The sequence below is a fragment of the Algibacter miyuki genome, assembly GCF_030409805.1.
Classification (GTDB): Bacteria; Bacteroidota; Bacteroidia; order Flavobacteriales; family Flavobacteriaceae; genus Algibacter; species Algibacter miyuki.
Genome location: NZ_JAUFQP010000016.1, coordinates 173,014 through 230,684, shown reverse-complemented (window position 1 = coordinate 230,684; position 57,671 = coordinate 173,014). Strand labels below are relative to the sequence as shown.

Genomic DNA, 57,671 nt, shown 5'->3' with positions numbered 1-57,671 from the left:
CTTAAATCTTGGTCGCCTGTATTGGAACCTGTGATAGCTGCTAATTTTGTTTTTTCAATTGTTGAATAATCTTCAGTTGATAAACCCTTTCCTGTTACTTTATCAACTTTTAAATCTAAAGCAGTTTGTGTTGCTGTTGAAACTGGCTTATTGGCATCAGATGTGTTATCTACATTTCCTAAACCAACCATGTTTGAAGTGATTCCTGAAACCGTTCCTGTGAAAGTAGGAGAAGCTAAAGGTGCATATGCAGTTGCATCAACTGAGCCATCACCCTTTAAAAACTGAGAAGAGGTTCCTCCTGATTTTACGAAAGAATTACCTGTAACTGTACTTGTAAATCTAGCATCACCTTCAACATCTAGTTTATAGCTAGGTGTATAATTGGCTCCAATTCCAAAATTACCATCTGTATCGATTGTTAACCTGTTACAACATCCGCCTTGATGTAATGCTAAACCATCTCCATTAAAACCTAAAGCCCATTCTTTAGTGGTATTTCGTAAATTTAATCCCCCAGAAACTAAAGAGGAAGAGAAAGTACCCGTTGTTCCAGATAATGCACCTGTAAGTTCTCCTCCAGACAGAGGTAAATAATTAGCTACTTGTGATGTAACGAAGGCTGTTGTTGCAATTTGCGTAGTATTGGTTCCTGCTGTAGCTGTTGGAGCTAGCGGGGTTCCTGTGAAAGTAGGTGAGGCGATGTCTGCTTTTAGGTCTAAATTTGTGGTGGTTGCATAGCTACTTAAATCTTGATCACCTGTATTAGAACCTGTAATAGCTGCTAATTTCGTTTTTTCAGTTGTTGAGTAATCTTCAGTTGATAAACCTTTTCCTGTTACTTTATCAACTTTTGAGTCTAAAGCAGTTTGTGTTGCTGTTGAAACTGGCTTATTGGCATCAGATGTGTTATCTACATTTGCTAAACCAACCATGTTTGAAGTTATTCCTGAAACTGTTCCTGTGAAAGTAGGAGAAGCGCTATTTGCTTTTAAATCTAAGTTTGTTGTAGTTGCATAACCACTTAAATCTTGATCACCTGTATTAGAACCTGTAATAGCTGCTAATTTCGTTTTTTCAGAAGTGGAGTAATCTTCAGTTGATAAACCCTTTCCTGTTACTTTATCAACTTTTAAATCTAAAGCAGTTTGTGTTGCTGTTGAAATTGGCTTATTGGCATCAGATGTGTTATCTACATTTGCTAAACCGACCATACTTGAAGTGATCCCTGAAACTGTTCCTGTGAAAGTAGGAGAAGCGCTATTTGCTTTTAAATCTAAGTTTGTTGTGGTTGCATAGCTACTTAAATCTTGATCACCTGTATTAGAACCTGTAATAGCTGCTAATTTCGTTTTTTCAGTTGTTGAGTAATCTTCAGTTGATAAACCTTTTCCTGTTACTTTATCTACTTTTAAATCTAAAGCTGTTTGTCCTGCTGTTGAAACTGGTTTATTAGCATCAGATGTATTATCTACATTAGCTAATCCAACCATGCTTGAAGTTATTCCTGAAACCGTTCCTGTGAAAGTAGGAGAAGCACTATTTGCTTTTAAGTCTAAATTCGTGTTTGTTGCATAGCTACTTAAATCTTGATCACCTGTATTAGAACCTGTGATTGCAGCTAATTTTGTTTTTTCAATTGTTGAATAATCTTCAGTTGATAAACCCTTTCCAGTTACTTTATCAACTTTTGAATCTAAAGCAGTTTGTGTTGCTGTTGAAACTGGCTTATTAGCATCAGATGTATTATCTACATTTGCTAAACCGACCATACTTGAAGTGATTCCTGAAACTGTTCCTGTGAAAGTAGGCGAAGCGCTATTTGCTTTTAAGTCTAAATTCGTGTTTGTTGCATAGCTACTTAAATCTTGATCACCTGTATTAGAACCTGTGATAGCTGCTAATTTTGTTTTTTCAGTAGTGGAGTAATCTTCAGTTGATAAACCCTTTCCTGTTACTTTATCAACTTTTGAATCTAAAGCAGTTTGTGTTGCTGTTGAAACTGGTTTATTAGCATCACTTGTATTATCTACATTAGCTAATCCAACCATGCTTGAAGTTATTCCTGAAACCCTTCCTGTGAAAGTAGGAGAAGCACTATTTGCTTTTAAGTCTAAATTCGTGTTTGTTGCATAACCACTTAAATCTTGATCACCTGTATTGGAACCTGTGATAGCTGCTAATTTCGTTTTTTCAGTTGTTGAGTAATCTTCAGTTGATAAACCTTTTCCTGTTACTTTATCAACTTTTGAGTCTAAAGCAGTTTGTGTTGCTGTTGAAACTGGCTTATTGGCATCAGATGTATTATCTACATTTGCTAAACCGACCATGCTTGAAGTGATTCCTGAAACCGTTCCTGTGAAAGTAGGAGAAGCGCTATTTGCTTTTAGGTCTAAATTTGTGGTGGTTGCGTAACTACTTAAATCTTGATCACCTGTATTAGAACCTGTAATAGCTGCTAATTTTGTTTTTTCAGTAGTGGAGTAATCTTCAGTTGATAAACCCTTTCCTGTTACTTTATCTACTTTTAAATCTAATTTATTATTTGTAGCCGTCTCATTTGCATTAACATCAGCTTGAACGCTATCTATATTACTTTGTAGAGTGGCATCGGCAGTATTACTAGCTGTTTCGTTTGCATTAACGTCAGATTGTACTGCAGCGATAGCTGTGTTTGTAGCCGTTTTATTTGCATTAACATCGGCTTGAACGCTATCTATATTACTTTGTAGAGTGGCATCAGCAGAATTACGAGCTGTTTCGTTTGCATTAACGTCAGATTGTACTGCAGCGATAGCTGTGTTTGTAGCCGTTTTATTTGCATTAACATCGGCTTGAACGGTATCTATATTACTTTGTAAAGTGGCATCGGCAGTATTACTAGCTGTTTCATTAGTATCTACATCTAATTGAATTGCCGCTTCAGCAGTTTTGGCTCTCGCTAATTCACCTGTGATACCTGCCGTGTTGCCCAAAATAGCCTTTGCATCTTGACCAATTGCGGGTTGCGGCATAAAAGTAAGTGCTTGCTCACTTAAGGATGTAAAATTATTACCAATTCCTGAAAAATCAATTTCTACTTTCAATTGTTTAGCGAACCCAGTCCATTGAATATCTTCAAAATTATTAGAAGTTGTTGCCGTTCCATGTCCTATAAGTAAATTAATCATTCCATAAGCATCCGTAGTGGTTTGATGGTATTCTTGATACTCGTGATTGTTGAGGTCGTCAATAACGGTAAACCGAACCATTAATTCACTATTAGCTAAAATACTTGTTTGAGCATTTGCGCCAGGAAGTTCTTTTATGTCAGGATTTAAAATTACGGCTTGGTAACTAATTCCTGGAGTTTGAGAAAAACCCTGGAGATTAGCAGCAATAAGTAAGAATAGTAGTATTAGTTTTTTCATAAGATTATTGGTTAGGTTAGGTTCTTTGTATATTTTATGGTTGACTTTTAACTGAAATTGTTTTATTCTATTTGTTGAATAATTCTATGAGCACTCCAAAGCCAACATTATGACTTTTAATTTTTAAAGATTCATTATCATTAGCTTGGTTTACGCTTTTTCCGAATAAATACTGTATGTATAATGATAATTCTTTTGAGACAGAATGTAAAACACCAGCTCCGGTTTTAAAACTAATCATGGTCTTATTGAAGTCATCGGTGTTTTTAAGATTAATAATTTCATTATTTAAACTTTGTGTGCCTTGAATAAAAAATCCGGTAGAAAGCATGCCTTTTAAATAGAACTCCGTTTTCTTTATCGCATATAAACTATAGTCTAAACCGCCACTAACTTCTAAATAGTTAATATTCCAATCCAGAATTCCTTCCAAAGTATGGTCACTTCCAGTTGCTCCATAACCGAAATAACCAATACTTAAAGAGGTCTTTAATTTTTCAACAAAAACTTGAGTTCTATAACCCATGGTCATAAAAGTGTGGTTGGTTGCTTGTAAATTTTCAAATGCTACACCTTGCGAATTTTTATAGATGAATGACGATGAGGTTTTTCCTGTTTCTAAAAATATTTGTTGTGCAGATACAACAGTAGATATAGAAAAAAGCAATATTAATGGCAAGATCCTTTTAATGTTCATTTTTTATAGGTTTATGAAATTGGGGGTTATTTTTTTATAATCTTGGTTATGAATTGCTTGTTGTTAGCAATGGTTTTCAAAATATATTCTCCAGTAGATAGCAAATCTAACCTAACATCTATTTTTTGAAGAGGTTGATAGTTATGGTTATATACTTTAGCGCCAAGAATATTATATACTGTTACAATTATTTCTCCTTTAATATTATCAGTAAAGGCTAAAGAAATTTGTTCGTCAAAAGGATTTGGATATAAAGTTAACTGTAGGTTTATCGGAATATTTTTTTCTACTATTTTAGACAAAATATTAGGTTGAATAAACCCTTGCCTAAGCGTGTAATTGTCATTATTAAAAGTACCAATAGCACTTGTTTGTCCAATACTTTGTTGGATAGTATATGTTTCATTAGCATTTACAATAACATTTGAAGCTCCAGACACTCCAGTAGTAGATCTTAATATAGAGTTGGATTGCGATGAAACTTGCTGCAGAAAAGCACAACAAAAACATAATAATAGAACGTGTTTCATAGTAGGGTTAGGTGTTTTTTTGGGTGTTTGGTTAAGTTATTTGATAGAATATTAAAATAATATTCTGTCAAATATATAATTATTTTTCATTTAATCGGTTTTATTAGTGACTTTATCGATAATTTAAAAATATTTTCTACAAGTATGTAAGTTTGATAAATCGTGTTTTTCTTCTTTTTAGGCACGAATAAAATTTATTTTTATTTGATTATGAATATGTTATGGTTGTATTCTTCCTAGAACGGGGTATTTATTGAAGTTTAAAATGATGGAAGCCAGTCAGTTTAATTAATCGCAAGGCTTATAACTTAAAGTAAATTTTTAAGAGCAACGTTGTGCTTTTTTATTGAAATGAATAATTTTTACTTCACCATATGAGTTTTTTTTCTTTTGTAAGCATTTATAAATATTTATTGTTATATTTGGTACACCAGATTGGTGTACCAAATATTTTTTAACCATAATAAGTTCACTTTTTTACAATTGTTAATTTGAAATGTGACTCATTAGTATCTAATATCATGAATGTTACAATGAATAGAAAATATAAAATGAATCTTAGAATTATGAAATCATCATTACTATTTTTTTCAATGTTTGCTGTTGTAGCATTAAGTTATAGCTGCAGGGATACTACACAAAAAACGACTAAAATAGAGTCAAAAGCTACTGTTTATCCAAGTGATGTTATACCATTTATGGATCAATGGCGTATGCTCTGTGGCGATGGAACCAAGTTTGAAGAACTAGCCAATATTGAGCATAAAGATTATTTTTATGTTACAAATGATAACAAAACGGATTGGGTAGTATATAAAACACCAAATTCCGGGATTACATCTCGAACTTCCAGCAATACGAGAACAGAATTAGGACAAAAAAAATATTGGACTACAGAAACTGGCGGTAAATTAACGGGGTCGTTAAAAGTAATGCATGTTTCAACGTCTGGAGATGCAAGAGTTGCCGCTTCTTATTCAGTGGTAGTTGGACAAATTCATGGTAATGAAGGACATGAAAACGAGCCTTTAAAAATCTTTTATAAAAAATTCCCTGGCCACACCAAAGGTTCTGTTTTTTGGAATTATGAGATTAATACAGCTGGTGATGATAATTCTGGAAGATGGGATTATTCTACCGCAGTTTGGGGGTATGACATGTCTGTTGTGGGGTCGAGTCCAACGATATCACCCGAAGAACCAAAAGATGGTATTGCTCTAGGAGAAGAATTCAGCTATGAAATAAATGTTTATAATGGAATTATGTATCTTACTTTTAAGAGTGAAGGTCACGAAACCAAAACATTCACTAAAAACTTGATAAAATCTGAATTTGCTAAAAAAGAAGATATTCCTGAACAAATATGGACATTATACGCTGCAATTGGTCGTGATGGAGTTGAACGAGACCAGGCTTATGCTGGGGAATTACAAAATTTTAAACAAGGTGCGTATAACCAAACTAATGGCAAGAACCCAGAAGATAACATCGTTTGGAGTACAGGATCTGAAACTTATAATGGAGACATCGCAAAACAATATGCCAATGGATGTTATGCTGAAGTCTGGTTTAAAAACGCAACAGTAGGAGCGGGTACTGCACCGAGTAAAAAATAATAGTATTTAAAGTTATAAAGCGTATTTAAATATTTTATGAATTTGAACAATGTCATCTTTATCATGGGGGTTTCGGGCTGCGGCAAAAGCACCATTGCACAGCTATTATCTAAAAAACTGGATATTCCTTTTTTTGATGGTGACGATTTTCATCCGCAATCAAATATAGATAAAATGAGTAGTGGCGTGCCATTAAATGATGATGATCGCCATGGTTGGTTGGTTACACTTAACGAGTTAGCAAAAAGGCAATTAGAAGACAGTAACTGCATTATTGTTTGTTCAGCTTTAAAGAAATCTTACAGAGAAATTTTAAATAGAGGTATTCAGAATCAAGTAAAATGGATTCATTTAGCAGGAAGCTTTGATCAAATTTTAGGGCGATTAAATAAACGAGAGAACCATTTTATGTCTTCCAATTTATTGCAATCGCAGTTTGATACTTTAGAAGCACCGGAAAATGCTTTTGTTGTAAATATTGGTTTAAATCCAGAAGACATTGTTGAAAAAATTGCAAATAAAATAAAGATGAAATCAGAATTCGGATTATTTGGACTAGGCGTCATGGGAAAGAGTTTAAGTAGAAACTTGGCTCAAAAAGGATTTAAAATTTCGGTGTTTAATAGAGAAGAAAAAGGAACGGAAGAAGATGTTGCTATAAATTTCAAAAAAGCATATAAGGAACTTGAGACAACTCAGGCTTATTCTGATATCGAAGCATTCGTAAATTCATTACAAACACCAAGACGTATTATGCTCATGGTGAATGCCGGTAAGATAACGGATTTAGTTATTAAAGATTTAATTCCCTTTTTATCAGATGGCGATATCTTGATTGATGGAGGAAATTCAAATTACTTAAAAACTAAAGATCGTTACGATTATTTAAAATCAAAACAGATCAATTTTATTGGTGTTGGAGTTTCTGGAGGAGAGCAAGGCGCATTAATAGGGCCTTCTATTATGCCTGGCGGAAATAAAGAAACGTATAATTTAATAAAACCGTATTTGGAAAGTATCGCTGCCAAAGATGCTAATAACCTGCCTTGTTGTACATATATAGGTGAAGAAGGTAGTGGGCATTTTGTTAAAATGGTCCATAATGGTATTGAATACGTAGAGATGCAATTGTTGGCAGAAGTTTACACTATTCTTAAAGCCATGGGAAATAATCCTGATGAAATTGCCAATATTTTAGAATCATGGAAAGCCGAAGCTGATAGTTATTTATTGGGTATTACTATAGATATTTTAAGAAAAAAGGATGGAGATGATTGGTTAGTAAATAAAATAGTAGATAAGGCAGGAAATAAAGGTACAGGTAATTGGACTACTATAGCCACAGCGCAATTAGGCGCTCCAAGTACTTTAATCGCGTCGGCATTATTTGCGCGCTATACGTCGTTTTATAAAGAGGAAAGGCTTTGGGCTAGTAAAAACTTCAATATAAACCCATCGTCATTGCATTTAGATCTTCAAGATGTTTTAAATGCTTATCAGTTTGCAAGAATTATTAATCATTATCAAGGTATTAAACTGATTTCTGAAGCAGGAAGAACTTATAATTGGGAATTGAACTTAAGTGAAATTGCTCGTATTTGGACCAATGGTTGTATTATTAAATCTGATTTTATGGTAGAATTAATTCCAATTTTAAAAACGGATGATAATATTTTAAAACACGCTACCATTATTAATAAACTGAAAGCTCTAAAACCTTCTATAAATAAAGTAGTTTCTCAATGTATTTTGAACGAGTTAACGGCATCCTGTTTAAGTGAGTCTGTTAATTTTTTAAATGCTTATACAATCTCAAATTCTTCAGCAAATATAATTCAAGCGCAACGCGATTATTTTGGAGCACATACTTATCAACGTATCGATGATGATACTGGTAAGTTTCACCATACCAACTGGAATTAACCACTCCATTTTTAACTAAATACACCAAACTAAACTAAATATAATGTCTGAATTAAAAGAGAAGAAATCTTTATTGCAAAAAATTGTAGCTATAGTTTTGGGCTTTGGTCCAGGTATTTTTGCTATCGGTTATACCATAGGTACAGGTAGCGTAACCTCGATGATTGTCGCCGGAAGTAAATTTAATATGCAATTATTATGGGTACTTCTAATTAGTTGTATTTTTTCGGGAGTTTTAATGTTTGCTTACGGTAATTATGCATTACTTACAAGTGAAACAGCACTTTACGGATTTAAAAAACATTTAAAATTTGGAAAAATTTTAGCCATATTAATTATTGTTGGCATTACGTTTGGGCAATGGAATTCATTAATGGGAATTTTAGGGATTTCATCAAACATTATTTACGAAATATTAGCCATTAATTTTGAAGGATTAAGTGCTTATAAGTATGAAACTGTTTTAATAACAGCCATTATAATTATTGTTACGTTTTACTTATTAATGCTCGTTGGTAAGTACACATTTTTTGAGAAAATATTGGTAGTTTTTGTAACCTTAATGGGGTTCTCATTTGTACTTTCATTATGTTTTGTGCAGCCACTTTCTATAGATGTAGTTAAAGGCTTATTGCCCACTATACCAGATGTTCCTGGCGGTAAAATGCTCGTTGCGGCGTTTGTTGGTACCACCATGGCTTCGGCTACATTTCTATCTCGACCACTCTTTGTAAAAGGAAAAGGTTGGACTATTAAAAATTTAGATCAACAGAAAAAAGATTCCATTACCGCTGCCATTTTAATATTTGTAATTAGTGCCGTTATTATGGCAGTAGCGGCAGGAGCTTTATTTTATCAAGGTAAAGAAGTTTCACAAGTTTTAGATATGGCTAATACACTAGAACCTGTTGCTGGTAAGTGGGCCGTTTCTATTTTCTTTTTTGGTGCATTAAGTGCAGGTTTATCTTCTATTTTTCCGTGTTTATTAATAGCGCCATTACTAATTGCAGATTATCAATCGGGAGAATTAGATACCAATTCGCGTCAGTTTAGAATTATAACGGCTGTAGCGTGTATGGTAGCTCTAATTGGTCCTGCATTTGGAGCAAATCCTATTGAAATTCAAATTCTATCTCAAGTATTTAATGTTTTTGTGTTGCCAATTGTTGTACTTGGTATTATCCTGATGCTGAGCAATAAAAAAGTCATGAAAGATTATAAAACGAGCTTAGGTGTTTACATCGGATTGTATGCAGCACTGTTCTTTTCTTTAGTGATTTCATATAACGGAATCGTCGCACTTTTAGAATATTTCTAATACGTAATGGAGTACAAATAAAAACAAACTAAACCATAATAAAATGAATACAAAAAACATTTCAACCACCACCACGCTCATCGTTTTAAGTATTTTTCTAACCCTAAACAGTTGTAAAAATGAAACTAAAAAAGATGTTAAAGAAAACAATAAAGATGAAGTAATACAAACCGTTTATGCTAGTGATGTAATTCCATTTTTTGATGATTGGAAATTAATTTTAGGCGATGGTTCAAACGTTGGTATTGCAAATAATTTTGAAAACAAAGACTTCTTTTACACAGCCAATGATGGCACTAATGATTGGGTTGTTTTTAAAGCGCCAAATGGTGGAGACACGCATGGAACTTCAAACAATACAAGGACAGAATTAGCACAAGTAAAAAAGTGGTATCCAAAAACAGCTAACGATAAATTGACGGCAACATTGAAAGTCATGAATGTGTCTGCTACGGGTGATGCTCGTGTTGCAGCTTCGCATGCTGTAGTTGTGGGACAAATTCATAGTGCGGATAAACACGAGAATGAACCTCTTAAAATATTCTACAAAAAATTCCCAGGACATACAAAAGGTTCTGTGTTTTGGCATTATGAAATTAATACGGCAGGTGATGATAATTCTGGAAGATGGGATTATTCTACGGCGGTTTGGGGTAACGACTTTTCAGTTGTTGGTGCAGAAGCAAATACATATCCCGAAGAACCAAAAGATGGTATTGCTTTAGGTGAAGAATTTAGTTATGAAATTGAAGTAAAAGATGGTATTATGAACTTGAAATTCACAAGTAAAGATCATGAAACCAAAACGTTTACAAAAAACTTAATTGAATCGGAATACACAACAGCTGCAGATATACCTGAGCAAACACAGAAGTTATTTGTACCAATAGGTCAAGATGGCGTAGAACGTCAGGAAGCATATACCGGCGAGGGGTGTTTTTTCAAACTTGGTGCTTATAATCAAACCAATGGAAAATCAGCAGAAGTCAATAAAAATTGGTGTTCTGGAGCAGAAACTCATGGTGGTGATATTGAAAAACAATATGCCGATGGTAACTATGCTGAAGTTTGGTTTAAAACTGGAAGTATATACGTAAGTGATGATGCTGTTTCCAATGAAGAATATTTTTCTAAAAATGATTAAATAGCTGGTCATATCAGGATTTGATATTCATACGAAAACGACTATGTGGCTGATAGCCTAATTCATTATAATAATTTACGTTGGAGTTGTGTTCAATAATATTAAAAACTATTTAAAATTACGCGGTATTTCTATGGACTCGTAATTAGTAGTATTCCAAATTTTTGCAGTAATCACGCCATAAGTTGTAGTATCGTCTGATTTATAGGTGATTATATTAATATAATATTTTGCTATAACATTTTTTTAATATATATTTGGTACACCAGTTTGGAGTACCAATTTGGAAAACCAATTAAAGAAGCGTATTAATTTTTAAATAGTAATAATTAAATTAAATATTTATGATAGATAGAGTGCCTGAAATTATGTGATTAATTTGTCCAGAGCAATGTGTTTTACCTTGCATTAAACTAAACTAAAAAAATAACCAATGAATTTAAAAACTAAACTATTTTTAATGTTAATAATGGTGTTCAATATATCATTATTTGCACAAGACGGGTACCAATTATCCGGTACCGTACACGATGGGGCTAATATGCCTATTCCAGGTGTTAATGTTATTGTTTCTAACACCACAAGAGGAACAGCAACAGATTTTGATGGGGCATTCCAAATTGATGTAAAAAGTGGAGATGTGCTTCTATTTTCTTATATGGGGTATGTTTCGCAATCTATTACTATTACAAATCAAAAAACACTTAAGGTCGTTTTAGTTGAAGATGCTGCACAATTAGATGAAGTGGTCGTGGTAGGTTACGGTACTACAAAAAAATCACATCTTACTGGAGCCGTTGCCAAAATAGGAGGTGACGATGTTGCTGCAGTTCAAACCTCACGTGTGGATGAAGCATTAGCAGGAAAGTTACCTGGTGTAAATATTCAAAATCAAAGTGGAGAACCAGGATCAGATTTAAAAGTTCAAATTAGAGCGGGCTCTTCACTTTCAAGTAATTCCGATCCTTTAATTGTTGTGGATGGGTTTCCTATTTCAGGAAATTTAGCAACCGTAAATCCTAACGATATTGAAAGTTTAGAGGTATTAAAAGATGCGGCTTCTGCTGCTATCTATGGTTCTTTAGGAGCTAATGGAGTAATTTTAATTACAACTAAAAAAGGTAAATCGGGTAAACTAAATTTTAGCTACAATGCCTATACAAGTACTTCAAGAAAGTATGTAAAAGATATCGATATGCTTAAAACAGCAGGAGAATGGGCGCAAGAATTACAAAATGGAAATTATGATCTTTCTTTAACAGATCCAGGATTGTTAGAATATAGATTGGATGCATACGCTAATGCTCCAGATGTTGTAAGTATGGAAGATTGGCTTTTTCAAAGTGGTAATTCACAAAGTCATGATTTCAGTGTTAGTGGAGGTTCTGAAAATATAAAAGCATTTGCTTCACTCGGGTATTTAAATACTGATGGTATTGTAAAAGGACAAGGTTATGAAAGATATAACGGACGTATGAATATTGATGCGACTTTAAACGATAAGTTAAAGGCAGGATTAAGTATGAATGGGTTCTATGGTAACCAAGATATTGTGCCTTGGGAAATGAGAGACCTTTTAAGGTCTTATAGTATTAGTCCTATTTATCATACACAAGCATCTATCGATTTTGTACAGCAATTGGATGCTAAGAGACAAGCACTTTTCAATTCAGGATTTACAGGTAATAATATCGGACAATCTTTCGACAGTAATTATAGAGGCGATTTAAGTCAAAATTATGATGCGCATAGCATTTATGATTTGCAACCAGGAGACGTTGTAAACGATTGGCACTACGGTAGAAATCAAAATGGTATTGGAGGAACAGGTGATGCAGGTGTCGCTTCAAAATTCGATAATTCACAACGCTATAAAAAAACGCTTTATGGAAATGTAAGTTCTTATTTAGAATATGAGCTTATGGAAGGCTTAAAGGTGAAAACCATTTTTGGAGCAGATTTACGCGATGTTAATGAGTATGAATATCATGGCATATTATCAGATGGTCAACAACGTTCTACATCATCTAGTTTGGATATGTCTGATATAAAAAAATCTACTGTATTAAGTACAACAACATTAAGTTATACAAAGTTATTTGCCGATAAGCATGATGTTTCTGCTGTAGCCGGTATGGAGTTTGTAAATACTAAATACACGGGGCTTTCATCAAATGGAACTAATGTACCTTTTGGATATCCTTTAAACTATTCTTATTTTAATGCTGAAGATGTTATTTCGAATAGAATAGATGAGACTCAGTCAAGACGTGGTATTTTTGGTAGAGTTGCTTATGCTTACGACGATCGTTATTTACTTTCAGCATCTGTGAGAAGAGATGGCGATTCTCGTTTTGGATCTAATGAAAGATTTGCAGTATTCCCAGCATTATCTTTAGGGTGGAATGTACATAAAGAATCTTTTTTACAAGATAATGAAGCAATAAGTTTATTAAAACTTAGGTTTAGTACAGGTTCTTTGGGTACCTCTTCAGATTTAGGTTCTTATAGTTCATTAAGTATTTTAGGAACAACACCTACCGCTTTTGGAACAGGCTTTTTAATTCCTGAAGATGTTACAAATCCAGATTTAACTTGGCAAACTAATAAAGAAACAAACTACGGTATTGATACTGGATTCTTAAATAATCGTTTCAGAATTAGTGTAGATTATTACACATCTGATGTAAACAACATGCTAATCAATCAAAGTGTTTCAGAAGTTCTTGGTACACCTTCAATTAGACTTAACCGTGGAGATATTACAAGTTCTGGTGTAGAATTAGAATTGAATGCAAATATTATTCAAAACGATGATTTTACATGGAGTATGAATGCTAACTTATCTACGGTTGATACTAAAATTGCTAGTTTAGGTTCTGTTGATGAGTTACCGCGACAAATTTATGGAGGACCAAGTGGAAGAGGTGCTGAGTTTAGAAACTATGTAGGTGGCGAACTTGGTGAAATGTGGGGTTATGAAAGTGCAGGTTTAGTGGAATCTATTTATATTGAAGATCCAACAAGAACTATTGGGTATACTAGTGGTGTACATTATGTAGTAGATCAAAACGAAGATGGCCTAATTACTTATGAAGATGATTATGTTAAATTAGGGTCTGCAACTCCAGATTTTTATTGGGGTTTATCAAGTAATATGAACTATAAAGATTTCGATTTCTCATTCCAGTTTCAAGGATCTCAAGGAGCCGAAGTATATAATATAGATCCTATTTACTGGCAATCTCATTTCCGTGATGCTACAGCTCCTAGCTTTGATCCTGGTAACGATGGAATTGCTGATAATAATGGTATGCATTATTTAGAAACAAGAGATGTGCATGGCTCAATGATTCAAGATGCATCATACATCGCTTTAAGAAACCTAACAGTAGGTTACACACTTAATCCAGATTTTATAAGCAAAATAGGAATAAGTTCATTAAGAGTATATCTAGCCGCTACTAATTTGTTATATGTTATGGGGAAAGATTATACATCATTCAACCCGGAAGGGATAGAAATTGAAAACGATGGTTATGGAGGTCCAACGACTTACGGATACCAAGAAGGGGCAAGTCCAATTGTAAGAAGTTTTACTTTCGGTGTAAATGTTAATTTTTAATTAAGAGAAAATGAAAAAAATAAAAACTATATATACAGTAGTAGCGGCTATGTTGTTGCTAACAGCGTGTGATAATGATTTGGAGCAATCACCTGAATTAGATTTAGAGGCAAGTAAATTGGTGGAGTTTGAACCGGTTTTAAATGCAGCTTATTACTATCAAACAGGAGTAGCCATGCCACAATTGGTTATGGGAGATTTTAGAGCAGATAATATGTTGATGTTAGAAAATCCACATACTTCAATCGATACTTATAACTCCGATTTAGGTGGAGGTGATATGGCAGGTGCATTTTTTAGCCCAGTTTATAGTAATTTATACAAAGCCATCTTAAGTGCTAATAATGTTATTGAAAATTCATTAGACGCTACTCAAGTAAATGAGGCTAAATTTTTAAGAGGATTATCTTACTTTAAGTTAGTCATGATTTTTGGTGATGTTTCTATAATTTTAACACCTCAGCCATCTGTAGTAGAGATTCCTGATGTTGATCTAACAAGACAACCCGTTGCCGATGTTTACAACAATGTTATTATTCCAGATCTAGAAGATGCTATTGCAGGTTTAACAAACTCAGGGTTAGCAACAGGTAGAGCGTCTCAAATTGCAGCGAAAGCATTCCTTGGAAAAGTATATATGTACAGAGATAATTTTACCAATGCAGCAACAATGCTTGCGGAGGTTATAGGTGATGCCGCAGTTGAAGGTGTAACTTTAGAACCTAATTTTGCAGATGTGGTAACCGATGAGAGTTCAGAAATCATTTTTGCAACTAAATTATCATCTTCTATTCCAAATGCCGATGGTACGTCGTCTTCATCTACATTTGTGGGATGGTTTGCAGGAAATGACACCAAATCCCTTACACCTCTAGATTCACGCTTAACTGCTGCTTTTGATGCAAGTGGTGCTTCCGGTGGAGGTACAGATTTAAGAAAAGCATTAACTATTGATGAGGTAGAGGGCGTAGGAGTGAAGTACACTGGAGGTAACAGCGATCAGGATTTTATAGAAATGAGATTATCTGATGTTATTCTAATGTATGCAGAAGCTTTAAACGAATCTACAAATGCAACAGGAACACAATCTGCAACTATTTTAGCAGGTTTAGATGCTATTAGAACTAGAGCAGGATTAACCTCTTTAGTTGGTACAGCTGTAACTCAAGCTGATGTTGATACTGCTATTCAGAAAGAAAGAAGAGTAGAGCTAGCCTTAGAAGGACATAGATGGTTCGATTTGGTTAGAACAGGAACTGTAGATGCTGAAATGGGACAAACCATTTCTAGTGATTATTATATTTTTCCTATTCCAAGCACGGAAATAACAGCTACAAACGGTGTAATTACTCAAAATACAGGCTATTAAACATTAGATTATAAATAGAAAAAATTAGTGCTGAATTAGTTGGTTTTTAGGTTACCCAACCTTGATACGGTAAGGGCGGGTAACCTTTTCTAATTCTAGAAGACAATTAATATGTTTTGTTTTTGTTAGTGACATAAATTTAATAAATTCGCGAACCAATCTGGTGTACCAATTTAATTGATATGAACATAAACGTACTTTCTAAAAATGAAAATCAAGAAATTACTAGCCGAGTTAAAACACTTATCTCTCAAATAAGTGATTTAATTACTAGTAAACATCTTGAACCTGGAGATAAATTACCTGCTGAACGTGTACTAGCCGAAAAATTTGGAGTTAGCCGTAGAACTGTAAGGGTAGCTATTCTTAAATTAGAATCATATGGTATATTAATATCAATGCCACAAAGTGGAACATTTATAGCAAACATTGGTACCATTGCCATGAATGGTATGGTTGAAGATATTTTAAGTTTGGGTATTCCTAATTTTAAATCATTGGTAGAAACTCGGATTTTGTTAGAATTGAAAACGGTTAGACTTGCAGCAAACAGGCGTACAGATACTGATTTAAAAAGAATTAAGAAGGCTTTAAATGCTCATAAAATAAAGTTATTAGCGCGAGAAGATGCTGTTCAAGAAGATTTATTGTTTCATTTAGCAATTGCAAAAGCAAGCGGAAATGTTACAATGAATGAAATTATGATTGGTATAACACCTCAGATTATTGTAGACTTCAAAAAGTATCATAAAGATTACGATACGTTAGATGAATTGAGAATAAAAGAGCATGCTGAAATTTATGATGCAATTAAAAATCAAGATCCAGATTTAGCAGAAAAAAGAATGAAAGAGCATTTTAAACTATTATACGAGTATTGCGACGTTAGTTAATATTAGAGAACACAAAAACAAACGTTAGTTATTGAAAAAAACGATTTGAATTTTTGTCAATCCTTATTTTTTTACTTCTGCACTTGTATTGAATATATTAAAATGAAAATACATGAACTGGTAATTCTAAAATTATCACCTCAATCAATATAAGAATAATATGATAAAAGATAATAAATTAAGCGGAAAAAACGTACTCATAACTGCTGGAGCACAAGGGATTGGAGAGTCAATCACGAAACATTTTATTGATAGCGGTGCTCATGTTGCTATTCACTATTTTTCTAGTGCAGATACAGCGAACCAATTAATGGAATACGCAAAAAGTAAAGGACAAAAAGCGGTTGCCATTAGTGGCGACTTAACAAAAGAAGCCGATGTAAATTCAGTTGTTGAAAAAACAGTAGAAGTTTTAGGAGGTATTGATATTCTTATTAATAACGCAGGTTCACTTGTAGCACGTAAAATGCTGAATGAAATGGAAGCTAAATTTTGGCACAAGGTCATGGATATCAACATGACATCCATGATGTTTGTAACACGAGCTGCAGCACCTTATCTTGCAAAAAACAACCATAGTAGTATTGTTAATTTAGCATCACTAGCAGGCCGCAAAGGTGGACATCCAGGTTCTTTAGTTTACGCAACTAGTAAAGGCGCTATATTAACGTTTACACGCGCACTATCTACAGAATTAGGACCACAGGGAACTCGAGTTAATGCCGTGGCTCCGGGACTTATCCTTGGAACATCATTTCATAACACACACACAACAAAAGAATCAGCCGATGAAACAACGGCCGGTATTCCAATTCAACGTGCTGGTAACGCAGCAGACGTAGCTAGAGCCGTTTTATATTTGGCCTCCGAGTACGATGGCTTTATTACTGGCGCCACGCTTGATATCAATGGTGGTGTTTACAATATGTAATGCTTTGTAAACTGGTAAAAAATAAGTATTAAACCTACTATTAATAATCGTTCAAAAAGATAAACGTATGCTAAAAACTCCAGTAATACACCCAACTATTATGGAAGTGTTGGCGCGTTCGGGCCATTTTGCACAAGTTGTTATTGCAGATGGTAATTTACCTGTTGCTGCCATGACGGGGCCTAATTCAACCACAGTACATTTAAACTTTAAACCAGGATTGTTAGATGCTGTTACAGTACTAGAAGGTATATTAGAAGTTTGCCCAGTTCAAGGAGCAATCGTTATGGAGAAACCTGCTGAAGCCAATGCAGAAATACACGAAACCTATAAAAAACTTTTAGGCGAAGTAACTTGGGATGAGATGGAACGTTGGGCTTTCTATGATAAAATTAGAAATCCTAATACGACTTTAATTATTCAAACAGGAGAACAACGCCGTTTTGCAAATTTAATATTAACTGTTGGTGTAGTAAAAATGGCGGAAGAAAATAATTTTTAGAGACGTGGAGTTTTTTAACTGAAAATCAGAAATCTTTGTTTTGAGTCAAAAAAAATAAAATTAATTGACTAATAATAAGAATTGCGTTTCAAGAAAATCAAGTACTACAACGGTTGACCACTTCATCTTCAACCTAAAATTTAGTAAATTTAAATACACAATAATATATTTTTCTTTCGCGAAAGCAATAAATATTTTTACACTTAATTGAACGTCCTAAATGTTAGGACGTTTAATTAAAATATTTTGTCAATGCTTTTGAAGAGCATCATTATAATGATGTTTTCTATGTTGAATCTTCTCAATTTCTAGTTTTAGAACTCCTTTTCTTCTGAAGAATTTTTCGTCTAAGACTAAGTTAATTGCATTTATCATTGTCCGTTATCCTTGAATTAATAAGGTCATATTATGCTTTTCAGTATGACTTCATTTTTCACGTATTCCAAAAGAAAATATCAGAAAAAAACTATTGTTAGCTTCTAAAAGTAAGAAACATTTATCTTTGAGAGTAGGAAAGCTATAAGCAAATACACAAATAGCTCAGTAGTATAATTTAGAAACAGATAAATATACAAACACCAATATGTACAATCAGTTTCCTGAAATAGTAAAAGATATGGAATCTCGTTTAGAAACTTATAGACCGAAAAGTAAAAATTAAATCATGAAAAATTATATCGAAATCATTGAGCTCACCGATGCTTCAAATCAATCAAAAGTAGTTGTTTCGGCGGCTTTTCAAGGTCGGGTAATGACGAGAAAATTTTTTATATCAAAGGCGATAAAGATGCTTTAACCCCTATTGTACAGACGATTTTTGGAGTTAGTATTACAGATATTGAAACAACTTTTAAATAAAATAATATATACGAAAATGAGAATTAGAAACACAGTTTTAGTAACCTTTACCACTTTTCTTTTATGGGCTTGTAATTCAAAAGAAAAGAAAAAAGAAATCGTTCAATTGCCTTACGACGGCAGCTGGGAAGCGCTCCAGAAAATGCCAGTGCCAGATTGGTTTAACGATGGTAAAATAGGAATTTTTATCCATTGGGGACCTTACAGCGTTATTGGTCATCGTAAAGGCGGAAGAGGTTATGCAGAACATGTTCCTAAAATGATTTATGAGGATTCCACTTATTATTATCCGTATTTAAGAGAACGTTGGGGAGCAGCACCACCAGAATTTGGATACAAAGACATTATTCCAGAGTTTAAAGCCGAAAATTGGAACCCAGATAAATGGGCAGAATTGTTTGCTAAAGTAGGAGCAAAGTATGTCGTTTTAACCGCAGAACATCATGATGGTTGGGCTAATTGGGATTCTGACTTAACACCTTGGAATGCCATGGATAAAGGCCCTAAACGCGATTTGGTTGGCGATTTAGGAAAAGCGGTTAAAAAGCAAGGTTTAAAATATGCTCCATCATATCATAGAGAAAGACATACTAGTTTTTTTACTACACAAAAATATAAAGTTGATGCAAAAGCTCGAGAGGATATTTTGGAGGAAATTAGCAGGAATCCTGAGGCAGAATCATTATACGGGCCTTTTGGTTTTAGTAAATTTGCAACAGATCAGTATGTCGCACGATGGAAGGAAATTCAAAATAAATATCAACCCGATTTTTTATGGATTGACGATATTCCTATTTTTACAAGAGATGGTAATAATACACAGGTAGAACCTAAAGTATTTAAGCCAGAAATTCAATATTTCTACGATCAATGCCGATTAATGATTACCGATTTTATGAATAACGGTAACGCGAACAATCAGGAAGTTTATGTAAACAACAAAGGTAAAAACCGAAATTGGCCGGACGGTATTGGTTGTTTAGAAAAAGATAATTTAAAATTAAAGGTTATTGGTCCAAAATGGCAGAGTTGTACAACCTTCGGTACTTCTTTTGGCTATTTAGAAAATGATAAATATAAAACCGCCAATGCTATTATTGATGAAATGGTTGAGGTTATTTCTAGAAATGGAAATTTTTTAGTAAATATTGGGCCAAAAGCCGATGGAACCATTCCTGATGAACAATTGGTTTTGCTTAATAAAATGGGGAATTGGTTAGATATTAATGCAGAAGCGATTTATAGCACGAGGTATTGGAAAGAAAATCACCAAACAAACGGAAATTTAGCTTTTACAACCAAAGGAACAAAGCTTTTCGTTATTGCTTTAGATGAACCAACAGCGCCTATTGTTATAGAAGCTACCAAAGGCTGGACTAAAAACGAAGTACAATCAGTGAAATTGTTAGGTGCAAATACTGAGGTTTCTTGGAACATAACAGCAGAAGGGTTAGAAATTATTCCACCCAAAGACCTTGGGAAAAGTGAATATGCCTGGTCTTTTGAAGTTCAAACAAATACCAACCAACATACACCAAGCGTTATTCAAACAGATGCAAGTAAAGCTTTAGAAGGGACTAAGAAGGTAGATTTAGATGGTAACCATTAAAAAAAATAGTTAAAAAAATGAAGATTAGCACATTGAAAAACACACTAATATTACTAATTATAAGCATCTGTATTAGTTGTAATTCTAAAGGGAAAACAACTATTTCTAAAGTAGAAAAACCTAACATATTATTTCTTTTTGCAGACGATCAAATGTTTAATACCATAGGGGCATTAAATAATTGTCCGGTAAAAACACCAAATTTGGATAGGCTTTTAAGTAATGGTGTTTCTTTTTCTCATACTTTCAACCAAGGATCGTTTACGCCTGCTGTATGTGTCGCAAGTAGAACTATGTTAGTTACAGGCGGTTATCTTTGGAAAGCAGCATCCTATTCAAAAAAAGGAAATAATATAAACGATAAAAATGCACCAAAAGCAAAGTCGAAATATAAAATTGCGTTTAAAAAACCAGAAAAATATTGGCCTCAATATTTGAAAGAAGCTGGTTATGAAACATATATGGCAGGAAAATGGCATGTAGGAGAAGTAAAACCTGGAGAAATTTTTGATTATTCTACAAATGTACGACCAGGGATGCCCAATCAAAAAAACGAACGTTATTTAAGGAGTTTTGGTGAAGGAAAGCCTGATACTTGGTCGCCATATGATAGTATCAATGGAGGTTATTGGAAAGGAGGTAAACATTGGAGCGAGGTTTTGGCCGACGATGGAATTTCGTTTATAGAACAAGCTAAAGTTAGTAATAAACCTTTTTTCATGTATTTAGCTTTCAATGCACCTCACGATCCAAGGCAAGCGCCTAAAGAGTTTGTTGATATGTACCCAGTTGATAAAATTGATGTTCCTGAAAATTTTATTCCAGAATACCCATACAATGAAGCCGCAGGTGCGGGGAGGAAACTTCGTGACGAAAAATTGGCTCCTTTTCCAAGAACGGAACATTCGGTAAAAGTAAATAGACAGGAATACTACGCCATTATTAGCCATATGGATCAACAAATAGGTCGTATTTTAGATGCGCTTGAAGCTTCTGGAAAGGCAGATAATACGTATATATTTTTCACTGCAGATCACGGACTAGCGGTAGGAGACCACGGTTTTATAGGGAAGCAAAATATGTACGATAGTAGTATGCGCGTACCTTTATTAATGTCTGGACCAAATGTGCCTAAAGGAAAAATAGTAGATTCGTTTGTGTATTTGCAAGATGTTATGGCCACAACGCTTGATATAGCAGGAATTGAAAAACCCGAACAGATTGATTTTAATACTTTATTACCTTTAGCAACAGGTAGAACCGATAAAAGCAGCAATCCTGTTGTGTATGGAGCCTATTTTGGAGCACAGCGCATGTACAGAACAGAAGAGTATAAAATGATTGTTTATCCAACTATTGATGTTGTTCGGTTATATAATATGCAAAATGATCCTTTAGAGATGGTGGATTTGGCAGAGAATAAAAAGGAATATAAGGATGTCTTAAACCTGCTTTTCCAAGAATATAAAACTCTGCAAAATGAAATGGGAGACCCAGTTGATATTACAGACGCATTCAATAATTTCATGGCAGATTAGTGTGTATGCTAGGTATACCTGAAACACATTGTTAACTATCACTGAAGATTACCAAATGAGGGCGTCAAACATTAAAAAAGCGCTGGTATAATTAAAGCCGAAATGACTCCTAGAGGAGGTCACTGCTTGTGAACTAAACCTAAAGTATAATGTCAGGGAGATTTTAACAAGAGAAAAGGAATACTAAAAACAGATTTTAATTAACTAAATGAAAAAAGTGTAATAACCTATAATATAAAATTTACGATGAATACCCCTTTATGCCAAATTTCAGTTGCGTTAATTTTTTCTTTATATAGCTTGTTTTCCAATGGGCAGTCTAAACAAGAAACTAAACCGAACATCATTGTTATATTGGTTGATGATATGGGATATTCCGATTTAGGTAGTTACGGAAGTGATTTACACGAAACACCAAACATTGACAAACTTGGCAAATCCGGAATGATATTTTACAACGCATACTCTGCAGGGCATGTATGCACTCCAACAAGAGCAAGTTTATTAACGGGTAAACCACCTGTAAGCACTGGACTTACAGAGCATATTAGAGGGCGAGAATTTAAAATAACGGACAAGCACGCGCTTATACCTCCAGAAAATGGTAAGGGACTCAATTTAAATGAGCTTACTATTGCCGAAGTATTAAAAGTGGAAGGGTATGCCACGGGAATTGTTGGTAAATGGCACCTAGGAGGTGATGCTTATTCTGCCAATAAACAAGGTTTTGATTATGTAATATCGGCAGATAAGCAATCTAAGCCTGGTATTATTAACATCGACGAACATCCAGAATATAGAACAGATTTGATTACAAAAAAAGCTATCGATTTTGTTGATAGCAAAAAGGAAGAACCTTTCTTTTTATATTTACCATACTATGCGGTGCATATCCCTTTATGGGCAAAAGAAGATTTGTTAAATAAGTACGAGAAAAAGATTAAAGAAACAAATCCTGTTTATCACAGAAATGCTCGTTATGCCGCCATGATTGAAACTTTGGATACAAATATAGGATATCTCATAGGGCATTTGAAAAAAGAAAAACTGTTAGAAAACACCCTTATTGTGCTTACAAGTGATAACGGAGGCTTATCGGTTAAGGAGGGTGCCTTTACACCTGCAACTAGCAATTACCCATATAGAGCAGGGAAAGGATATTTATATGAAGGTGGAATTAAAGTTCCTTTAATGATTAGCTGGCCGGGCAAAGTTAAAGCTAACAGTACCAGTGAATACCCGGTTGTTTCTTATGATTTTATGACTACCATAAGTTCTGTTTGTGGAGCTATTAAAGAAATGCCGGGAAGTGTTGATTTTAGCCCCATTTTCCTTACTGAAGAAGAACCTGAGCAAAGGCCTATTTTTTGGCATGCTCCACATTATAGCAATCAAGGTGGTAAACCTGCAGCAGCAGTTCGAATGGGAAAGTATAAACTCATTCATTATTTTGAAGATGCTTCAAATGAATTATTCAACCTTGAGAACGACGAAGGCGAGGAGAATAATTTAGCTCATATCTTGCCAGAAATTCGTGAGTCGATGTCTTCCATGTTGACGGAATGGTTAGAGGAAACAGAAGCGAAAATACCTATGCCAAATCCAAACTATCAAAAATAGATATGAATGAAAATTTAAAATATTTCCACTTATTCATTCTTGTATTATGTTTTACAACTTTAAATGCTCAGGTTATACATATTAATACAGAAAACTCATCGCTCGTTTATCATGTTTCTAAGAATAAAGTGTACCAATTTCATTACGGTAAAAAACTTGATTTATTAAATGGAATTGAAAAAATGAGACCTGCTTTTAATGAAGCTTATCCTTCTTTTGGAAATGGGAGCTCAGATGAAGTTGCTATTATTGCAGCACATGCCGACGGAACAATGGCAACGGATTTAATCTATCAGTCGCACGAACAGAATACTGAAGGAAACATTCAAAATACAACCATATATTTAAAGGATGAAAAACTGCCGTTCTTTGTTGATTTACATTTTAAGGCATATCAAAATGAAGATGTCATTGAGCAGTGGACAAGCATTTCACATAAAGAAGATCAAGAAGTTCGTTTAGAACAATTTGCTTCTTCAGCAATTGGGTTTAAGTCCGAAAGTTATTACTTATCACATTTTAATGGAAGCCATGCTCGCGAAATGCGAATGACTGAAGAAAAGTTGACAAATGGAATAAAAAGTATTGAAACAAAACGTGGCGTTCGTACTACTGAATATGAAAATCCATCGTTTATTTTATCTCTGAATCAAGAATCGGCAGAGGATTCTGGGGAAGTTATTTTTGGGTCGTTAGCTTGGATGGGGAATTACAGACTATCTTTTCAAATAGATGATCAGGAACGTTGCCAATTAGTGGGAGGTATTAATCCCTTTGCTTCAGATTATTTATTAAAACCAAACACCGTTTTTGAAACTCCACGAATGGTGCTTACGTATAGTTCAGAAGGAAAAAACAAAGCATCCATAAACCTACATCGATGGGCGAGAAAATATAATTTACAAGATGGCGACCAATTGCGCCCAATAGTATTAAATAGTTGGGAAGGTGCCTATTTTAGTTTTGATGCTAAACGCTTAAAAGCAATGATGAATGGTGCTTCTGAAATGGGCGTGGAAGTATTTGTTCTCGATGATGGTTGGTTTGGAAATAAGTATCCAAGAAATTCATCTAGAGCGGGACTGGGCGACTGGCAGGTTAATAAGGAAAAACTACCAAAAGGTATAGATGATCTTATTAATCATTCTGAAAAATTAGGGATGAAATTTGGTCTTTGGGTGGAGCCCGAAATGGTAAATCCTAAAAGTGAGCTAGCAGAAAATCATCCAGAGTGGATTGTACAAAGACTCAATAATAGGAAAGGATTGCTGGAACGTAATCAGTTATTGTTAGATCTTTCCAATCCTGAGGTTCAAGATTTCGTTTTTGGTGTTGTTGATGATGTTTTAAGCTTGCACCCACGTATAAAATATATTAAATGGGATGCCAATCGTCATTTACAGAATTTTGGTTCTACTTATTTAGAAAAGGAAAAACAATCGCATTTATGGATTGACTACAGCCGTGGTTTAGAATCTGTTTTTAAACGTCTTTTTGAAAAATATCCAGATGTCATTTTTCAGGCCTGTGCATCAGGAGGTGGACGCGTTGATTTTGCTTCAATGAAATATACACATGAATTTTGGGCAAGTGATGATACCGATCCTTACGAGCGTATTTTTATCCAATGGGGCACAAATCATTTTTTCCCGCCCATTGCCATGGGGGCTCACGTTACAAAGTCGCCAAATCATCAAACAGGTAGAGAAACATCTCTAAAATTCAGATCTGATGTTGCTTTTGGTGGTCGTTTAGGTATTGAATTAAGCCCTAGTGATTTAGAATCTGAGGAACTGGAATTTACAAAAAATGGTATTAAATTTTATAAAGACATCAGACCAATAATTCAGTTTGGAGATCTTTATAGGTTACAATCACCATATGATACCGATGGTTACGCAGCCATTAATTATGTCTCTCAGAGCAAAGAAGAAGCGGTATTAATGGTTTATAGCCATGATTTTCATCGCAGATATGAGCGTAATTTCGTAAGGATGAAAGGTTTGGATAAATCCGCCATTTATCAGGTTAACGAAATTAATAAAGAAGGTAACAAATCACATATTCAATTTAATGAACAGGTAGTTTCAGGAGATATTCTCATGAATAGAGGCGTTAAGATTGATTTACGAAAACCATTGGAAAGTGCTGTTTTTAAATTAGTAAAGGTGTCTGATTAATTTGAATGAAATTATTAATCAACAGATTTTATGTCGTAAGATGACTTATCAATATTAATCATCTTAACAAATTCTTTACTTTTAGGTAATCTAGATTCTTTTAATTTTGACTTGATTTGTTACATGCAAAGACAGTCGAATAATATTAATTTCTTTAAAGAATTAATGTACAAGATTAAAGACTCGGATGAGTCCGCTTTCACCATACTATACAATAGGCTATGGGAACGTATGTATGCGCTTGCATTTTCATTATTAAAAAATAAAGATTTATCTAAAGACCTTGTTCAAGAGGTTTTTATAGATTTTTGGGAAAGACGATTAAGTATTGAAAGTACTAATATAGAGGCCTATCTAATTAAAGCCATTCGTTTTAGAGTTTATAAGGAACTTAGAGATGATAAGTTTAATAAAACAGATATAGATTTATTAAACACGATTAAAACTCCACATGCGAGTGGAATATTGGATAATCTGCAATTGAAAGAAACCCAAAAAAGTATTAATAACGCCATTGATAACTTACCCAAAAAACGTCAACAAGTTTTTACTTTAAGCCGTTATAACGAGCTTAATAATTACGAGATATCTCAAAAGTTAGGTATTTCGAAACGTACTGTTGAAACTCAAATTTCCTTAGCAATTAGAAGCATAAAAAGTGAAATGGGCTTATAGAAAGCTTGTTTTAATTGCTGTTTTATTCCTTTAAATAAACTCAATATTAACATAACGTAAAGTTTAATGTTTTTTTTACGTGTACACTACTTATTGAGGTATATACCTATAGATACTTTATTATGACTGAAAAAGAATTTGAATTCCTTTTGGATAAATTTTTAAATAAAACAATTACTGAGGAAGAAGAAGCTTCATTAATAGCCTATGAAAAAGAGGCTATTAATAAATCTAAAAATGATATTTTTTTTAGTGAGTTGGAAAAAAAACAAGTTGAAAAAAGTATATATCGTGCTATTAAGAAAGAAATAAAACGAAAAAATATCTATAAAATAGGGGTGGCAGCATCTATGGTTTTACTTATTGGTTTAAGTAGTTTTTTCTTTCTTAAACAACATAATAACACCTCAGAGATGTTAATAGTAACAAATAGATCTGATCAAGTTAAAAAAGTGAATTTAATAGATGGTAGTATTGTTTTTCTAAATAAAAATAGTGAACTAAAATATAATAACAACTTTAGGGGAACAAGACATTTAGATTTAGAAGGTGAAGCTTTTTTTGAAATAAAAAGGAACGAGAATAAACCTTTTATAGTTAAAACTCAGAATATAAAAACAAAGGTGTTAGGTACTAGTTTTAATATTTCGGATAATGATTCCATAATAAAAGTAACTGTTGCAACCGGTGTAGTAGAAGTGTTTGACGCCGTTAACGCTGTTACTTTAAAACCTAATCAACAAACTAAATATAAAATTAGTTCAAAGTCTTTCACAACAAAAAAAGTACCACATGAACTTGCTGTATCGTGGTTTAAAGAAAGTATTTATTTGGAAAAAGTGAGTATGAAAGCATTGGCAGATTTCATCAGAATAAATTACGGAACTCAAGTTCAATTTACAAATAAGGAACAGGGAAACATTCAAATGTCATTAACCATAAAGAAAAATGAAAGTTTAGAGAAGCTATTAGAAAAAATTAACTACATAAGCGACTTAAAATTAACCTTAAAACAAAATAATATGATAGAAGTTAAATAAAATTGAGAACAAAAAAGAAGAGTCTGCGGTCACAGACCCTTCCGGTAAAAAGCGTCGAAATATATAACAAAACAACACTTAAAATGAAATTTAAAAATTACTTATCTAAGTTATTTATACTATTTATTATAATAAGTTTAATTCCTGTTACCAGTTACGGAAATAGCTATAAGAGCGTATTGGAATTAAAAATAAGCATTAATCTAGAAAATGCTAAACTAACAACTATTTTTTCAAAAATAAAAAAAGAACACGATATTAATTTCTCTTATGGGCAAAAGGTTATTGAAGATTCAGGCACCTTTACAGTTAATTATAAAGAAACCAAATTGGTTAATTTATTAAATGATTTAGCAGCTAAAGGGCACTTTGAATATAAAATAAATGAGAAACAGATATTAATAAAAAAAGTAACTAAAAGTAGTGTGCAACGCGTTGTTACTGGTACTGTATCGGATATAAACGGAATAGTGCTTCCTGGTGCATCGATAATTGAAAAAGGAACAACTAATGGAGCAGTAACTAACTTTGATGGTCGGTTTTCTATAGCTGTTTCAGATACCAATGCTATTTTACTTATTTCTTTTATGGGTTATTCAAGTCAAGAAATTTTGATTAATACTCAAAGTAACTTGAATATTATTTTAAAAGAAGATGCTGCCGATTTAGAAGAGGTTGTAGTTACTGCCTTGGGTATGAAAAGAGAAAAGAAAGCTTTAGGGTATTCTGTAGGTGAAATAAACGATGAAAAACTAAATCTTGTTCCACAAGAAAATGTTTTAGGCGGCTTGTCTAGCAAAATTTCTGGTTTAGATATTCGTCGCGGAGGCAACGATTTAAACAATGAAACTTACGTTTATATTAGAGGAAAAACCTCTTTAACCGGAAACGATCAGCCCCTAGTGGTTATTGATGGTTCTCCAGTTGGAGATACTAATGTCATGGGAGATATTAGCGCTATGGATATAGAAAATATATCTGTTTTAAAAGGAGCGAGTGCCGCAGCTTTGTACGGTTCTAGAGCCGGGAACGGGGTTATATTAATTACTACAAAATCTGGTGAAAATGCTACAAAAGGAATTGGAGTAACATTTAACACCACCACAACTTTTAACGCGCCTTATAAATTTATAGACTTACAAAATAGATTTACAAACGGACAAAAAGGGTTGTTTGATGAAGCTACTTGGCAACATTGGTATGGTGCTGAAGAAGGCACAAATGCAGTGCAATGGAATAGTAACGGTGAAGAAACACCTTTAAAATTTTATGATAATAGTTTAGAAGATTATTTTAAAATAGGAGTCACTACCATTAACGATGTAAGTGTTTCTGGAGCTTATGATAAAGGAAATTTTCGTTTGTCTATCTCTCATTTAAAAGGAGAAGGTTTTACACCTGGTACAGAACTACAAAAAATTGGAGCGAATTTAGCAACTAGTTTTAATATTACAGATAAAGTAACTGTTTCTACAAACATTAACCTTTCTAATCCAAATTCAGAAAACTATCCTTCTAAATCTATAGGAAGTAATGATCAGTACTTTGATATTTATAACATTGCTCCACACATTAATGTTAACGATTTAAAAGATAATTATTGGGAGGTAAACAATGCACAACAGCGAAAAATTACAGAAGGATACAACAACCCTTGGTTTTCGGCTAATGAGCGAATAAATAAATTTGACAAAATTAGAGGCTTTGGAAACATCAAATTAGATTGGGAAATCAATGATGATTTTAATGCAATGGCAAGAGTATCTAACAGTAGTACTAGTAACAGAACAGAAATTATTAGACCTTGGTCTTATGATGGTTTTGGAAGCAGTAAACCTTTTGGCTCTTACGATATTAGTGATAGCAATTCTAGAGAAACTAATTTTGATGTACTGTTTTCTTATCAAAAGAAAATAGGAGATTTTAGAATTGATCCATCTATAGGTGGAAATATTTTAAATACACTTAGCACTTCTATCAGCTCTGGCGGAGATAATTTGGTTTTACCAGGACTTTATACTTTGTCTAACGTAGCAAGAGGTGGATTATCTTATAATAGTGCTAGTTATAAAAAAGCTGTTTACAGTGCTTACGGAATGGTTTCTATTGGATATAAAGATTATGCTTATATAGATATTACTGCCCGTAACGATTGGTCTAGTACTTTACCAGAAGAAAACCGATCTTATTTTTATCCTTCAGTTTCAACAAGTGTATTAGTGTCTCAATTTGTAAATATGCCACAATGGGTATCTCTTTTTAAACTAAGATCCAGTTGGGCGCAAGTTGGTAAAGATACTTCACCATATTTAATTAACCCTACCTTATCTCAAGGCTATTGGGGAGATGATTTTACGTATTCACTGCCTAGTAGTATGCCCAACACCAATTTAAAACCAGAAATAGCAACGTCTTACGAAGTTGGTACAGATATCAAACTATTTAATGGCCGTTTAGGTTTTGATGCTACGTATTACAAAACACAAAATAAAAATCAAATTTTAAATGTAGCTGTATCTCCTTTAACAGGTTACACAAGCACCACTATTAATGCTGGTAATGTGGAAAACTATGGCGTTGAATTAGGTTTAAATATAGTGCCTATAAAAACAGAAGATTTAGTATGGAACATGGACTTTAACTTTACAAAACAACAGAGTAAACTAGTGGCTTTGGTAGATGGTATTGATAGAGTGTCTTTTGGAGGAGGAACCGATATGGGAGCCTTTACGAAAGTAGGTGGCGTTATTGGTGACTTATATTCACCTTATGTTAAAAAAGTAGAAGAAGGCGAATACAAGGGGTGGAATATACTAGATTCTAACGGTAGATGGGAAGTAGAAAGAGCTCAGGAAAACCAGAAAAAAGTAGGAAACTTTAATAACGATTTTGCTGTAGGGTTTAATACTTCTGTTACTTACAAAAACTTCACGCTATCTGCTAGTTTAGATTGGAGGCAAGGTGGCGATTTCTTTTCTGAGTCTATGAAACGAATGGCACGTTCAGGTAAAATAGAAAGCTGGAATAACGGTATTAGTACAAGTACGTTTACAGGTGTATTAAATGCTAATTCTTTTAATGGAGACAGAACTGCACTGGCTAACGAAATTAAATCAAACCCTATTTATCGAGACAACAATGTTTGGGTTGGTGGTAGAAATCAAGATTTAGGAGGTTTTGAATACAATGGAAATTATAACGGTGTATTCTTCCCTGGTGTAATTGATAATGGAGATGGTACTTATACTGAAAATTTTGGAGGGCCTGACACTCAGTTTTTTGATGCTTACAGAGTCGTAGAGTCGAGTGGAAGTTTTTGGAGAACCGGAGATACTTTTATGTACGATGCTTCTTTTGTAAAACTAAGAGATATTACCCTAACTTATAAATTTCCAGATAATATAGCACAATATATTTCAGCTCAAAACATTTCTTTTTCGGTATACGCAAAGAACATCATGTTATGGACAAAAGCCGATATTGGTATAGATCCAGAAACAGCATATAACGATGGTAACCAAGGTTTCGAAAAATGGAATCTTACTCCATGGACAGTACCTATGGGATTTAAATTAAACGTTAGCTTTTAATATAAAAACACAAAACAAAATGAAAAATAATATATTCACGATAGCACTATCAATGATTATGCTTGTGGTAACATCTTGTAGTGAATCTTTAGACGATATTAACATCAGTCCTAATACACTTCCAGATACTGCAGTAGATATTAAATTTGTATTAACAGGAATTATTTCAGAATCTGCTAAAATAAATACTAATTTTTCTCTTGAAAAAGGAGAACTATCTGCTGCTACTCAGTATTTACAAAGAGATTTTACCAGTTATGAAGAAAATAACTACCAATGGGGAGGTACTGATTTTAATAATTTTTATCAACCTTTAAAAGACAGCGACTATATTTATCAAAGAGCCGAAATTGAAAAAACGGATGAAGTAAAAAACTATTATCAAGCAGTTGCTTTAATTATTAAAGCTTATCAATTCGGTTTTATTACTTCTGCCTTTGGTGATGTTCCTTATAGTAAAGCGTTACAAGCAGAAAGCGGCGGCGATGAGTTTTTTAAGCCTGTGTATGATGCTCAAAAAGATGTTTTTATTGGAGTTCTTACTAGTTTAAAAGAAGCCAATACACTTTTAAAAAACACAGGAGTTATTACAGAGGCGGTAGATGCAGATATAATGTATCATGGAGATGGGCAAAAATGGAGAAAATTAGCCAACTCGTTGCTCCTAAGATTTTACCTGAGGTTGTCTGAAAAAAGTGATGCTGATATTAATGTTTCATCAGAAATAGCTGCTATTGTTAACAATGCTAACGAATTTCCTATTCTAGAAAATAATGATGATAATGCAGTGGTGTCATACATAGGAACAGATATTGATAATAGCTGGCCTGGAGGACCTTTAAATTGGAGTAACAGATCTGAATTTTATCGTAGAAAACCTTCTTCTACCATTGTAAATGATTTAATTGATTTAAAAGACCCGCGTTTAACCAAATGGATTAGACCTGTTGATGTGCAACTTGCACAAGGAACAACAAATCAAGTAGTTTTAGAAAACAATAGAATAAAGCGTTATGTAGATATTGATATCAACGCAATAAATAGTGATGATAATCAAGAGAATGACATTAACACCAATTTATTTGTAGGAGTTGCAGTTTCTTTAAGTGCTCCAAATGATTTTAACCTTGGTGGTACTTTAAGTGATTACAAAAATGATGTTGCAAGCTTAGATGAAAACGTGTATTTAAATGCTGCAGCAAATCCGCATGCTTCTTATTTAGCAGACATGTACGCCGAAAATAATCATGAACTAGTAAAATCTATTTTTATGACTTCGGCCGAAGTTAAATTTTTATTAGCAGAAGCAAGTAGTCGTGGTTACATAACTAATAATGCTTATGAACATTATAAAGAGGGAATAGAACTATCCTTTGATCAATACCAAATTACAGACGGTGATGCGGAAACCATTTATGATGAAGCAAACCATACGTTATTGAATTTTAATCAAACAGAATATATTGCGAATGCGAAACAAATTTTTGACAACGCATCCAATAAATTAGAGCCTATTATGCATCAAAAATGGATTGCATTATGGTTGACTTCAGAATCTTGGTTTGATTTTAGAAGAACAGGATTTCCTAATTTAAATAGCAATATTATAGCTGGAACTAAAGGCCAACAAACGCCTGTTCGGTTTTGGTATATAGATTCTTATAATGAAGAAAACATGTTGGATGCCATTAATAGACTGCAACCAGCTACAAATGATCAATGGTCTAAAATGTGGTTATTACAATAAATAACACTTTAAAACAGGAGTCATTTAGACTCCTGTTTTCTTTTTTAAGAAAAATATCTTCATGAAAAAAACACTCTTTTTTCTATTATCATTATTGGTATTTACTTGTTGTGTTAGCATAAAACATAAGCATGAACACCATAAAAAACATACACATTACCCATTATATTCTAATATTCCAGCTCATAAAATAATTTTTCCATCAACAACACCAGATAGAATTATTGTTAATTTAACCGAAGATCCAGCACATAGTTTTGCTGTAAACTGGAGAACTAGCCAGCAAATTGATACCGCTTATGTTGAAATAGCCGAAGAAACCCATGGTCCAGATTTTTTATCAGAAGGCAAGGTTAGGCGTATAATAGCTAAAACAAAAGGGTTAGAAACAGAAAATATTGATGATGATGAACCTTTGGTAAAAGCAGCGTTTCATTCAGTAATTATTAAAAATTTAGAACCTGAGAAAACGTATGTCTATCGCCTAGGAGATGGTCGTAAAAATGATGATGGATGGAGTGAGTGGTTTCAAATAAAAACACCAAATATTGACAAAAATGCGCCTTATAGTTTTATTTATTTTGGAGATGCCCAAATAAAAGTAAAATCCGAATGGTCTAGAGTGATTCGTAAATCGTACCAAATGATTCCTGAGGTAGATTTTATGTATCATGCCGGAGATTTAATCAATCATAGTGAATCTGATAAAGAATGGGGCGAGTGGTTTTATGCAGGAAGTTTTATACACGCCACGGTACCTAGTATTATGACTCCTGGAAACCATGAATATCACAATAAAAAATTATCACGGTTATGGACACATCAATTTACATTACCTGAAAATGGTCCTTTAGACGAATTAAAAGAAGCTTGTTATGCTCTAGATTATCAAAACATGAAATTGATATCTTTAGACGCTAGAAGCTTTGAACTTCATGAGTATTCAAAAAAAGCACAAACCAAATGGTTAGATTCTGTTTTAGCTTCTAATACTCAAAAATGGGTAACTCTAACCATACATTATCCCATTTTACCTACAATAGAAGGTCGTGGAAATACAGATTTATCAGAAGCCTTGAAACCTATAATTGACAAGTATAATGTGGATTTAGTATTACAAGGTCACAATCATAGTTATGCAAGAGGTCATGCATCTAACAATGCGTTAGGAAAAACGGTTGTTAACAACGTAGAAACCATTTACGCCATATCTGTAAGTGGCCCAAAAATGGCAGGTTCATCAAATTTAGACTGGATGGTTAAAGAAGGGAAACACACGCAGCTATTTCAAATTATTAGCGTTTCAAACGATACGTTAAAATATAATGCTTATACCACAAAAGGAAGCTTATATGACAGTTTTACCTTGATAAAAGGAAAAGGTGGAAACAAAAAACTACTTAATAATAAGGTTGAAGAAATTATAGAAAAAAATAAATGAATATCATGAAAAAAACAACATTAGTGCTTTTAGGGTTTATGGCTTTAATGGCTTGTAAAACAGCAAAAAAAGAATCTAATGCTCATGATGAAGATCATGATCATTTCCATTCACAATATTCATCAATGTCCGATGTAGATGCACATAAAATTATATTTCCATCAAAAACACCTGATAGAATAATTGTGAGTTTAACGGAAGATGCTAATCACAGTTTTGCTGTAAACTGGAGAACAAACCAACAGGTTGACACTGCATACGTACAGGTAGCAGAAGAAACTCATGGACCAGATTTTTTACTGGATAAAAACAAGCAACAATTTACTGCCAAAACAGAATTCATAGCTGTAGAAAATATTAGGGACCAAGAACCTTTGGTAAAAGCAGCATATCATTCTGCAATTATTAATAACTTAAAACCAGGCACTAATTACGTGTATAGAGTTGGAGATGGGAATAAAAACAATGATACTTGGAGCGAATGGTTTCAAATAAAAACGCCTTCATCAAACAAAAGCGAACCTTTTAGTTTTATTTATTTTGGAGATGCACAAAACGATGTGAAATCTATGTGGTCTAGAGTTCTTCGTAAATCATACAAAATGATGCCAGAGGTCGATTTTATGCTACATGCTGGAGATTTAATTAATCATAGTGAATCTGATAGAGAATGGGGAGAGTGGTTTTATGCGGGGAGTTTTATACATGCAACAGTACCTAGTGTCATGACGCCTGGAAATCATGAATATGATAAAACTGTAGAACGAAAGAAATTATCAGCCTTATGGAGACCACAATTTACTTTGCCTGAAAATGCACCTATAGAAGAGCTTAAAGAAACTTGTTATGCTTTAGATTATCAAAGTATGAAATTGATTTCTATTGATGCACAAAGTTTTATTAATAGTGAGTACTCACGAAACGAACAAATAAAATGGTTAGATTCTGTTTTAGCAAGCAATACTAAAAAATGGATAACCATTACAATGCATTACCCAATTTATTCAACTAAAAAAGGAAGAGATAATAAAGAGTTAAGAGAAGGGTTAAAGCCTTTAATAGATAAATATAATGTTGATTTGGTTTTACAAGGTCACGATCATACTTACGCCAGAGGTTATGCTTCGAATGAAGGTTTAGGAAAAACAGTAGTTGAAGATGCAGGAGCTATTTATGCTGTTTCTGTTAGTGGTCCTAAAATGTATGAATCTCAGAATCAAGATTGGATGGTTAAGCGCGGAGAATTTACACAACTTTTTCAGATAATAACAATAGAAGGAAACACTTTAAAGTACGATTCATACACGCCAATGGGAAGCGTATATGATAGCTTTCACCTAATAAAAAAAGAGGATGGGACAAAGAAAATAATTAATGATCCTGAAAGTCAGGAATTCATGAGGTTTAAAAGCGATTTTATCAAAGAGTAGTGAAGTGTTTATGGAATTACGTAGATATAAAATAATGAAAAACACTAAAATTATAATAATTTCAAAAATACTGGTGCTGTTCTGCTTTTTTTTAGACTTCGGAATTCAAGCACAAACCACCAGTGTAGATCGTATTCTTATAGATTTTCATGACAATAAACATGTATTAGTAGCGTCACATAGAGCAGCTCATCAAGAATATCCTGAAAACTCTATAAAAGCGATAGAAGAATGTATCCGTTTAGGAGTTGATATTGTAGAATTAGATCTTAGGCAAACTAAAGATGGTGAAATAATTGTAATGCATGATAGCACAGTAGATAGAACTACTAACGGAAACGGGAGGGTAGATGACTTAAACTGGAATGATTTACAAAACTTAAACCTTATATTTAAAGGAAAAGAGACGAATGAAAAAATTCCAAGTTTTGAAGATGTGCTGAAAGTTACTAAAGAGAAAATTCTAATTGATGTAGATTTTAAGGCGAATAGTATCGATGCTATTAGTAAAACGTATGCTTTAATTGAAGAATATGGAATGGAGAGCCAAGTTTTGTTTTATTTATACGATTATGAGAAAATCCCATTGCTACGTAGTATGAATTCTAAAATTAAAATTATGCCTAGAGCGTATAATAAAAAAGATATAAAAAGAATTTTTAAGTATGATGGTATTTATATAACTCATATAGATGAAAGCTTCTACAAAGCTCCCCTCATGGAAAAAATGATTCTACAAGGATCTAGAGTCTGGATAAATGCACTTGGTAAATATGACGATATGGAGAAGCATAAGGAAAAATCAGGGTTTGATAAGCTTTTAGAAAAGAAATACATAAATGTTATCCAAACAGATTTTCCAGAGGAATTACTACAATATTTAAAAGAAAAAAAATTACATCGATAGTCTGGTAAACCAAATAAAATTAATCGAAATCAACACCTAAAAAAACAAAGCCCCGTAACATTATGTTTACGGGGCTTTTTGCGGGGCTAACTAGATTTTTTTTTATTCAGGTTAATAAATTTCACTTCATTTGATGTAATTTTTGGGATATATATGATAATTTACTGAATGGTTTGCTACTTTTAAATATAGAAGGGTGAAATACAAGGATGATTTTTAATATCAATAATTTATTTTAACGAAATAATTAAATTTATATGAAATTGATAAATATGGTTACGGTATTTTGAATAGAACCTAAAAAATATGGGTTTATTTATGGTGTTACTTACAAACATGATAATTTAAACTCTTTTTCATGTATTTGGCAGAAGTTGACACTCTTGCATAGTAAAAGTTTTAATTTATTTTTTATAGATTTGCTAATGTAGGTAAGTCAGAAAGTATTAGACAATCTTGCAAAAGCACTCTCAACTATTAAATATTTTTCCTTTTGATTAATTTAGAAAATAAATTTAAATCGGCATATAAAGAGTTATGTTTGATATCTTTATTTTATGTGAAAGATATTAAAGAGGCAGAAGATATCGTGCAAGATATTTTTGTTAAAATTTTGGAAAGAGAAAACCAAGACGACATAATAAATCTAAATTATTACCTGAAAAAAGCAGTTAAGAATGCTAGTTTAAAAAGAATTTCTCAAAACAATAAATTACAATTGCTGGATGAAAATGCACTTTTCTATAATGAAGCAAGTACTTTTGATGAGAATGAACATGCTTTGAATAAAAAAGTTCAGTTATACAAGCAAATAGATGGCCTGCCAAAGCAATGTAAAAAAATATTTTTATTATGTGTTTTAGACGATTTAAAATATCAAGAAGCCGCTAACCAACTTGGGATATCAATAAACACTGTTAAAACGCAAATGAAGAAGGCTTTTAAAACTTTAAGAAAGGAGCTAAAGGATACCTATTTACTCATTTTTGTATCCAAATAAAATAATACTTCAAAAATAGTTCAAAAAAACATCACCCTAAATATTAATTTCTGGTCTTCTAATTAGTAAGTCCTAATTAATTGAATAAAACAGAGGTGAATAAAAACAAAATTTTAATAAAGAAAATAAATGCTAACCTTACTAAAGAAGAGGAGAAAGCATTCCAAGATTGGCTGCAAAAGTCTGAGGAAAATAAACATCTTTATGAGAAACTTGTATTTCTAAAAAGGGAAAAAACACATATTAAAAAAGTATCGGAGATAGATACCAATACAGCTTGGCAATTAGTTCAAGAAAAGTATAATAAAAACAAATTTAACAGTACAAAAAGAATATCATCATTCAAAGTAATGAAATATGCGGTAGCAGCTTCCATAGTGTTGCTTATTTCCGCAGGGCTTGTTTATAACAATCGAAACACTTCCTTTCCTGCTTCTGTTGAATCCGCACCTGTTATTGTAAATAATAGTATTACGGCTGGTACAGATAAGGCTATTTTAACTTTAGAAGACGGTACATCGGTTGAGTTGAAAAAAGATGTGGTTTATGCTACAGAAGAGGTTAGTAGTGATGGTAAACAAATAGTTTACAATAGTACTTCAACAAACACTAAAGACATTAAATATAATTATTTAACAATTCCACGAGGTGGGCAGTTTTTTATAAAGCTTTCCGATGGTACTCAGGTATGGTTAAATTCAGAAACAAAAATTAAATATCCAGTAACTTTTACTAAAGGAATAGATCGTCAAATTGAACTTATTTATGGAGAAGCTTTTTTTGATGTCACACCAAGTGAAGAACATCAAGGTGCATCTTTTAAGGTTTATCATAATAGACAAGAAATTGAGGTACTTGGTACCCAATTTAATATTAAGGCATATAAAAATGAAACTAATATTTACACCACCTTGTTAGAAGGAAAAGTGGCGGTAGACATAGATTCCAATAGACAATACCTTAAACCATCTCAACAATCAAATTACAATCTAAATAACAATTCATTTGTTATTACAACAGTCGATGCCAGAAAAGAAATATTATGGAAAGACGGTGTATTTAATTTTGAAAGTGAAAAACTAAAAGATATTATGGTTGTGCTTTCTAGATGGTATGATATGGATGTTATGTTTGAGAATACAGAACTAGAAGAACAAAAATTTGTTGGACTAATTAATAAAAATTACACTATTGAAGATATTCTTACCGTAATGAAAGATGCTAATATTATTAACTCGTATTCCATTATAGAAAAAATAATCATTTTAAAATAATCGTTTAATTTCAAAATAAAACTTATGAAGTGAAAACAAACTAACTACAATTTATAAAAGTATTAAATGAAAAAGGAGGAAAATAGTTTGCACCCTAGGAAAGTAAAAGACTATATCCCCCTTTAGATCTGTATTAATTAATTAAAAAGTTTAACTAACTAACAACTTGTAAATTTATGAAAATTAACTTGACTCATGTTCTTTTCTATAAGAAAAAAGAACTCTTATTACTTATTATGCGAACATTTATATTCTTGTTATGTACAACTATGTTTAGCTTGAGTCCAAACTATGTTTTGTCGCAAAACGCAAAAATTAGTATTACCGAAGACAAAATAGCTAGTGTAGATGAAGTTTTTACTATCATCAAAGAGCAAACAAACGATTACATGTTTATTTATCGTGAAAATTTATTTAAAGATTTTCCAAAAGTTCACCTAAAACAAGGTGTAATAAAATTAAATAAATTATTAGAAGAAAGCCTTTCTGGAGGAAACGTTAACATAACTGTGACTCCAAATAATACCATTCTTATCCGAGAGAAATCTTCTGAAGATCGAAGACAAAGAAAAGTATCTGGGAAAATATTTGACGAAACAGGAGCGCCATTACCTGGTGTAACTGTTTTAATTAAAGGTGAAGGTGTAGGCACTAATACAAATATCGATGGTGAATATAGCCTTATAGTACCAAATATAGAAAGTGTTTTAGTGTTTTCTAGTATAGGGTTTAAAACTCAAGAAATTAAGGTTGGAAATCAAACAATGATTAATATAACACTTGTAGAAGATTTAAATCAGTTAGGAGAAGTGGTTATTAACGGGGTTTTTGAAAGAAAAGCCGAAAGTTTTACAGGATCTGCCGTAACTATAACAAGAGAAGAGCTAAGAAAAGTAGGTAGTCAAAATATTTTTCAAGCCATACAAAACATAGATCCATCGATTGCTTTGGTGGAAGATTTTAGTTTAGGTTCAAACCCAAATAATTTACCCGATTTACAAGTACGTGGTACTTCAACATTTCCAGGTTCAGGAACCGAAGGATTTAAAGGGAATTATTTACAAAATCCCAATCAACCACTTTTTATATTAAATGGTTTTGAAGTATCAGTGGAGCGTATTTATGATATTGATTTTAACCGTGTTAAGCGTCTTACTATTTTAAAAGATGCCGCTTCAAAAGCATTATACGGCTCAAAGGCAGCAAACGGTGTTATTGTTATTGAAACGGAAACACCAACTGGTGATGATGTAAGAGTAACTTATAATGCTAATCTTGATTTAGAACTTCCAGATTTATCAAGTTATAACCTTACCAATTCGTTAGAAAAATTACAAGCAGAAACACTAGATGGTCTATATCTATCTAATAATGCTAATACCTATGTAGGGCTTCAGCAATTGTATAATACGAGATTAAAACTGGCACAAGAAGGTTTAGATACCGATTGGATGGCAATACCATTACAAACCGGTGTAGGACATAGACATTCCATAGGAGTGGAGTTAGGTAGTGAGAATATAAGCGTACTGGCGGATTTAAACTATCAAAAAAAGACGGGAGCCATGAAAGGATCGTTTAGAGAAAATATTGGCGGTAACCTAACGCTAATGTATACTATTGATAAATTAAAGTTTAAAAACAGTTTATCGGTAACAGGAAACAATACACAAGAATCTCCTTATGGAAGTTTTGATACTTATACTAAAATGAACCCGTATTGGAGAGCTAGAAATATAGATGGCAGTATTCCGTATTATTCAGAGACTTTTAGTAATGGTGTAAGCGTAACAAACCCACTTCATGATACTACTTTAGAAACCAAAAATGAATCGAGTTATTTAAATTTTGCAAATAACTTTTATTTAGAATGGGATATTTTACCATCTATAAAAACAGTTGCACGTTTTGGTATTGATTTAAAACGAAGTGATGCCGATGTGTTTTTACCTAGTCAACATTCTGTGTTTGATAATTCTAATCTAATAGGTATTATTCTTTTAGGTTCTCAAGACTCTTATAAAGGATCTTATATAGTTAATAATGGAAAAAGCTCTAATGTGTCTGGAGATCTTAATGTACAGTATTCCAAAAGTATCCAAAAGCATTTCCTTTTTGCTAATTTAGGCTTTAATGTAAGTGAGCGTAAATACCAAGAAGTTGTACACGCAGCCGCAGGTTTTCCTAGTAGCCGGTTAGATGATATCACTTTTGCCAAAGGTTATGCATTACAGTCTAGACCACTTGGAATAAGTGGTGTATCTAGAGAATTAGGTTTTCTTGCCATAGGATCTTATGTGTATGATAATCGATTTCTTAGTGATGCCACCATAAGAACAAGTGCTTCCTCTCAATTTGGAGAAGATAAGCGTTGGTCTACCTTTTGGAGTTTAGGTTTAGGTTGGAATATGCATAATGAAGCTTTTTTAAGAAATTCATTTGTCGATCAGTTAAAACTTAGAGGGTCCTTAGGATCAACTGGTAATCAAAATTTCAATGTCAACCAATCTATTGTAACATACGGTTATTATCAAGATAAATTTTATCAAGACAATCCGGGATCGTACCTTCTTAATATGGGGAATCCTAGTTTACAGTGGGAAACCAAATTCGATTATAATTTAGGGCTTGATGCAAAAGTTGAAAACCTTAATTTACGATTTGATTATTATGAAAGTTATACTGAAAATCTTATTACAGATATCACATTGCCTCATTCTACAGGTTTTAATAGTGTGAAAGAAAATTTAGGAAAAGTTAAAAATACAGGTATCGAAATTAATACTTCATATTTAGTATGGACTGAAGGGCGTAACTTTTTTAGTGTAAACTTTGGAGTTACAACCAATAAAAATGAAATTGTTGAACTTTCTGATGCTATGGATGCATTTAATGAAACTCAAGATGCTATCGCAGCAGATGATGAAAATAATAAACCGGTGCTTAAATATCAAGATGGTATGTCTATGAATGCTATTTGGGCGGTACCATCTAAAGGTATAGATCCAGCAACAGGTTTAGAAATTTACCAAAAACAAGATGGCAGCACTACCTACGAATGGGATGCCGACGATATGGTTGTTGTAGGGAATAGTAACCCTGAGTACCGTGGTGTTTTTGGAGTTTCAGGTGAGTTTGAAGGTTTTGGTATTAGTATTACCGCTAGATATTTAGGTGGCGGGCAATTGTATAACCAAACTCTAGTAGATAAAGTTGAAAATGCAGATATACGTTATAATGTGGATCAACGTGTTTTAACAGGCAGATGGCAATACCAAGGGCAAGAAACTCCTTTTAAAGGTTTAAGATTTTTTAATTATGAAACGGGTAGGTATAATTATGAGGATTCTCAAACAAAACCAACGTCTCGCTTTGTGCAAAACCGTAACGATTTTGATCTTGCAGCCGTTAATGTATATTATGATTTTCAAAAGAACATTACCGATGCTATAGGAGCAGAGCGTTTACGCTTAAGCTTTAATGCCAATAATATAGTGCAGTTCTCAACCATAGAAATTGAGCGTGGTACGTCGTACCCTTTTGCGCAATCTATGTCTTTTTCACTAACTGCTAACTTTTAAAACAAAAGATTATGAACAAGAATATTAAAACAATATTATTAGGATTAACTTTTCTAATACTTACAGTGTCCTGTAGTGAGGATTGGTTAGACGAACAATCTAGCACACAAATAACTGCAGAAGAACAGTTTTCATCGGTTGATGGGTTTAAAGACGCTCTTATGGGAGTTTATTTAGGGCTTACCGAGCCAGAGCTTTATGCTAAAGACATGAACTGGAATCTTGTTGATGTACTTAGCCAACAATATGCTACGTTTTCTAATAGCGCAAACTATGCTGGCGTGCAACAGTTTAATTATCAATCAGTAAATTCAACAGCTCAACTAAAAGCACTTTGGCTAAAAGCCTATAATGTTATCGCAAATATTAATATAGCACTTGAAATGGCCGATAAAAACAGAGATGTTTTAGGAGATATTGATTATGCTATTATCAAAGGAGAATTATTAGGTTTAAGAGCCTTCGTTCATTTTGATGTTATGCGTTTATTTGCTGTGGGTAATTTAGAAAATCGTCCAGCGATATTACAAGATAAAACAATTCCTTATGTAAAAGTATTCAGCAAAAATATAACAGCACAACTTAGTTATAGCGAAACTTTAAAATTAATGGAAGTAGATCTTGATGAAGCTTTAGAGTTACTAAGTGAAGATCCTATTTATGCCACAGATAAACCCGCAAATTATTACGATGTCGTAAATAGAACAGGTTTTTATGACAAACGCGAACAACGCATGAATTATTATGCAGCTAAAGCATTACAAGCACGTGTTTTTCAATGGCAAGGTAAGCAAACGGAAGCAGCTGCAGCGGCCGAGGTAGTTATAGCAAACTCATTTACAAGCTTAATAAATTCGGCAACTTACCCTGTATCTGCAGATAAAATATTTTATCAAGAAGTTCTATTTTCTTTAGATGTGGATTTATTACCTTTTTATACCATGCCATTGTTAACGGCAGAAGGTGATGGTACAAATTATGACGCCTTGTTTTATACCTCTAATTTTACTAATGATACATTTGAAACTAACAATGTAAATATAGGAATTGCCGATGTACGATTTAATACACTCATGGAAACACAAGCAAGAGGTGTCCTTAATAAAAAGCTTGTTCAAGATGATGTATTTTTAAGTGGTTCTCGAAATCAATTGCCTTTAATTAAGCTTCCAGAAATGTATTATATAGCAGCAGAAGCCTATGCTAAAAATGAAGCAACGTTACAATTAGATAAGGCAATAGGTTACTTAAACTTAGTAAGAAGTAGTAGAGGGATTATCGAAGATATTCCAGATACAGCAACACAAGAAGAAGTGATTCTTGAAATTAAAAAAGAATATAAAAAAGAATTTTTAAGCGAAGGGCAACTATTCTTTTATTACAAAAGAACAGGTGAAACACAAATATTTGGTTTGTCGGACGGTATTATATTAGATGATAACGTATACGTTTTACCATACCCTGATGGAGAATTACAGTTTGGGAATACGCAATAAATGTTAAACGCAGCAAAATATATAATTATGAAGAATAAAATATACACCGTTTCTACACTTGTTTTTTGTTTCATGTTTTTTAACTCTTGTGAAAAAGAAGAAACAGAAAGTTCTATTGAATTTTCAACAGTCGTTTTATCTGGTAAGCCTTTAAGTTATGATTTTTGTGAAGACATGACAGTAACCAATAATTTAAATTTTTCTCAAACTAATAAAAAAGCAGACTTAAAAAGCAAACAAGGGAGTACTTCAAGCGAAGTATTTATTTTGTCTGAGCCATGCTTTTCATTCAGTTTAGGAAGCTCAAATTAAATGTTTAATTTATAAATTAAGAAATTATGAAAAATATAATATATACCATCTTTTCAATGACATTGTGCTTAGTATTAGTCATGTCTTGTGAAAAAGATGAAATAGATAATTTTAGTGCAGCACCCGCTATTAATTTTGTTAATGACTCTATTCAATATTCATTTATTCAAGAAGTTTCAAATGAATATATTTTAGAGGTTCCTGTGGCTATTATAGGAAATACCGCCGATTATGATCGTTATTTTAATGTAGAAGTACTTGATGATGAATTAACAACAGCAACAACCGATCTCTATGAAATAATTGAAGGAAAAGTTCCTGCTGGGGAGTTTACTGGTAATTTATTAGTAAAGTTAAAAAAATCACCAATACTTGATGATACTTCAGTATCTATACATATTGCCTCAATGACATCAGATGATTTTGTTATAGGAAATACCGAGTCGAATACAACAAAACTGATTTGGACAAATAAAATTGTTATTCCTGCATGGAGGTATTTTGGGTTTTTCTTCACAAGATATTCAAGTTCAGCAGCCTATAGAGTGTTTTTAGCAACTACAGGTCTTACCGATTTTTCAATTACAGACTATAGAGCAGTAGGTCCTACGGGAGCTCAAGCTTTAGGTAAAGCATTTGGAGATTATATAAGACAGTATGAGATAGACAATGGAACACCTTTACTTCATGATGATGGAGACCATGCCGGTGAGGTTATTGTACCTATATACTAATTAGTATACTTGTCATTCTTGTTAATTAATAACATTAAAAATTAAATTTCATGAAAAAATTATTAAATATAGTAATCCTGCTAGTGTTTGCAATAGTAGTACAGGCCTGTTATGAAGATAAAAGTGGTCTAGATGTAAATACCATTCCAGGGGTAGAAATTGATACCACGGGAGTTAGTAAAATTTCTGTTTATCAATTTGATAACCTAGAGTTGAACCCTAAACTTAATATTGAAGGGTTATCTGAAAGTCAATTGGATTATGAATGGAAAATAAATTTAGCACCAAATGATACTACATATCAAATTTTAAGTAATGTGCGTAACTTAGATAGCGAAATTGCTTTTCCCCCTACAAATCCAGGTTATCCACATCAATTGGTATATACCGTTACAGATGTAAATACCGATTTAAAATATATTATGGCATGGCCAGTAACCGTACTGAATAATATAGGTGAAGGTATCGTAATCGCTGAAACGTCAGATGGTACTTCAACAGATTTTAGCCATATTATGAGTGCTGATGTAACCACAGATTTTGAAGGCGAAAGTGTGAAATACCATGTGTATTCTAAAATTAATGGTACTACTATTCCTGGGGTTACAAAGCAAATAAAGTACTATCAAATATATGGGAAAAATGCCATGTTAGGCATAACAGATAATATGATTTATAGAATACAAACTTTAGATTATACTTTAGCTGGAACTAATAATGATTTGTTTTATGTACCACAAACATCGTATAATCCAAAGGCGTTAGGTCAAGTAAATCAAGGTAGTTTGTTTATTAATAATGAGAGTTTAACATCAACTTATTTTGGAGCTTCTCAAAAATTTGGGAGCGCTTTTGCTTCTAGTTACACTGTGCCAGATATAATAGCAACAAACCCAAAGGCAAATCCACCTGTAACGATAAATTATTATAGTGAAGCAATTGATAAATTCGTTTATCAACCTTCTATCACTCAGTTTGGAGACAGCAACAGATACGAGATTCCAGAAAACACAACAGGAGTGTTTAACCCAGCTACGCTAGTTAACATGGTTAATTTAGCTGCAGGTACAGGCACTGATGGGGCTTTTAGACATTTACTTAAAAATGAAAGTACAGGCGATATTGGTCTTTATGTATTTGATGGAGGAGCTAGCGATTATCCTAATACTATTCCTCCAGCTCCAATTGCTTTTTTCAACTTAACAAATGCGCCAGATATTGCTCAAGGAAAATCATTCGTATTTCTTGATGATCAAAAAGTGATGTATTATGCTACAGATAGCAAAATTTACGCTGTAATTTATGCTTCTACTTCAGTAGTGGTTCAAGAACGTTATACGGCTCCAGCTGGAGAAGAGTTATCTATTTTACAAGTGTATCAACAAGCAGATTACCCATTTAGAAGCTCAGGAAGCTATTTACCATTAAATAATAAAGCTTTGTTAGCAGCCACCTATAATGGTAGCGAAGGTAAAGTGTATTTACTTCCTCTAATTAATACCGGTATTGGTAACATAGACACGCCTAACATTAAAACTTTTACAGGTTTTGATCGTATTACGGCAATGAACACTCAATTATAAGATACTTCATTTTAATAGGTTTCCCCCGCTATAATTAGTTATAGCAAAGGGGGAACTCTAATAAGATTGGCATTTAATTATACTATTTTGAAAAGAATAGTACAAGAATACTTTTACCCAATGAAAAAAATTATAAAAATTGCTCAAGTAGAATTGAGTATACTATTTTATTCTCCTGTAGCCTGGTTAATATTAATTATTTTTACCATACAATGCGGGGTTACTATTTCTGATTTACTTGAAACTCGTGCGGCAAGTCAAGAATTAGGAAACAACTTAAAGGCTCTAACTAAAGATGTTTTTGGGGGGTATAATGCTTTTTTTAATTCGGTAAAAAATAATTTATACTTATATATCCCTTTATTAACCATGGGACTTATGAGCAGGGAGTTAAGCAGTGGCTCAATAAAATTATTATTGTCGTCTCCGGTTACCAATAAGCAAATTATTTTAGGAAAATTTTTAGCTATGGCTTTGTATTGCCTGCTATTGGTTGTGGTTTTATGCTGTATCGTGTTTACAGGAATAATTTCTATTGAGTCTATTGATATTTGGTATTTGGTTGGAGGGATTTTTGGTCTTTATTTATTAGCGTGTGCATATGCATCAATAGGGTTGTTTATGTCTAGTATTACCACGTATCAAGTGGTGGCAGCAATGAGTACTTTAGCTGTGTTTGCGGCATTAAATTTTATGAGTTCGGTAGGACAGAGTATCGATTTTGTACGTGATATCACGTATTGGATGGCACTTTCCGATCGGACAAATAATTTTATCGCAGGGTTAATTAGTAGTAAAGATGTTATTTATTTCATTTTAATTATTAGCTTATTTTTAGTTTTAAGTATCATGCGATTAAATGCAGGTAGGAGTACCTATAGTGTAGTTGCAAAAACATTAAGGTATGCTGTAGTTGTGGTTTGTGTTCTTGTAATAGGGTACTTAAGTTCGTTACCAACACTTAATGGCTATTATGATACAACAAGATTTAAAACAAATACACTCACAGAACAAACGCAAAGTTTATTAAAACAACTTGATGGCCCTGTAAAAATAACAGTTTATGCTAATGTTATAAACCAATTTGCCCATTTAGCTTCACCAAAATTTAGAATATATGATTTAAAGCAATTTGATGATTATACTCGTTTTTTGCCGAATTTAGAAATCGATTATCGTCCGTATTACAATTATACACTAGATAAACGAGATAATACTGATAAAACATTATTAGAGCGTGCAAAACGGGCATCTACAGCCTATGGTTTTGATTTCGAAGAGGTGATGACTCCAGAAGAAATTAACAAAATTATAGATTTAGAACAAGAATTAAATGGGTTTGTACGTGCACTAGAGTATGATGGGAAAACAGCTAATTTACGTATGTTTTTCGATCAAATTGGCTACCCTAAAGAGTCTGAGATTTCTGCTTCAGTTAAAAATATTTTAATTGGACCGGCTAACATTGGTATTTTAACAGGTAACGATGAACGAAGTATCGACAAAAAAGGAGATAAAGAATATAAAAATGTGTTTAATCAACTAAACTCGAGATCATCTTTAATTAATCAAGGGTTCAACATATCTAATGTTTCCTTGGAAGACGGTATTTTACCTTTAGATCTTGCCGTTCTTGTTATTGCCGATCCTATTATTTCTTATAGTGACTCAAATTTAGATAAAATAAAAGAGTACATAAATAAAGGAGGGAATGTTATTATTGCTGGCGAACCTAATAAAGAGGCATTATTCAATTCTATTCTAGAAGAAATCGGCGTTCAGTTTTCTAAAGGGATATTACTGCAAGAAAGTGGCGATTATAAGCTCGATTTATTACAAGCTAAAATAACAGGCGGAGCACATAAATTAGGATATTCGGTTAAGCCGGAAAGTGTTGTAAGTATGCCTAACACCATGGCAGTAAAATATAAAGACACGCTTGGTTTTAAGGCTACTCCAGTTTTAGTATCGAATAAAAAAGAAGTTTGGAATGAGCTTGAATCTATTAATTTAGAAACAGATTCTATTAGCTTTAAGCAAGATGTTAATACAAAAACAGAAGCCTTAGTCGCACTAGCACTCCAGAGGAACGTAGGGAATAAAGAGCAAAAAATTATGGTGTTTGGTGATGCTGATTTTATGAGTAATAAGGAAATAAGCAGATCTAATTTAAAAAATAAAGAAAATCATCAATTTGTTAAAGAAACTTTCAAGTGGTTTAGCAATGGGGAATATCCAATTGATGCCACTAGACCAAAACCAATAGATAATAAACTATTAATTACTCAAGATGAAGTGGCATGGGTTAAAGTGTTTTTTATAGGAATATTGCCGCTACTCTTATTTATTTTAGGGGGACGAACTTTGTTAAACAGGAAACGTAACTAATTAGAAAACTTAATTGTTAATACTATAAAATAATGGAAAATAGCATAGCCAAAATTCAAAACTTATCTCATAGATATAGTAAAGATTGGGCAATAAAAGATATTAATTTTGAAATTAAAAACCGTGGAATATTAGGATTATTAGGATCTAATGGAGCAGGAAAATCTACTACCATGAATATTTTATGCGGCGTTATAAATCAAACAGAAGGCACTGCACTTATTGATGGAATCGATATTAGAGAAAACCCTGTAGAAGCAAAAAAGCTTATTGGTTTTTTACCTCAAAAAGCGCCTTTACATTTTGAGTTAACAGTAGATGAGTATTTGATACATTGTGCGCACATGAGATCGATTCCTTCAAAAAATATTAAGGAAGCGGTTGAGATAGCTAAAAATAAGTGCGGAATTACGCACTTTAGTAAACGTGTTTTAAAGAATTTATCAGGAGGATATCAGCAGCGTGTAGGAATTGCACAAGCTATTATTCATAACCCTAAGTTGGTAGTTTTAGATGAACCAACAAATGGTTTAGACCCAAATCAGATCACTGAAGTACGAGGGTTAATAAAGAATATTGCCGAAGACCGAGCTGTAATATTATCTACACATATATTATCTGAAGTGCAAGCCACCTGCGATACTATAGTGATGATAGAGCATGGTGAAACTGTTTTTCAAGATAGTATGGATGCTTTTAATAATTATATTAAGCCTGACACTGTTTTAGTTACTATGGAGAATCCGCCTTCTGTTGAAGCATTAATGAAGATTGAAGGAATTACCGATGTACAATTTTTAACAGCTAACAGTATTCGATTAACGTTTTCTGTTGGTCCGGAAATCACTAAAACAATCATTAAATTAAGTTTAGAAAATGGTTGGGAGCTTTCAGAAATTCAACTTGAAAAAAGTTCGTTAGATGCTATTTTCGCACAACTATCTAAGAAACAAAATTACGTAAACGGATGAAAAAAATACAAAAAATAGCAAAGTTAGAACTCAGTTTAATGTTCTATTCTCCAATTGCTTGGTTTGTACTTATCATCTTTTTTGTTCAAACGGGGTTAACCTTTACAGAACTACTTTATAAGTATGAAACTAACCAACAATTAGGGCGTCCACTTAGTGTACTTACTAAAATTTTGTTTGCTGGAGACGATGGTATATTGGCCGTAGTACAAAGTCATTTATACTTATATATTCCTTTGTTAACCATGGGATTAATGAGTAAGGAAACAAATAGCGGTTCCATTAAATTACTATATTCTTCGCCTGTAACGGTAAAAGAAATTGTTTTAGGTAAGTTTCTCTCAATGATGGTCTATAATTTACTGTTAGCTATCATGCTTTCTAGCTTTATAATTGTAGGTGTTATTTCAATAGAGGCCATTGATATTCCTTTTGTTTTAGGGGGGATTTTTGGAATATATTTATTAATGTGTGCATATGCAGCTATAGGGCTATTTATGTCTTGTTTAACTAATTATCAAGTGGTAGCTGCAATAAGTACTTTAGCTGTTTTAGCACTTTTTAATTTTATAGGTAGCGTAGGGCAATCTTATGATTTTATTAGAGAAATTACTTATTGGTTATCGATTAGCGGAAGAACAAATTACTTTGTAAACGGATTAATTGGAACTAAAGATGTAATCTACTTTTTATTAGTAATCTGTTTGTTTTTAACATTGAGTATTTTAAAACTTAATTTTGAACGTAAAACCAAATCAGTATTAGTAAAAACAGCAAACTATAGTATTTTAATTTTGTCGGTAATAGCGATAGGCTATATTACATCACTGCCAACGGTAAATCAGTATTTTGATAGCACTCGCTTTAAAGATAGAACGCTTACGAAAACATCTCAAGATATTATTAAGCAATTAGAGCATCCTATACATATAACTAATTATGTGAATTTATTACATTATTCGGTACAATTTGGAGCACCTAAAAACAGAATTAAAGATTTAAATAGTTTTGAAATGTATCGTAGGTTTATTCCTGAAATGACCATGGATTATGTTTATTATTATGATACCGTTCCACATTTAGATACCACTAAAACCTTGCAGGAACTTGCTAAAAAAGCAGCCAAAGTACATCATATAGATTTTGATAAAGTCTTGCCTCCAGAACAAATTCAAAAACAAATAGATTTAAAAGCAGAAGACAATCGCTTCGTTCGGTTTATAGACTATGGAGAGCAAACAATACCACTTCGCATGTTCGATGATATTTTTGTGTATCCAAATGAAAAAGACATTTCATCAACTTTAAAAAGATTGATGCAAAAACCAGGTGTTGTTGGAGTTTTAAAAGGTCATGGAGAACGTGATGTTTATAAAAACGGAGACGACTCCTACAAATTTATTACAAAAGGGTTAAATGTTAGAGGCTCACTCATCAATTCAGGGTTTGATGTTGTTGATATAAACCTTAAAGAAATAGATGAAATTTCCTTAGAATTGGATGTCTTAGTTTTGGCAGATCCTAAGTATTCGTATTCTAATATAGATTTAGAGAAAATACATAATTACATTGATGCGGGAGGTAATATGTTACTCGCAGGCGAACCAGAAAAGCAAGGATTACTCAATCCTATAATAAATAAATTAGGGGTTTCTTTTATGGGAGGCGTATTGTTACAAGAGAGTGAGAATTTTGAATTGGATTTGGTACAGAGTCAATTTGCAAAACAAGACTCAGTTTCTAGGTTTAAATTTTACGAAGACGCTGTTGTTGTAAGCCCTAGAGCTATGGGGATTTCATACGCAGATTCTACCAATTTTGAGGTAACACCAATATTGGTAAGTAATAAAAAGAATACGTGGAATAGGATAGCTCCTTTTGATTTAAATAACGAAAAAATAGTTTTTGATAGTATAAACGATAAACGAGTGGAAGTGCCTGTTGCTATTGAATTAAAAAGAAAAATAGAAAATTTAAAAGAACAAAAAATCATGATACTTGGCGATGCCGATTTTATGAGTAATGCACAAGCCAGTAGAAACACGCCAAAGAATGTTAACACGTCTTTTGCATTGCGATTGTTTAAGTGGTTTAGCAATAATGAATATCCCGTTTCAACTGGACGAAAAAAAGCCATTGATACAAGGATTTTAGTAAGTAGAGATGGTATATTATGGCTAAAAATTGTGCTCTTAGGACTTATACCTTTTTTAATAGCTGCCGGTGGAGCGGTTACATTAATTAGAAGACACCAAAATTAAAAATATTTAAAATGAAAAAAATAGCATTTCTATTATTATGTACAATAAGTTTTATAGGTACAGCACAAAACCTAAACTTAAATGATACACTACCGGTAAATCAAAGTATTAAAAAAGGGGTTTTAGCTAACGGAATGACCTATTATTTAAAAAATACGGATGTAACTAAAGGCGTAGCAAGTTATTATATAATTCAAAATGTAGGATCTGTTTTAGAGAAAGAGAACCAACGCGGATTAGCTCATTTTTTGGAGCATATGGCATTTAATGGTACCAAGAACTTCAAAGGAAAAGGCGTCTTAGATACATTACAAAAACATGGCTTAGTCTTTGGGAGAGATATTAATGCATATACAGGCTTTGATGAAACCGTGTACAATATAAATAACATTCCAACAACTCCTGAGCTTATAGATACAGGGTTGTTAATATTACATGATTGGTCTAATTATTTATCGCTCACGGACGAAGAAGTAGATGCCGAACGAGGGGTTATAAAAGAAGAGTGGAGAACACGTCAAAATGGCTCTATGCGTATATTGCAACAATCGCTTTCAACTATGTTTAATAATAGTATTTATGCACATAGATTGCCTATTGGTCTAATGGACATTGTGGATAATTTTAAATACAAACAGTTGCATGATTTTTATCATGATTGGTACAGAACAGACTTGCAAGCTATAGCTATCGTAGGTGATATTGATGTTGATGAAATTGAAGCAAAAATAAAGGCATTATTTTCTGGAATTCCTGCCGTTGATAATCCTCTTGAAAGAGTTAATGTTGAAATTCCAGATAACGAAGAGATGTTGTATGCTTTATCTATGGATGATGAAATTACAACGTCATCTATAGCTTTAGGTATTAGGCATCCAAAATCATTAGAAAAAGCAACTGTTGGTCGTTTAAAAGAATCTCTACTAAATAGTATGGTAACTCACATGCTATCTAAAAGATTAACAGAGCTTTCTGTAAAATCTGATGCTACATTTTTAGGCGCAAGAATAAGCTATTCTCAACAAGCACGAACATCAAATGTATTCAATATATCCGTTTCTCCTAAGCCAGAACAGCAGCAAGCGGCATTTACATCAATACTATCCGAAGTTGTTAGAGCAGTTAAATTTGGTTTTACCGAATCAGAAATAGAGCGAACTATTATAGAGTTTAAAAATTATTACGAAAACAAAATTATTAATGAAGACGATATGTCTCATGCTGCTATTGTTTCCATTATAAAAGAAAACTATTTAAACAATACAACTATAACAGACATTAGTAAGGAGTATGAGCTAATAAAATCAATTTTTAGCACATTGGATAAGAGCGAGCTTCATAGCACAATAAAAAAACTATACAAAAAAAGCAATAGATTTTTACTTGTTACAGGTGTAAAAGGACAGGATAATTTAACAAAAGAAGACGCATTAAAAATTATTAATAAAGTTGAAAATGATAATGCTTTAGTAGAACACAAAGATGATTTTGGAGGAAAAACATTAATAACAGGTGTAGAAATACAAGCAGGAAGCATCAGTAATGTTAAAGAAAATAAATTGTTAGAATCCACAACATACACATTAAGTAACGGCATAAAAGTACATTACAAATTTGCCGATAAAAATAAAAATAATGTAAAGTTAAAAGCGATCAGTTATGGAGGGCTTTCATTATTAGATGATTCCGATTTGCCGTCTGCAAATTTACTAGGTAATGTTATTCAATATTCAGGATTAGGAGATTATTCAGCAACAGATTTACCTAAAATTTTAGCAGGAAAAACAGCTAGCGCTTCTATATCACTTAATAATTTAACTGAAAGCGTTCAAGGTGCATCTGTTACAAAAGATGTAGAAACTATGTTACAAATGGTATATCTACGTTTTGTTAAACCACGTTTCGACCCCGAAGGTTACGATGTGATTATGCAAAATGTAAAGAACTATCAAACTAGAAGAAGTGAGGACCTTAATGAAAAAATGAAGGACAGTATGGTGGTTACTTTGTATGGAGAAAATAACCCGAAACATAGAATATTTAACGATGCTTTTATCGAAGAAATTTCATTTGATAAAATAAAGTCTATTTATAAAAGCAGGTTTGCAAATGCCGCCGATTTTGAGTTTTTTATAGTTGGAGATTTAAAAAGTGAAGTATTAAAACCTTTACTAGAAAAATATATAGCAAGTATACCTACAAACGAGAGCAGAGAAAACTGGACCGATAATTCGACTGCATGGAAGAAAAATAGCATTGATAAAGATGTTTTTTTAACAATGGAAGATCCTAAAGCATCAGTTAGAATTACTTTTAAGAACGACTACAAGTATAGTCTTAAAGAATCTTTAGTAGCCAGTGCATTAGGTAGTATCTTACAGTTACGATTTACAGAAACGTTAAGAGAAGAAGAAGGAGGGACGTATGGGGCAAGTGCGGGTGCAAGTGTTTCTAAAAGACCCACTGAGAAAGCTGTAATTTCTGTGAGTTTTGATTGTAATCCAGATAAGGCTGAAACTTTAATTGATATAGTTTATCAAGAAATAAATAAAATAGCAAACGGTGAAATACAACAGGTAGATTTAGATAAAACACTTACTAATTATATTAAAGAACGAAAGCAGCAAAAAGACTATAATAGTTATGATATGAGCTGGCTGATAACTTTTTACAGAGAAGGATATGATATCAATGATCCTGAAAATTTTGAAAATATAGTGAATGCCATAACCAAGGGAGATATTCAAAATTTCACCAAAAAAGTCCTAAAAGATGCGCAATCTTATGAGATTGTCTTTAAACCGTTGCAATAAAATAATGTATAAGACCTGGTTTTCGTGTTTTGAGTTAGTCATTTTTAAATTAACGAACCGCCCTTAATTTGGTTAAAAGTCTTAAAATTATTTTAGCCTTCAACTTTTTGTTGAAGGTTTTTTTTATTTAATGTGTTTATAATTATTCTAGGAATTGTCTCCAAATAATAGAATTCATGGATATGATTCTAAAGGTTATGGAGTTGTAACCCCAAATGAAAATTAGGTATTAAAGAGTTAGCCGAAAATAAAGGGGGTATTATTCTTGACGGGGATGTATTCAATATTGTATTTCTTAAGGATATAATTACTAACGTGTCTTTTGAGTTATGGATTTAGAGCGTACTATTTGAAATCAATTAATATCAAAGAATATATTAGCAACGTATAAATACTCAGAATTCTATCTATAATTTTAAAATAAATAATTATGGCCTCGGTAACACCTTTTTTAGTTAAACGAACAAATTCAAAAAATCTACATCCAATAACTATTTATAATTTGGAAATAAGTAAAAGCATCATAAAGAAGGCATCTTAGCCTTTTGGAAAAGGAAATTTCAAATTAAGTTTCCCGAAACTAAAAAGATTCGATTGGATAGAGAAGAAATAAAAACTTTGGAGAATTTAACAGGTTTAACACTAGCTCAAGAATACGCTTTATATACATAGTTAATTAGTTTTTATTTTGCAGAAATTCGTATAAGTGCTGTATTACAATTAAAGTGGGCAGATTTTTATGACGAGCGTTTACATTACCGCTTGGCTAAGAACAACAAATTAGTCTTTTTGGAGATTCCCGATAAAGTTACTAAAATTCTAAGTGAACTAGAAGGCGTTAATTTAAATGATAAAAAGGGAGCAAGAACAAGAATAAAAACACCTACGAGAAACTTCAATAGCAAGTTAGAGCTTGTTGCCGGGGAAGTAGGTATAGATAAAAAAATGTCTATGGATATTGTTCACCATAGTTTAGGCTATATTTATGGTGATAAAATCCCTATTTAAGTGCTTCAAAAACTATATTGGCATTCTTCGGTTACAATAACTATGCTTTATCAAGCTAATTTCATGAGAAAAGATGCTGATGAGGCGTTTGATATGGTTATTGATTTTTGATTTCAATATAAAGGTTTGTTTTTTTAGTACTTTAATTAAATTAGGATAAGATTGTTTTCTGTTTTATATGTTGGAACATTATTTTATTAAAGTCGAATGGTGGTCAATATAAATTGTAAAAAGAATACTTATTTATTTTTTAAAGTTAGGAATTTAGGGACTTGATAAAATTAAAAGTCAGTTTATTCCCTAATTTTGGTCGATTTATACTCCATTAATATAGCTAAGTTTAGCTTTATTTGTTAAACTAAAATTTGCTCTTAATTAGGACTGTTTTCATAATTAAACCTGAGCAAGTTTTAAATTAATAAGAAGAATTAAATTGATAAAAGATAATTAAATTATGAATGATGTTTTTTTTAACATAATCAATAAAGTAGCCATAGTCACCGGTGGTGGAGGTGTTTTAGGTGGAAGTATTTCAAAACATTTGATAAAAGCAGGGTGTAAAGTTGTTGTATTAGACATACGCAAAGAAAATGTAAACACGCGTGTAGCGGAGTTAGAAGCTCTAGGAGGACAGGTTATTGGCTTTGTATCTAACGTATTAGATGTAGAGGAAATGAAATTAACTAGAGCCAAAATTCTTGATGCTTGGGGAAGTATAGATATTCTAATTAATGCAGCAGGAGGAAACCTGCCTGGAGCCACACTTACTGAAGAGCAAACCGTATTTGATATGAAGATTGAAGATTTTGAAAAAGTTACTAATCTTAACTTAAATGGTACAGTTTATCCATGTTTAGTATTTGGTGAAGCTATGGCAAATAACGGTAAAGGAAGTATTATTAATGTCTCGTCAATGGCAACGCTGAGCGCTATAACTCGAGTTCCTGGATATTCGGTTGCCAAAAGTGGTATCGATATTTTTACAAAATGGCTTGCCATGGAATTGGGGACTAAATTTGGTGAAAAGGTACGTGTAAATGCGATCTCTCCAGGATTTTTTATTGGCGATCAAAATAGAAAAGTCTTAATTAATGACGATGGATCGTATACCGAAAGAAGTAAAAAAGTATTGGCTAGAACACCTATGAAACGTTTTGGCGATATAAATGAATTAAACGGAATGGTTCACTTTTTATGTTCTGATGCTGCTAGTTTTATAACCGGAACTATTATTCCTATTGATGGTGGTTTCAGTTCTTTTAGTGGTGTTTAAAACTAAGTAAAATGGAACTAAAGAAAGCATTAAGGTGGTTTGGTAAAAACGACCCCATAAGTTTAGCACAAATTGCGCAAACGGGAGCTAAAGGTATTGTTACAGCATTACACCATATTCCTAATGGAGAGGTTTGGGCTGTAGACGAAATATTAAAAACTAAAACCAATATTGAGTCTTACGGCCTAACGTGGGATGTTGTGGAAAGTTTACCTGTAAGTGAAGACATAAAAAAAGGGAATCCCACGCGAGATGCGATCATAAAAAACTATAAAGAAAGCGTAAAGAATCTTGGTGAATGCGGAATAACAACTATTTGCTATAATTTTATGCCTGTATTAGATTGGGCACGAACAAGCTTAAGTTACACCTTGCCAAATGGCA

General features: G+C 32.8%; 38 protein-coding genes (2 of these 38 only partly in view). 35 read left to right on the top strand and 3 right to left on the bottom strand.

Annotation, left to right across the window (positions count from 1 at the left end; all coding sequences use genetic code 11):
* The 3 genes from QWY92_RS19550 to QWY92_RS19540 all read right to left on the bottom strand — a co-directional run.
* Positions 1 to 3,410, bottom strand: partial view of a beta strand repeat-containing protein gene (locus QWY92_RS19550; protein ID WP_290274856.1) — the 5' portion only. The gene continues 2,764 nt to the left of window position 1, outside the view; only the first 3,410 of its 6,174 coding nucleotides appear in the window; it begins with the start codon at positions 3,408 to 3,410; the stop codon falls past the left edge of the window.
* Positions 3,411 to 3,477: 67 nt separating this feature from the next.
* Entirely contained in the window at positions 3,478 to 4,107 is a 630-nt protein-coding gene (locus QWY92_RS19545; protein ID WP_290274855.1) for a hypothetical protein, read from the bottom strand.
* 26 nt (positions 4,108 to 4,133) lie between these two features.
* Positions 4,134 to 4,637 carry a T9SS type A sorting domain-containing protein gene (locus QWY92_RS19540; RefSeq protein WP_290274853.1) on the bottom strand — a complete coding sequence of 168 codons (504 nt, stop codon included), beginning with the start codon at positions 4,635 to 4,637 and terminating at the stop codon, positions 4,134 to 4,136.
* A gap of 566 nt (positions 4,638 to 5,203) precedes the next feature.
* Between QWY92_RS19540 and QWY92_RS19535 the strand changes: the two genes are divergently transcribed.
* The 35 genes from QWY92_RS19535 to uxuA all read left to right on the top strand — a co-directional run.
* Positions 5,204 to 6,253 carry a polysaccharide lyase family 7 protein gene (locus QWY92_RS19535; RefSeq protein WP_290274852.1) on the top strand — a complete coding sequence of 350 codons (1,050 nt, stop codon included), beginning with the start codon at positions 5,204 to 5,206 and terminating at the stop codon, positions 6,251 to 6,253.
* Positions 6,254 to 6,289: 36 nt separating this feature from the next.
* Positions 6,290 to 8,176, top strand: a complete 1,887-nt coding sequence (gndA, locus tag QWY92_RS19530) for an NADP-dependent phosphogluconate dehydrogenase (protein ID WP_290274849.1) — start codon at positions 6,290 to 6,292, stop codon at positions 8,174 to 8,176.
* A gap of 43 nt (positions 8,177 to 8,219) precedes the next feature.
* Positions 8,220 to 9,494 carry an Nramp family divalent metal transporter gene (locus tag QWY92_RS19525; RefSeq protein ID WP_290274846.1) on the top strand — a complete coding sequence of 425 codons (1,275 nt, stop codon included), beginning with the start codon at positions 8,220 to 8,222 and terminating at the stop codon, positions 9,492 to 9,494.
* Positions 9,495 to 9,537: 43 nt separating this feature from the next.
* Positions 9,538 to 10,638, top strand: a complete 1,101-nt coding sequence (locus QWY92_RS19520) for a polysaccharide lyase family 7 protein (RefSeq protein ID WP_290274843.1) — start codon at positions 9,538 to 9,540, stop codon at positions 10,636 to 10,638.
* Positions 10,639 to 11,071: 433 nt separating this feature from the next.
* Positions 11,072 to 14,263 carry a SusC/RagA family TonB-linked outer membrane protein gene (locus QWY92_RS19515; RefSeq protein ID WP_290274841.1) on the top strand — a complete coding sequence of 1,064 codons (3,192 nt, stop codon included), beginning with the start codon at positions 11,072 to 11,074 and terminating at the stop codon, positions 14,261 to 14,263.
* A 10-nt stretch (positions 14,264 to 14,273) separates the two neighbouring features.
* On the top strand, positions 14,274 to 15,632 hold the full coding sequence (locus QWY92_RS19510) for a RagB/SusD family nutrient uptake outer membrane protein (RefSeq protein ID WP_290274840.1): 1,359 nt from the start codon (positions 14,274 to 14,276) through the stop codon (positions 15,630 to 15,632).
* 182 nt (positions 15,633 to 15,814) lie between these two features.
* Positions 15,815 to 16,525, top strand: coding sequence for a FadR/GntR family transcriptional regulator (locus QWY92_RS19505; RefSeq protein WP_290274839.1), 711 nt, complete (start codon positions 15,815 to 15,817; stop codon positions 16,523 to 16,525).
* A 160-nt stretch (positions 16,526 to 16,685) separates the two neighbouring features.
* Positions 16,686 to 17,456, top strand: coding sequence for an SDR family NAD(P)-dependent oxidoreductase (locus tag QWY92_RS19500; protein WP_290274838.1), 771 nt, complete (start codon positions 16,686 to 16,688; stop codon positions 17,454 to 17,456).
* Positions 17,457 to 17,523: 67 nt separating this feature from the next.
* Entirely contained in the window at positions 17,524 to 17,958 is a 435-nt protein-coding gene (locus QWY92_RS19495) for an RbsD/FucU domain-containing protein (protein WP_290274835.1), read from the top strand.
* A gap of 664 nt (positions 17,959 to 18,622) precedes the next feature.
* Positions 18,623 to 18,754, top strand: a complete 132-nt coding sequence (locus QWY92_RS20640) for a DUF6786 family protein (protein ID WP_377879094.1) — start codon at positions 18,623 to 18,625, stop codon at positions 18,752 to 18,754.
* A gap of 78 nt (positions 18,755 to 18,832) precedes the next feature.
* Positions 18,833 to 20,425, top strand: a complete 1,593-nt coding sequence (locus QWY92_RS19490) for an alpha-L-fucosidase (protein WP_290274833.1) — start codon at positions 18,833 to 18,835, stop codon at positions 20,423 to 20,425.
* Between the two features lie 17 nt (positions 20,426 to 20,442).
* A complete protein-coding gene (locus QWY92_RS19485) occupies positions 20,443 to 21,963 on the top strand; it encodes a sulfatase family protein (protein ID WP_290274831.1) in 1,521 nt (506 codons plus the stop codon).
* 246 nt (positions 21,964 to 22,209) lie between these two features.
* Positions 22,210 to 23,583 (top strand): sulfatase, encoded by a 1,374-nt coding sequence (locus QWY92_RS19480; RefSeq protein ID WP_290274828.1) that lies wholly within the window; start codon positions 22,210 to 22,212, stop codon positions 23,581 to 23,583.
* A gap of 2 nt (positions 23,584 to 23,585) precedes the next feature.
* The gene (locus QWY92_RS19475) at positions 23,586 to 25,763 is read left to right on the top strand and encodes an alpha-galactosidase (RefSeq protein WP_290274826.1); all 2,178 of its coding nucleotides are present in this window, start codon (positions 23,586 to 23,588) and stop codon (positions 25,761 to 25,763) included.
* Positions 25,764 to 25,928: 165 nt separating this feature from the next.
* A complete protein-coding gene (locus QWY92_RS19470; RefSeq protein ID WP_290274824.1) occupies positions 25,929 to 26,438 on the top strand; it encodes an RNA polymerase sigma factor in 510 nt (169 codons plus the stop codon).
* 122 nt (positions 26,439 to 26,560) lie between these two features.
* Complete coding sequence (locus tag QWY92_RS19465; protein ID WP_290274821.1) at positions 26,561 to 27,478, top strand: FecR family protein; 918 nt, start codon at positions 26,561 to 26,563, stop codon at positions 27,476 to 27,478.
* A gap of 83 nt (positions 27,479 to 27,561) precedes the next feature.
* Positions 27,562 to 31,068, top strand: a complete 3,507-nt coding sequence (locus QWY92_RS19460) for a SusC/RagA family TonB-linked outer membrane protein (RefSeq protein ID WP_290274818.1) — start codon at positions 27,562 to 27,564, stop codon at positions 31,066 to 31,068.
* Positions 31,069 to 31,087: 19 nt separating this feature from the next.
* Complete coding sequence (locus tag QWY92_RS19455; protein WP_290274815.1) at positions 31,088 to 32,815, top strand: SusD/RagB family nutrient-binding outer membrane lipoprotein; 1,728 nt, start codon at positions 31,088 to 31,090, stop codon at positions 32,813 to 32,815.
* 61 nt (positions 32,816 to 32,876) lie between these two features.
* Positions 32,877 to 34,256, top strand: coding sequence for a purple acid phosphatase family protein (locus QWY92_RS19450; protein ID WP_290274813.1), 1,380 nt, complete (start codon positions 32,877 to 32,879; stop codon positions 34,254 to 34,256).
* A gap of 5 nt (positions 34,257 to 34,261) precedes the next feature.
* Positions 34,262 to 35,686 carry a purple acid phosphatase family protein gene (locus QWY92_RS19445; RefSeq protein WP_290274810.1) on the top strand — a complete coding sequence of 475 codons (1,425 nt, stop codon included), beginning with the start codon at positions 34,262 to 34,264 and terminating at the stop codon, positions 35,684 to 35,686.
* 34 nt (positions 35,687 to 35,720) lie between these two features.
* A complete protein-coding gene (locus QWY92_RS19440; RefSeq protein ID WP_290274808.1) occupies positions 35,721 to 36,593 on the top strand; it encodes a glycerophosphodiester phosphodiesterase family protein in 873 nt (290 codons plus the stop codon).
* 493 nt (positions 36,594 to 37,086) lie between these two features.
* Complete coding sequence (locus tag QWY92_RS19435; RefSeq protein WP_290274804.1) at positions 37,087 to 37,593, top strand: sigma-70 family RNA polymerase sigma factor; 507 nt, start codon at positions 37,087 to 37,089, stop codon at positions 37,591 to 37,593.
* An 80-nt stretch (positions 37,594 to 37,673) separates the two neighbouring features.
* Positions 37,674 to 38,867: a FecR family protein gene (locus tag QWY92_RS19430; protein WP_290274800.1), complete on the top strand. Its 1,194-nt coding sequence runs from the start codon at positions 37,674 to 37,676 to the stop codon at positions 38,865 to 38,867.
* Between the two features lie 236 nt (positions 38,868 to 39,103).
* The gene (locus tag QWY92_RS19425; protein WP_290274797.1) at positions 39,104 to 42,448 is read left to right on the top strand and encodes a SusC/RagA family TonB-linked outer membrane protein; all 3,345 of its coding nucleotides are present in this window, start codon (positions 39,104 to 39,106) and stop codon (positions 42,446 to 42,448) included.
* Positions 42,449 to 42,459: 11 nt separating this feature from the next.
* A complete protein-coding gene (locus tag QWY92_RS19420) occupies positions 42,460 to 43,944 on the top strand; it encodes a RagB/SusD family nutrient uptake outer membrane protein (protein ID WP_290274794.1) in 1,485 nt (494 codons plus the stop codon).
* Between the two features lie 27 nt (positions 43,945 to 43,971).
* Positions 43,972 to 44,256 (top strand): hypothetical protein, encoded by a 285-nt coding sequence (locus QWY92_RS19415; protein WP_290274792.1) that lies wholly within the window; start codon positions 43,972 to 43,974, stop codon positions 44,254 to 44,256.
* A gap of 26 nt (positions 44,257 to 44,282) precedes the next feature.
* The gene (locus QWY92_RS19410; protein WP_290274790.1) at positions 44,283 to 44,990 is read left to right on the top strand and encodes a DUF4843 domain-containing protein; all 708 of its coding nucleotides are present in this window, start codon (positions 44,283 to 44,285) and stop codon (positions 44,988 to 44,990) included.
* A 50-nt stretch (positions 44,991 to 45,040) separates the two neighbouring features.
* Positions 45,041 to 46,573 (top strand): PKD-like family lipoprotein, encoded by a 1,533-nt coding sequence (locus QWY92_RS19405; protein ID WP_290274788.1) that lies wholly within the window; start codon positions 45,041 to 45,043, stop codon positions 46,571 to 46,573.
* Between the two features lie 120 nt (positions 46,574 to 46,693).
* On the top strand, positions 46,694 to 48,961 hold the full coding sequence (locus tag QWY92_RS19400) for a Gldg family protein (RefSeq protein ID WP_290274787.1): 2,268 nt from the start codon (positions 46,694 to 46,696) through the stop codon (positions 48,959 to 48,961).
* Between the two features lie 32 nt (positions 48,962 to 48,993).
* Positions 48,994 to 49,932, top strand: a complete 939-nt coding sequence (locus QWY92_RS19395; RefSeq protein ID WP_290274784.1) for an ABC transporter ATP-binding protein — start codon at positions 48,994 to 48,996, stop codon at positions 49,930 to 49,932.
* Positions 49,929 to 52,193: a Gldg family protein gene (locus QWY92_RS19390; protein WP_290274781.1), complete on the top strand. Its 2,265-nt coding sequence runs from the start codon at positions 49,929 to 49,931 to the stop codon at positions 52,191 to 52,193. The genes QWY92_RS19395 and QWY92_RS19390 overlap by 4 nt, the downstream gene beginning before the upstream one ends.
* A gap of 11 nt (positions 52,194 to 52,204) precedes the next feature.
* Entirely contained in the window at positions 52,205 to 55,006 is a 2,802-nt protein-coding gene (locus tag QWY92_RS19385; RefSeq protein WP_290274778.1) for a M16 family metallopeptidase, read from the top strand.
* 762 nt (positions 55,007 to 55,768) lie between these two features.
* Positions 55,769 to 56,014, top strand: coding sequence for a hypothetical protein (locus QWY92_RS19380; RefSeq protein ID WP_290274775.1), 246 nt, complete (start codon positions 55,769 to 55,771; stop codon positions 56,012 to 56,014).
* 454 nt (positions 56,015 to 56,468) lie between these two features.
* Complete coding sequence (locus QWY92_RS19375; RefSeq protein WP_290274772.1) at positions 56,469 to 57,287, top strand: SDR family oxidoreductase; 819 nt, start codon at positions 56,469 to 56,471, stop codon at positions 57,285 to 57,287.
* 11 nt (positions 57,288 to 57,298) lie between these two features.
* Positions 57,299 to 57,671, top strand: the beginning of a protein-coding gene (gene uxuA, locus QWY92_RS19370) for a mannonate dehydratase (protein WP_290274769.1). Its footprint extends 839 nt past the window's final position; the window shows 373 of its 1,212 coding nt (coding positions 1-373); it begins with the start codon at positions 57,299 to 57,301; its stop codon lies off the right edge, out of view.

Bases quoted from the DNA above. Each gene is read 5' to 3' on its own strand.
- QWY92_RS19460 (WP_290274818.1), top strand. From the start codon at position 27,562: ATGAAATTTAAAAATTACTTATCTAAGTTATTTATACTATTTATTATA.
- QWY92_RS19445 (WP_290274810.1), top strand. From the start codon at position 34,262: ATGAAAAAAACAACATTAGTGCTTTTAGGGTTTATGGCTTTAATGGCT.
- QWY92_RS19375 (WP_290274772.1), top strand. From the start codon at position 56,469: ATGAATGATGTTTTTTTTAACATAATCAATAAAGTAGCCATAGTCACC.
- QWY92_RS19545 (WP_290274855.1), bottom strand. From the start codon at position 4,107: ATGAACATTAAAAGGATCTTGCCATTAATATTGCTTTTTTCTATATCT.
- QWY92_RS19510 (WP_290274840.1), top strand. From the start codon at position 14,274: ATGAAAAAAATAAAAACTATATATACAGTAGTAGCGGCTATGTTGTTG.
- QWY92_RS19525 (WP_290274846.1), top strand. From the start codon at position 8,220: ATGTCTGAATTAAAAGAGAAGAAATCTTTATTGCAAAAAATTGTAGCT.
- QWY92_RS19540 (WP_290274853.1), bottom strand. From the start codon at position 4,637: ATGAAACACGTTCTATTATTATGTTTTTGTTGTGCTTTTCTGCAGCAA.
- QWY92_RS19520 (WP_290274843.1), top strand. From the start codon at position 9,538: ATGAATACAAAAAACATTTCAACCACCACCACGCTCATCGTTTTAAGT.
- QWY92_RS19470 (WP_290274824.1), top strand. From the start codon at position 25,929: ATGTACAAGATTAAAGACTCGGATGAGTCCGCTTTCACCATACTATAC.
- QWY92_RS19405 (WP_290274788.1), top strand. From the start codon at position 45,041: ATGAAAAAATTATTAAATATAGTAATCCTGCTAGTGTTTGCAATAGTA.
- QWY92_RS19410 (WP_290274790.1), top strand. From the start codon at position 44,283: ATGAAAAATATAATATATACCATCTTTTCAATGACATTGTGCTTAGTA.
- QWY92_RS19505 (WP_290274839.1), top strand. From the start codon at position 15,815: ATGAACATAAACGTACTTTCTAAAAATGAAAATCAAGAAATTACTAGC.
- QWY92_RS19385 (WP_290274778.1), top strand. From the start codon at position 52,205: ATGAAAAAAATAGCATTTCTATTATTATGTACAATAAGTTTTATAGGT.
- QWY92_RS19425 (WP_290274797.1), top strand. From the start codon at position 39,104: ATGCGAACATTTATATTCTTGTTATGTACAACTATGTTTAGCTTGAGT.
- QWY92_RS19400 (WP_290274787.1), top strand. From the start codon at position 46,694: ATGAAAAAAATTATAAAAATTGCTCAAGTAGAATTGAGTATACTATTT.
- QWY92_RS19420 (WP_290274794.1), top strand. From the start codon at position 42,460: ATGAACAAGAATATTAAAACAATATTATTAGGATTAACTTTTCTAATA.
- QWY92_RS19450 (WP_290274813.1), top strand. From the start codon at position 32,877: ATGAAAAAAACACTCTTTTTTCTATTATCATTATTGGTATTTACTTGT.
- QWY92_RS20640 (WP_377879094.1), top strand. From the start codon at position 18,623: ATGAAAAATTATATCGAAATCATTGAGCTCACCGATGCTTCAAATCAA.
- QWY92_RS19515 (WP_290274841.1), top strand. From the start codon at position 11,072: ATGAATTTAAAAACTAAACTATTTTTAATGTTAATAATGGTGTTCAAT.
- QWY92_RS19395 (WP_290274784.1), top strand. From the start codon at position 48,994: ATGGAAAATAGCATAGCCAAAATTCAAAACTTATCTCATAGATATAGT.
- QWY92_RS19500 (WP_290274838.1), top strand. From the start codon at position 16,686: ATGATAAAAGATAATAAATTAAGCGGAAAAAACGTACTCATAACTGCT.
- QWY92_RS19455 (WP_290274815.1), top strand. From the start codon at position 31,088: ATGAAAAATAATATATTCACGATAGCACTATCAATGATTATGCTTGTG.
- QWY92_RS19485 (WP_290274831.1), top strand. From the start codon at position 20,443: ATGAAGATTAGCACATTGAAAAACACACTAATATTACTAATTATAAGC.
- QWY92_RS19415 (WP_290274792.1), top strand. From the start codon at position 43,972: ATGAAGAATAAAATATACACCGTTTCTACACTTGTTTTTTGTTTCATG.
- QWY92_RS19490 (WP_290274833.1), top strand. From the start codon at position 18,833: ATGAGAATTAGAAACACAGTTTTAGTAACCTTTACCACTTTTCTTTTA.
- QWY92_RS19440 (WP_290274808.1), top strand. From the start codon at position 35,721: ATGAAAAACACTAAAATTATAATAATTTCAAAAATACTGGTGCTGTTC.
- QWY92_RS19535 (WP_290274852.1), top strand. From the start codon at position 5,204: ATGAAATCATCATTACTATTTTTTTCAATGTTTGCTGTTGTAGCATTA.
- QWY92_RS19465 (WP_290274821.1), top strand. From the start codon at position 26,561: ATGACTGAAAAAGAATTTGAATTCCTTTTGGATAAATTTTTAAATAAA.
- QWY92_RS19475 (WP_290274826.1), top strand. From the start codon at position 23,586: ATGAATGAAAATTTAAAATATTTCCACTTATTCATTCTTGTATTATGT.
- QWY92_RS19390 (WP_290274781.1), top strand. From the start codon at position 49,929: ATGAAAAAAATACAAAAAATAGCAAAGTTAGAACTCAGTTTAATGTTC.
- QWY92_RS19480 (WP_290274828.1), top strand. From the start codon at position 22,210: ATGAATACCCCTTTATGCCAAATTTCAGTTGCGTTAATTTTTTCTTTA.
- QWY92_RS19495 (WP_290274835.1), top strand. From the start codon at position 17,524: ATGCTAAAAACTCCAGTAATACACCCAACTATTATGGAAGTGTTGGCG.
- gndA (WP_290274849.1), top strand. From the start codon at position 6,290: ATGAATTTGAACAATGTCATCTTTATCATGGGGGTTTCGGGCTGCGGC.